The sequence below is a fragment of the Streptomyces sp. NPDC031418 genome (assembly GCF_055581605.1).
In genome coordinates, this window is sequence record NZ_JBVIJC010000006.1 from 112,678 (window position 1) to 168,710 (window position 56,033).

General features: G+C 73.2%; 50 protein-coding genes and 1 riboswitch (2 of these 51 only partly in view). Of the genes, 27 read left to right on the plus strand and 23 right to left on the minus strand.

The features are described from left to right. Positions 1–188, plus strand: partial view of an alcohol dehydrogenase gene (locus ACZ5CZ_RS09770; protein WP_468940919.1) — the final stretch only. The gene continues 838 nt to the left of window position 1, outside the view; only the last 188 of its 1,026 coding nucleotides appear in the window; its start codon lies beyond the left edge, outside the window; its stop codon occupies positions 186–188. A gap of 287 nt (positions 189–475) precedes the next feature. Here ACZ5CZ_RS09770 and ACZ5CZ_RS09775 read toward each other — a convergent pair whose 3' ends face one another. Then, a complete protein-coding gene (locus tag ACZ5CZ_RS09775) occupies positions 476–1,708 on the minus strand; it encodes a glycosyltransferase (RefSeq protein WP_468941420.1) in 1,233 nt (410 codons plus the stop codon). 205 nt (positions 1,709–1,913) lie between these two features. On the opposite strand from ACZ5CZ_RS09775, the gene ACZ5CZ_RS09780 reads away from it, so the two are divergent. Continuing rightward, positions 1,914–3,851, plus strand: a complete 1,938-nt coding sequence (locus ACZ5CZ_RS09780) for an RICIN domain-containing protein (RefSeq protein WP_468940922.1) — start codon at positions 1,914–1,916, stop codon at positions 3,849–3,851. A gap of 27 nt (positions 3,852–3,878) precedes the next feature. Here the strand turns inward: ACZ5CZ_RS09780 and ACZ5CZ_RS09785 are convergent, their stop codons facing one another. Beyond that, a complete protein-coding gene (locus tag ACZ5CZ_RS09785) occupies positions 3,879–4,727 on the minus strand; it encodes a bifunctional 5,10-methylenetetrahydrofolate dehydrogenase/5,10-methenyltetrahydrofolate cyclohydrolase (RefSeq protein WP_468940924.1) in 849 nt (282 codons plus the stop codon). 24 nt (positions 4,728–4,751) lie between these two features. Next, a riboswitch (ZMP/ZTP riboswitch) is annotated at positions 4,752–4,835 on the minus strand. A 199-nt stretch (positions 4,836–5,034) separates the two neighbouring features. Then, positions 5,035–5,406 (minus strand): nuclear transport factor 2 family protein, encoded by a 372-nt coding sequence (locus ACZ5CZ_RS09790; RefSeq protein WP_385842502.1) that lies wholly within the window; start codon positions 5,404–5,406, stop codon positions 5,035–5,037. A 172-nt stretch (positions 5,407–5,578) separates the two neighbouring features. On the opposite strand from ACZ5CZ_RS09790, the gene ACZ5CZ_RS09795 reads away from it, so the two are divergent. Continuing rightward, on the plus strand, positions 5,579–5,872 hold the full coding sequence (locus ACZ5CZ_RS09795) for a hypothetical protein (RefSeq protein ID WP_385842503.1): 294 nt from the start codon (positions 5,579–5,581) through the stop codon (positions 5,870–5,872). Positions 5,873–5,916: 44 nt separating this feature from the next. On the opposite strand, the gene ACZ5CZ_RS09800 is transcribed toward ACZ5CZ_RS09795, so the two are convergent. Further along, positions 5,917–6,693: an acyltransferase domain-containing protein gene (locus tag ACZ5CZ_RS09800; protein WP_468940928.1), complete on the minus strand. Its 777-nt coding sequence runs from the start codon at positions 6,691–6,693 to the stop codon at positions 5,917–5,919. Positions 6,694–6,929: 236 nt separating this feature from the next. Here ACZ5CZ_RS09800 and ACZ5CZ_RS09805 point away from each other — a divergent pair, with 236 nt between their 5' ends. Next, positions 6,930–8,018: an S-(hydroxymethyl)mycothiol dehydrogenase gene (locus ACZ5CZ_RS09805; RefSeq protein WP_468940930.1), complete on the plus strand. Its 1,089-nt coding sequence runs from the start codon at positions 6,930–6,932 to the stop codon at positions 8,016–8,018. Then, on the plus strand, positions 8,018–8,647 hold the full coding sequence (locus ACZ5CZ_RS09810) for an MBL fold metallo-hydrolase (RefSeq protein ID WP_468940933.1): 630 nt from the start codon (positions 8,018–8,020) through the stop codon (positions 8,645–8,647). The genes ACZ5CZ_RS09805 and ACZ5CZ_RS09810 overlap by 1 nt, the downstream gene beginning before the upstream one ends. A 122-nt stretch (positions 8,648–8,769) precedes the next feature. On the opposite strand, the gene ACZ5CZ_RS09815 is transcribed toward ACZ5CZ_RS09810, so the two are convergent. Then, on the minus strand, positions 8,770–10,158 hold the full coding sequence (locus ACZ5CZ_RS09815; protein WP_468940935.1) for a pyridoxal phosphate-dependent decarboxylase family protein: 1,389 nt from the start codon (positions 10,156–10,158) through the stop codon (positions 8,770–8,772). 85 nt (positions 10,159–10,243) lie between these two features. On the opposite strand from ACZ5CZ_RS09815, the gene ACZ5CZ_RS09820 reads away from it, so the two are divergent. The 3 genes from ACZ5CZ_RS09820 (at position 10,244) to ACZ5CZ_RS09830 (ending at position 12,787) form a co-directional block, all read left to right on the plus strand. Beyond that, positions 10,244–11,638 (plus strand): aminotransferase-like domain-containing protein, encoded by a 1,395-nt coding sequence (locus ACZ5CZ_RS09820; RefSeq protein WP_385842510.1) that lies wholly within the window; start codon positions 10,244–10,246, stop codon positions 11,636–11,638. Between the two features lie 141 nt (positions 11,639–11,779). Then, complete coding sequence (locus tag ACZ5CZ_RS09825; protein WP_385842511.1) at positions 11,780–12,475, plus strand: L,D-transpeptidase family protein; 696 nt, start codon at positions 11,780–11,782, stop codon at positions 12,473–12,475. A 126-nt stretch (positions 12,476–12,601) separates the two neighbouring features. Beyond that, complete coding sequence (locus tag ACZ5CZ_RS09830; protein ID WP_450783665.1) at positions 12,602–12,787, plus strand: hypothetical protein; 186 nt, start codon at positions 12,602–12,604, stop codon at positions 12,785–12,787. A gap of 85 nt (positions 12,788–12,872) precedes the next feature. Here ACZ5CZ_RS09830 and ACZ5CZ_RS09835 read toward each other — a convergent pair whose 3' ends face one another. After that, positions 12,873–14,246, minus strand: coding sequence for a S1 family peptidase (locus ACZ5CZ_RS09835; RefSeq protein ID WP_468940939.1), 1,374 nt, complete (start codon positions 14,244–14,246; stop codon positions 12,873–12,875). A gap of 178 nt (positions 14,247–14,424) precedes the next feature. Here ACZ5CZ_RS09835 and ACZ5CZ_RS09840 point away from each other — a divergent pair, with 178 nt between their 5' ends. Then, the gene (locus ACZ5CZ_RS09840; protein WP_385842516.1) at positions 14,425–15,603 is read left to right on the plus strand and encodes a MalY/PatB family protein; all 1,179 of its coding nucleotides are present in this window, start codon (positions 14,425–14,427) and stop codon (positions 15,601–15,603) included. A gap of 63 nt (positions 15,604–15,666) precedes the next feature. Further along, positions 15,667–16,053, plus strand: a complete 387-nt coding sequence (locus tag ACZ5CZ_RS09845) for a PPOX class F420-dependent oxidoreductase (RefSeq protein ID WP_385842517.1) — start codon at positions 15,667–15,669, stop codon at positions 16,051–16,053. A gap of 21 nt (positions 16,054–16,074) precedes the next feature. Here ACZ5CZ_RS09845 and ACZ5CZ_RS09850 read toward each other — a convergent pair whose 3' ends face one another. Then, a complete protein-coding gene (locus ACZ5CZ_RS09850) occupies positions 16,075–18,837 on the minus strand; it encodes a hypothetical protein (protein WP_468940943.1) in 2,763 nt (920 codons plus the stop codon). A gap of 483 nt (positions 18,838–19,320) precedes the next feature. Between ACZ5CZ_RS09850 and ACZ5CZ_RS09855 the strand changes: the two genes are divergently transcribed. From ACZ5CZ_RS09855 to ACZ5CZ_RS09865, 3 genes are all read left to right on the plus strand, one after another. Further along, positions 19,321–20,274 carry an STAS domain-containing protein gene (locus ACZ5CZ_RS09855; protein ID WP_468940946.1) on the plus strand — a complete coding sequence of 318 codons (954 nt, stop codon included), beginning with the start codon at positions 19,321–19,323 and terminating at the stop codon, positions 20,272–20,274. Positions 20,275–20,442: 168 nt separating this feature from the next. Continuing rightward, the gene (locus tag ACZ5CZ_RS09860; protein ID WP_385842520.1) at positions 20,443–20,877 is read left to right on the plus strand and encodes a DUF5994 family protein; all 435 of its coding nucleotides are present in this window, start codon (positions 20,443–20,445) and stop codon (positions 20,875–20,877) included. A gap of 74 nt (positions 20,878–20,951) precedes the next feature. Further along, the gene (locus ACZ5CZ_RS09865; protein ID WP_385842521.1) at positions 20,952–22,145 is read left to right on the plus strand and encodes a PP2C family protein-serine/threonine phosphatase; all 1,194 of its coding nucleotides are present in this window, start codon (positions 20,952–20,954) and stop codon (positions 22,143–22,145) included. Between the two features lie 37 nt (positions 22,146–22,182). Here ACZ5CZ_RS09865 and ACZ5CZ_RS09870 read toward each other — a convergent pair whose 3' ends face one another. After that, positions 22,183–22,665, minus strand: a complete 483-nt coding sequence (locus ACZ5CZ_RS09870; protein ID WP_468940950.1) for a DUF5994 family protein — start codon at positions 22,663–22,665, stop codon at positions 22,183–22,185. Positions 22,666–22,904: 239 nt separating this feature from the next. Here ACZ5CZ_RS09870 and ACZ5CZ_RS09875 point away from each other — a divergent pair, with 239 nt between their 5' ends. Next, positions 22,905–23,189, plus strand: a complete 285-nt coding sequence (locus ACZ5CZ_RS09875; protein ID WP_385842524.1) for a hypothetical protein — start codon at positions 22,905–22,907, stop codon at positions 23,187–23,189. A 193-nt stretch (positions 23,190–23,382) separates the two neighbouring features. Here ACZ5CZ_RS09875 and ACZ5CZ_RS09880 read toward each other — a convergent pair whose 3' ends face one another. Then, complete coding sequence (locus tag ACZ5CZ_RS09880; protein ID WP_468940953.1) at positions 23,383–24,654, minus strand: hypothetical protein; 1,272 nt, start codon at positions 24,652–24,654, stop codon at positions 23,383–23,385. Between the two features lie 149 nt (positions 24,655–24,803). Next, positions 24,804–25,256: an SgcJ/EcaC family oxidoreductase gene (locus ACZ5CZ_RS09885; RefSeq protein ID WP_468940955.1), complete on the minus strand. Its 453-nt coding sequence runs from the start codon at positions 25,254–25,256 to the stop codon at positions 24,804–24,806. Between the two features lie 90 nt (positions 25,257–25,346). Here ACZ5CZ_RS09885 and ACZ5CZ_RS09890 point away from each other — a divergent pair, with 90 nt between their 5' ends. Beyond that, the gene (locus tag ACZ5CZ_RS09890; RefSeq protein WP_468940958.1) at positions 25,347–25,850 is read left to right on the plus strand and encodes a MarR family winged helix-turn-helix transcriptional regulator; all 504 of its coding nucleotides are present in this window, start codon (positions 25,347–25,349) and stop codon (positions 25,848–25,850) included. Between the two features lie 30 nt (positions 25,851–25,880). Here the strand turns inward: ACZ5CZ_RS09890 and ACZ5CZ_RS09895 are convergent, their stop codons facing one another. Together ACZ5CZ_RS09895 and ACZ5CZ_RS09900 are read right to left on the minus strand one after the other, a co-directional pair. Beyond that, positions 25,881–26,297, minus strand: coding sequence for a Zn-ribbon domain-containing OB-fold protein (locus tag ACZ5CZ_RS09895; protein ID WP_385842529.1), 417 nt, complete (start codon positions 26,295–26,297; stop codon positions 25,881–25,883). A gap of 191 nt (positions 26,298–26,488) precedes the next feature. Beyond that, positions 26,489–27,259 carry a TetR family transcriptional regulator gene (locus tag ACZ5CZ_RS09900; protein ID WP_468940961.1) on the minus strand — a complete coding sequence of 257 codons (771 nt, stop codon included), beginning with the start codon at positions 27,257–27,259 and terminating at the stop codon, positions 26,489–26,491. Between the two features lie 206 nt (positions 27,260–27,465). Here ACZ5CZ_RS09900 and ACZ5CZ_RS09905 point away from each other — a divergent pair, with 206 nt between their 5' ends. Together ACZ5CZ_RS09905 and ACZ5CZ_RS09910 are read left to right on the plus strand one after the other, a co-directional pair. Next, positions 27,466–28,290 (plus strand): ATP-grasp domain-containing protein, encoded by an 825-nt coding sequence (locus ACZ5CZ_RS09905; RefSeq protein ID WP_468940964.1) that lies wholly within the window; start codon positions 27,466–27,468, stop codon positions 28,288–28,290. Positions 28,291–28,385: 95 nt separating this feature from the next. Continuing rightward, positions 28,386–28,859, plus strand: coding sequence for a flavin reductase family protein (locus ACZ5CZ_RS09910; protein ID WP_385842532.1), 474 nt, complete (start codon positions 28,386–28,388; stop codon positions 28,857–28,859). Between the two features lie 87 nt (positions 28,860–28,946). Here ACZ5CZ_RS09910 and ACZ5CZ_RS09915 read toward each other — a convergent pair whose 3' ends face one another. The 6 genes from ACZ5CZ_RS09915 to ACZ5CZ_RS09940 form a co-directional block, all read right to left on the minus strand. Next, on the minus strand, positions 28,947–31,367 hold the full coding sequence (locus ACZ5CZ_RS09915) for a SpoIIE family protein phosphatase (RefSeq protein WP_468940967.1): 2,421 nt from the start codon (positions 31,365–31,367) through the stop codon (positions 28,947–28,949). Between the two features lie 146 nt (positions 31,368–31,513). After that, positions 31,514–31,894 carry a hypothetical protein gene (locus ACZ5CZ_RS09920; RefSeq protein ID WP_385842535.1) on the minus strand — a complete coding sequence of 127 codons (381 nt, stop codon included), beginning with the start codon at positions 31,892–31,894 and terminating at the stop codon, positions 31,514–31,516. A 444-nt stretch (positions 31,895–32,338) separates the two neighbouring features. Beyond that, complete coding sequence (locus tag ACZ5CZ_RS09925) at positions 32,339–33,256, minus strand: MurR/RpiR family transcriptional regulator (protein WP_385842790.1); 918 nt, start codon at positions 33,254–33,256, stop codon at positions 32,339–32,341. A gap of 78 nt (positions 33,257–33,334) precedes the next feature. Then, positions 33,335–35,017 (minus strand): phospholipid carrier-dependent glycosyltransferase, encoded by a 1,683-nt coding sequence (locus tag ACZ5CZ_RS09930; protein WP_468940971.1) that lies wholly within the window; start codon positions 35,015–35,017, stop codon positions 33,335–33,337. A 95-nt stretch (positions 35,018–35,112) separates the two neighbouring features. Next, positions 35,113–37,020: a phosphatase PAP2 family protein gene (locus ACZ5CZ_RS09935; RefSeq protein WP_468940974.1), complete on the minus strand. Its 1,908-nt coding sequence runs from the start codon at positions 37,018–37,020 to the stop codon at positions 35,113–35,115. 750 nt (positions 37,021–37,770) lie between these two features. Continuing rightward, a complete protein-coding gene (locus tag ACZ5CZ_RS09940; protein WP_468940976.1) occupies positions 37,771–38,670 on the minus strand; it encodes a BadF/BadG/BcrA/BcrD ATPase family protein in 900 nt (299 codons plus the stop codon). Between the two features lie 282 nt (positions 38,671–38,952). Between ACZ5CZ_RS09940 and ACZ5CZ_RS09945 the strand changes: the two genes are divergently transcribed. The 5 genes from ACZ5CZ_RS09945 to ACZ5CZ_RS09965 all read left to right on the plus strand — a co-directional run bounded on the left by ACZ5CZ_RS09945 (position 38,953) and on the right by ACZ5CZ_RS09965 (position 45,457). Next, positions 38,953–40,098 carry an ROK family transcriptional regulator gene (locus tag ACZ5CZ_RS09945; protein WP_468940979.1) on the plus strand — a complete coding sequence of 382 codons (1,146 nt, stop codon included), beginning with the start codon at positions 38,953–38,955 and terminating at the stop codon, positions 40,096–40,098. A 272-nt stretch (positions 40,099–40,370) separates the two neighbouring features. Further along, positions 40,371–41,702 carry an ABC transporter substrate-binding protein gene (locus ACZ5CZ_RS09950; protein WP_468940982.1) on the plus strand — a complete coding sequence of 444 codons (1,332 nt, stop codon included), beginning with the start codon at positions 40,371–40,373 and terminating at the stop codon, positions 41,700–41,702. A gap of 52 nt (positions 41,703–41,754) precedes the next feature. After that, positions 41,755–42,726 (plus strand): carbohydrate ABC transporter permease, encoded by a 972-nt coding sequence (locus ACZ5CZ_RS09955; RefSeq protein ID WP_468941423.1) that lies wholly within the window; start codon positions 41,755–41,757, stop codon positions 42,724–42,726. Positions 42,727–42,745: 19 nt separating this feature from the next. Further along, the gene (locus tag ACZ5CZ_RS09960; RefSeq protein WP_468940985.1) at positions 42,746–43,621 is read left to right on the plus strand and encodes a carbohydrate ABC transporter permease; all 876 of its coding nucleotides are present in this window, start codon (positions 42,746–42,748) and stop codon (positions 43,619–43,621) included. Positions 43,622–43,627: 6 nt separating this feature from the next. After that, complete coding sequence (locus ACZ5CZ_RS09965; RefSeq protein ID WP_468940987.1) at positions 43,628–45,457, plus strand: hypothetical protein; 1,830 nt, start codon at positions 43,628–43,630, stop codon at positions 45,455–45,457. Positions 45,458–45,469: 12 nt separating this feature from the next. On the opposite strand, the gene ACZ5CZ_RS09970 is transcribed toward ACZ5CZ_RS09965, so the two are convergent. Continuing rightward, the gene (locus tag ACZ5CZ_RS09970) at positions 45,470–46,114 is read right to left on the minus strand and encodes a nucleoside/nucleotide kinase family protein (protein WP_385842546.1); all 645 of its coding nucleotides are present in this window, start codon (positions 46,112–46,114) and stop codon (positions 45,470–45,472) included. 85 nt (positions 46,115–46,199) lie between these two features. Between ACZ5CZ_RS09970 and ACZ5CZ_RS09975 the strand changes: the two genes are divergently transcribed. From ACZ5CZ_RS09975 to ACZ5CZ_RS09985, 3 genes are all read left to right on the plus strand, one after another. Further along, a complete protein-coding gene (locus ACZ5CZ_RS09975) occupies positions 46,200–46,940 on the plus strand; it encodes an HAD family hydrolase (protein WP_385842547.1) in 741 nt (246 codons plus the stop codon). Beyond that, positions 46,937–49,291, plus strand: a complete 2,355-nt coding sequence (locus ACZ5CZ_RS09980) for a glycoside hydrolase family 65 protein (RefSeq protein ID WP_468940991.1) — start codon at positions 46,937–46,939, stop codon at positions 49,289–49,291. Before ACZ5CZ_RS09975 ends, ACZ5CZ_RS09980 begins: the two co-directional genes overlap by 4 nt. Before the next feature lie 475 nt (positions 49,292–49,766). Next, positions 49,767–50,771: a lysylphosphatidylglycerol synthase domain-containing protein gene (locus tag ACZ5CZ_RS09985; RefSeq protein ID WP_468940994.1), complete on the plus strand. Its 1,005-nt coding sequence runs from the start codon at positions 49,767–49,769 to the stop codon at positions 50,769–50,771. 43 nt (positions 50,772–50,814) lie between these two features. Here the strand turns inward: ACZ5CZ_RS09985 and ACZ5CZ_RS09990 are convergent, their stop codons facing one another. Then, positions 50,815–51,750 (minus strand): LysR family transcriptional regulator, encoded by a 936-nt coding sequence (locus ACZ5CZ_RS09990; protein WP_385842552.1) that lies wholly within the window; start codon positions 51,748–51,750, stop codon positions 50,815–50,817. Positions 51,751–51,885: 135 nt separating this feature from the next. Between ACZ5CZ_RS09990 and ACZ5CZ_RS09995 the strand changes: the two genes are divergently transcribed. Continuing rightward, on the plus strand, positions 51,886–53,124 hold the full coding sequence (locus ACZ5CZ_RS09995) for an MFS transporter (protein WP_468940997.1): 1,239 nt from the start codon (positions 51,886–51,888) through the stop codon (positions 53,122–53,124). 55 nt (positions 53,125–53,179) lie between these two features. Here ACZ5CZ_RS09995 and ACZ5CZ_RS10000 read toward each other — a convergent pair whose 3' ends face one another. Genes ACZ5CZ_RS10000 through ACZ5CZ_RS10010 form a run of 3 tightly spaced genes read right to left on the minus strand, consistent with a single transcriptional unit; the run spans position 53,180 to position 55,166 of the window. Next, a complete protein-coding gene (locus ACZ5CZ_RS10000; RefSeq protein WP_468941000.1) occupies positions 53,180–53,908 on the minus strand; it encodes a phosphatase PAP2 family protein in 729 nt (242 codons plus the stop codon). Beyond that, positions 53,905–54,507, minus strand: a complete 603-nt coding sequence (locus tag ACZ5CZ_RS10005) for a phosphatase PAP2 family protein (RefSeq protein ID WP_468941003.1) — start codon at positions 54,505–54,507, stop codon at positions 53,905–53,907. The genes ACZ5CZ_RS10000 and ACZ5CZ_RS10005 overlap by 4 nt, the downstream gene beginning before the upstream one ends. Next, positions 54,504–55,166 (minus strand): DedA family protein, encoded by a 663-nt coding sequence (locus ACZ5CZ_RS10010; RefSeq protein ID WP_385842557.1) that lies wholly within the window; start codon positions 55,164–55,166, stop codon positions 54,504–54,506. Before ACZ5CZ_RS10010 ends, ACZ5CZ_RS10005 begins: the two co-directional genes overlap by 4 nt. A gap of 213 nt (positions 55,167–55,379) precedes the next feature. On the opposite strand from ACZ5CZ_RS10010, the gene efeU reads away from it, so the two are divergent. After that, a protein-coding gene (efeU, locus tag ACZ5CZ_RS10015; protein ID WP_468941007.1) for an iron uptake transporter permease EfeU crosses the window boundary here: on the plus strand, positions 55,380–56,033 show its 5' end (the start). It continues 1,365 nt past the right edge of the window; the window shows 654 of its 2,019 coding nt (coding positions 1–654); its start codon is at positions 55,380–55,382; its stop codon lies off the right edge, out of view.

A 56,033-nucleotide genomic window follows, 5' to 3' on the forward strand; every position in this document is an offset into this window, starting at 1 on the left:
TGGCGGGCCGGACGCTGCGCGGTCACGCGTCCGGCACCGCGCAGGACGTCGAGGACACCATGGCCTTCAGCGCCCTGCACGGCATCCGCCCGATGACCGAGCCCCTGCCGCTGGACGCGGTGGCCGAGGCCTACCAGAAGATGCTCTCCGGCGCCGCCCGCTTCCGCATGGTCCTCACCCCGGCCTGACCGGGCGGTAGAGCGCAGTCCCCTCTGGCTGACCTGGTCGGCGACGCCAGGGATGGGGGCCATCGGCGAGCGGGTGCGGCTGACCTGGTCGGCGGGGCCGGCAGGCGGGGACGTCGGCGGCCTTACTGGCCGATGGCGTGTGGCCTCAGTCGCCCAGTGGGTCCGCTGCCGCCCGTGCCGCCGTCCTTCCGCTGCCGCGCGGGCCAGTATCCGGCGGCATGGCGGTCGCCCCTGGCTGATCTGGTCGGCGACGACGGGGGTGCGGGCGTCGGCGGCCGTGGGCGGTTTCAGGCGGCCAGGCGGTTCACCGCCGCCAGGACCGCCGCGGCGCCGTCCTCGGCGCGGATGCGGGTGGCCAGGGTTCGGGCGCGGTCCCGGTGTCGCGGTTCGCGGGTGGCCCGGGCCAGGGCTGTGGCGAGGGTGTCCGCCGTGAGGCAGCGCAGCGGTACGGCGTCCGGTGCGACGCCGAGGGCGACCAGCCGCGCGGACCAGAAACCGGCGTCGAACTGCACCGGCACCGGCACGGCCGGCACCCCGGCGCGCAGGCTCGCGGCCGTCGTGCCCGCCCCCGCGTGATGCACCACGGCGGCCATCCGGGGGAACAGCAGGGAGTGCGGTACGTCGCCGATGCAGAGCATGTCGTCGCCGTCGGCGGCGAGCCCGGCCCAGCCGCGCTGGATCACCCCGCGCAGCCCGGCCCGCCGCAGCGCCGCGACCACCCGGGCGCTGAGCCGGCCGGCGTCCGGCACGGTGGCACTGCCCAGCCCGACGAACACCGGTGGCGGCCCGGCGTCGAGGAACTCCTCGAGCTGCTGCGGGAGTCGGCTGTCCGGGGTGTCGTACGGCCACCAGTAGCCGCTGACCTCGAGTCCGGGCCGCCAGTCGCGGGGCCGCGGGACCACCGACGGACTGAAACCGTGCTGCACCGGCCAGTGCCGCCGCTCCCGGGCGCGGCGCGCGGCACCGGGGCGCCGTGCGGGCAGGCCCAGCCGGGCCCGCACCTCGGGCACGGCGGCCGCGAAGATGCGCTCCACGGCGAGGCCCACCCCGTGCCCGGCGACCCGGTTGACCGCCGCCCCCCAGTTGCCGTGACCGAGCACCGGGGGAGCGAACTCCCGGGTGGCGGCGAGGGGTTGGAGATAGACGCCCATGCTGGGCAGTCGGAGCCCCTCGGCGATGGTGTGCCCCAGCGGGGCGAGCGACGCCGACAGCAGCAGGGCGTCGCTCTCCCGGGCCGCGGCCAGCAGATCGTCCGTCATCCGACCGACCAGCCGCCGCGCCATCTCCACGATCCGGACCAGCTTGCCGGCCCCGCTCGCGCTGCGGTGCAGGCCCCGCCCCTGAGGCGACTCCAGCTCCGCCCGCGGATCCACCGGCAGCGGGTGGAACCGTACGCCGGACCCCGCGACGAGCGGCTCGAAGCGGCCGTGGGTGACCAGGGTGACCTCGTGGCCGGCCAGGGCGAGCCGGTGTCCCAGCCCGGTGTAGGGGGCGACGTCACCCCGGGAACCCGCCGTCATGATCGCAACACGCACGGCCACCAGTATGGCGCCGGTGCTCCCGCAGCGCCCCGAACAACCCGCGAATCAGGCCGACTTCACCCCTGTCGCAGCCGTTGACTTCCCCCTCGGCCGGCTCTACCGTCGGCGCGGAGTTTGTTCGATGAGTCGATATCCGTTCGAAATCCCGGTCAGTGTTGAGTCCGTCCCGCACACGGAGGCACCGATGTACCGCCCACCCCGACGCGTCGCCGTGCGCGCACTCGTCCTCGCGCTGACGGCGGTGGCCGCCCTGCTCTTCGCCCAGCCCGGCCCGGCGCAGGCGGCGACGGACCGTCAGATCCCGGTGCCCACCGCCCCCATGGGCTGGGCCTCCTGGAACAGCTTCGCCTCCAAGATCGACTACAACGTCATCAAGCAGCAGACCGACGCCTTCGTCGCGGCCGGCCTCCCCGCCGCCGGCTACCGCTACGTCAACATCGACGAGGGCTGGTGGCAGGGCGCCCGGGCCGCCGACGGCTCCATCACGGTCAACACCGCCGAGTGGCCGGGCGGCATGAGCGCCATCGCCGACTACATCCACAGCAAGGGCCTGAAGGCCGGCATCTACACCGACGCCGGCAAGAACGGCTGCGGCTACTACTACCCGACCGGCCGCCCCGCCGCCCCGAACACCGGCAGCGAGGGCCACTACGACCAGGACATGCTCCAGTTCTCGAAGTGGGGCTTCGACTTCGTCAAGGTCGACTGGTGCGGCGGCGACGTCGAGGGGCTGGACCCGGCGACGACGTACAAGGCGATCAGCTCCGCCGTCGCCAAGGCGGCCGCCGCCACCGGCCGCCCGCTCACCCTCTCGGTCTGCAACTGGGGCAAGAAGAACCCGTGGAACTGGGCCCCCGGCCTCGCCCCCACGTGGCGCACCAGCCCCGACATCGTCTACTACGGCAACACGCCGTCGCAGACGAACATGCTGTCCAACTTCGACCAGGCCCTGCACCCGGCCGCCCAGCACACCGGGTACTACAACGACCCGGACATGCTGATGGTCGGCATGCCCGGCCTCACCGCCGCCCAGAACCGCACCCACATGGCCCTGTGGGCGATCTCCGGCGCCCCGCTGCTGGCCGGCAACGACCTCGCCACCATGTCCGGCGAGACGGCGGACATCCTGAAGAACCCGGAGGTCGTCGCCGTCGACCAGGACCCGCGCGGCCTCCAGGGTGTCAAGGTCGCCGAGGACACCACCGGCCTCCAGGTCTACGGCAAGGTCCTCGCCGGCACCGGCAACCGCGCCGTCGTCCTGCTCAACCGCACCTCCGCCGCGCACGGCATCACCGTGCGCTGGTCCGACCTCGGCCTGACCGGCGCCACGGCGACCGTGCGCGACCTGTGGGCCCGGCAGAACACCGGTTCCTACGCCACGAGTTACACCACCAGCGTCCCGGCGGGCGGCTCGGTGCTGCTCAAGGTGACCGGCACGGAGGCGGCCAGCGCCGACTACAGCGCCGCTTCCGCAGGCCGGTACACCGGCGTGGGCGCCGCGAGCACCGGCGTGCACGTGGTCGACATCGCCTACACCAACACCGCCGCCACGGCCGTGACCGGCACTCTCCAGGTGAACGGCCAGACCCCGACGACGGTGTCCTTCCCGCCCACCGGCGCCACGCCGGGCACGGTCTCGGTGCAGGTGCACCTGACCAAGGGCGGCGCCAACTCCCTCGTGTTCACCGGCGGTCCCGCCCTCGGCACCCTCACCGTCCGCCCGCTGCCCGGCACCTACGGCACCCTGCTGACCGGAAAGCAGTCCGGCCGCTGCGCCGACGTCTACGACAACACCCTCACCAACGGCACCCAGGCCGAACTGTGGGGCTGCAACGGCGGCGCCAACCAGGCCTGGACGTACACCGCCCGCAAGGAACTCGTCGTCTACGGCGACAAGTGCCTCGACGCCTACAACCGCGGCACCGCCAACGGCACCAAGGTGGTGATCTGGGACTGCAACGGCCAGGACAACCAGCAGTGGACCCGGGGCTCCGACGGCACCTTCACCAACGTCCACGCGGGACTGTGCCTGGACGCCTATGGCGCGGGCACCGCCGACGGCACCTCGCTCGTGCTGTGGAGCTGCAACGGCGGGGACAACCAGAAGTGGTCCCTGACCTGAACTGACCTGACCCGGGGGACCGCTCCCTCAGACTCCGAGCTGCCGGGCGGCGGCCGTCACGGTCTGCTCCAGCAGCGTGGCGATCGTCATCGGACCCACGCCGCCCGGCACCGGAGTGATCAGCGAGGCCCGCTCCACGGCCGAGTCGAAGTCGACGTCACCGACGTTCCCGGGGTTGTATCCGGCGTCGATCACCACCGCCCCGGGCTTGATGTCCTGGCCGCGGATCAGCCGCGGCCGTCCCACCGCGGCGACGACGATGTCCGCCTCCCGGACCGCCGCCGACAGATCCGCCGTCCGCGAGTGGCAGTACGTCACGGTCGCGTCCCGGGCCAGCAGCAGCATGCCCACCGGCTTGCCGAGGATCGCGCTGCGGCCCACCACCACTGCCCGCTTGCCGGCCGGGTCGACGCCGTACTCGTCCAGCAGCCGCAGGATGCCGCCCGGCGTGCAGGAGACGAAGCCCGGCAGACCGAAGCTCATCGTGGCGAAGGAGGCGAAGGTGACTCCGTCGACGTCCTTCTCCGGCGCGATCGCCTCGAAGGCGGCCCGCTCGTCGATGTGTTCGCCGACCGGGTGCTGGAGCAGGATGCCGTGCACGAGCGGGTCGGCGGACAACTCCCGCAGGGTCGCGACGAGTTCGGCGGTCGTGGTGGTGGCGGGCAGCTCCACGTGCCGGGACTGTATGCCGGCCTTGCGGCAGCGGTTCTGCTTCATCCGCACGTAGGTCACGGACGCCGGGTCCGCGCCGACCAGCACGGTCGCCAGACAGGGCGCCGTACCGGTGCGTGCGGTGAGGTCGGCGGCCCGCTTCGCGGTGTCCTCCACGATGCGGCGGGCGAGGGCGGTTCCGTCCATGAGACGGGCCTGGGTCATGCGGCACTCCTGAGCTGTTCGGCATCTGCTCGCCCAGGCGCACGGCATCCACGGTCACGGGCCGCTCCCCGGTGGTGCTCCACCTCAGCGCCAGTCACGGCCCGGGGGACAGCGTAACCGACGGCGCGTCCGGCCCCCGGCCTCGCGGTTCCGTGCGCAACGGTCCGCCGCCCGCAGCACCGACCGGAGCAGAGCGGTCCAGCGGGTCTGGCCCACCGCCGCCCGTGCCGAGAAGGTCCAGGTCAGCCGGGAGGTGACCTGGACCCTCGCGGTCCTCCTTCCGCAGCCCGTCCGGCCGGGGGCGCGCCTAGCCCTCCGCATCCCAGGCCTGGATCAGCAGCTGATCGGCGATCTTGCCGTCGCGCAGCGTGATCATCGACTCGGCGATGACACGGGTGCCGTCGGCGTACTCGCAGGACTCGCTGAAGGCGGCGTGGTCGCCCTGGACGACACACTGCTCCAGCTTGTGCGTCATGTCGCGGCTGTAGACGTCGTTCAGCAGCTCGGCGATCTGGTTCCGGCCTTGCAGGACGGTGGGGTTGCTGGGCTGGTGGTCGCGGTCGACGATGCGGATCTTCGCATCGTCCGCATAGAGCGCCAGCAGCGTGTTCCCGGTGTTGCCCTCGATGCCCTTGCGCAGTGTGTCGGCGTTGAAGGCGGATCCTGTTGTGGTGCCCATGGTGACCTCCGTCAGGCGTCCGCGGCCCGGCGAGGAGCCGGTCGCGCTGGCCCCACCTATGAGACTCCTCCGGCCCGGCGGCCCCGGCAAGCGCAGCCGCGGTGCTCCGCCTCACGGGTGAGCGCGGCCGGCGGACCGTGTCCGGGCGCGGCCCGCCGCCGTTGCTGAGGGCATGATGTCAACACGACGTATCGTCGCCGCCCTCGGTCTCGCCGCCGGGGTCACCGGCCTCGCCGCACCGCTCGCCCAGGCGGCTCCGGACTCCGGGCAGATCAACCCCATGGCCGTGCTCGACTCGCTGACCGTCAGCGACATCCCCGCGCAGCACAAGGCCGAGGTACCCCGGGTCTCCGAGCAGGTGCGGCCGCTGAACCAGCTCAGCGAGCTGAACCGGCTGAGCGAGCTGCACCAGGTCACCGACCTCGTCGCCCCGGTGACCGGCCTGCTGCCGGCCGTGCAGGCCTGAACCGCCGGAGCGCAGCCGAGGGCCGTCCCCGAGCGGGGCGGCCCTCAGTGCTGTCGTCCCCTTCCGTAGCCGCCGCTCAGCGCCGGCCAGTCCCGGCACAGGGCGAGGACGGACGACGTGGCACCACCCTCGGGGAGGCAGCCGCGCAACCCGCGGCCGAGGACGTCCTCCGCGCCCAGTTCCAGCCACACCCGCACCCCGTCCCGGTACAGCAGGCCGGCCGCCTCCGCGCACCGGGCCGGGGCGCCCGCCAGCCAGAACTCCGGATCCGCCGTCTCGACGCCCACCGGGCGGCCGGTGCGGTCGGAGATCAGCGGGACCCGTGGCGGGCGGGGCCGGAGGGTGGCGAGCGTACGGCCGTAGGCGCCGAGAATCCCGGCGGTACGGCCGGAGTGCGGTGCCGGACCGGGGCGGCCGTCCAGCAGCCGGGCCAGGGTGCCGACCGCGTGACAGGCGTCCGCCAGCGTGAACACCCCGGCGGCGTACGCGGCGGCCATCCGCCCGGCCGCGTGGCCGAACACCACGTCCGGCCGGACCCCCCAGCTGCGCAGCAGCCGGTACTGCGCCGTCTGGAGCGCGAAGACCGCCGGACCGCTGTACGAGACCCGGTCCAGCAGCGCCGCCGTCCGGGTGCCGCCGGCCGCGAACATCACGGATTTCAGGGGGAGTTCGAGATACGGATCCAGGCGCGCGCAGATGTCGTCCAGGGCCGTGGCGAACTCCGGGAAGGCGGCGTGCAGTTCACGTCCCGCCCCGGGCCGCGGGGAGGCGCCGGCCGAGAACAGGAAGGCGGTACGTCCAGGGCGGCCGTCAGGGAGCATGCCCCCATTGAGGCACGGCCGGACCGCGGGGACACACCAGGCAGATTCCCGCACCCTGCAAAAAGATTGTCATCATAGAATGGCCTTATTCGGTCAAATTCTTTCATCGTGGGGTCGTTGCCCGGTGTTCCTGCGGCCGGAAAGATCCACGATCACCGCCGTGGCCCGTGCCACCGCCCACCGGTCCCGCGTAGGGTCGGCAGCGCGAAGCCACACCGAAGGAAGGGACCAGGCCCATGGCGCAGCATGTACGCGGCGTGATCGCACCGGGGAAGGGCGAGCCGGTGCGCATCGAGACGATCGTGGTGCCGGACCCCGGGCCCGGCGAGGCCGTCGTACGCGTGCAGGCCTGCGGTGTCTGCCACACCGACCTGCACTACAAGCAGGGCGGCATCTCGGACGACTTCCCCTTCCTCCTCGGCCATGAGGCCGCCGGCGTCGTGGAGTCGGTCGGCGAGGGCGTCACCGACGTGGCCCCGGGCGACTTTGTCATCCTCAACTGGCGTGCCGTGTGCGGTCAGTGCCGGGCCTGTCTGCGCGGCCGCCCCTGGTACTGCTTCAACACCCACAACGCCCGGCAGAAGATGACCCTCGCCGACACCGGCCGGGAACTCTCCCCGGCCCTCGGCATCGGCGCGTTCGCCGAGAAGACCCTGGTGGCCGCCGGACAGTGCACCAAGGTCGACCCGGCGGTCTCCCCGGCCGTCGCCGGACTCCTCGGCTGCGGGGTGATGGCCGGCATCGGCGCCGCGATCAACACCGGCAACGTCGGCCGCGGCGACTCGGTCGCCGTCATCGGCTGCGGGGGCGTCGGCTCCGCGGCCGTCGCCGGGTCGCACCTCGCCGGAGCGGCGAAGATCATCGCCGTGGACATCGACGACCGCAAGCTGGACAAGGCCCGCAGCCTCGGCGCCACCCACACCGTCAACTCCAAGGAGACCGACGCGGTCGCCGCGATCCGCGAGCTGACCGGCGGCTTCGGCGCCGACGTCGTCATCGAGGCCGTCGGCCGGCCCGAGACCTACCAGCAGGCCTTCTACGCCCGCGACCTGGCCGGCACCGTCGTCCTGGTCGGCGTCCCCACCCCCGAGATGAAGCTCGAACTGCCCCTCCTCGACGTCTTCGGCCGCGGCGGTGCGCTGAAGTCCTCCTGGTACGGCGACTGCCTGCCCTCCCGCGACTTCCCCATGCTGATCGACCTGCACCTCCAGGGCCGGCTGCCGCTCGACGCGTTCGTCACCGAGACCATCCGGCTGGACGAGGTGGAGCAGGCCTTCGAGCGGATGCACCACGGCGACGTGCTGCGCTCGGTGGTGGTGCTGTGATGGCCGCCCGCGTCGAACGCCTCGTCACCAAGGGCCAGTTCACCCTCGATGGCGGCACCTGGGACGTCGAGAACAACGTCTGGCTCGTCGGCGACGACCACGAGGTCGTCGTCATCGACGCCGCCCATGACGCGGAGGCCATCGCCCGCGCGGTCGGCGACCGCCGGCTCACCGCGATCCTGTGCACCCACGCCCACAACGACCACGTCGACGCCGCCCCGGAACTCGCCGACCGCACCGGCGCGCTCATCTGGCTGCACCCCGACGATCTGCCGCTGTGGCGGATGACCCACCCCGACCGCGAGCCCGACCGGCATCTCCTCGACGGCCAGGTCTTCGAGGCCGCCGGCGCCGACCTGACGGTCCTGCACACCCCCGGACACGCCCCCGGCGCGGTCTGCCTGCACGACCCCGGCCTCGGCGTCGTCTTCACCGGCGACACCCTCTTCCAGGGCGGCCCCGGCGCCACCGGACGCTCCTACTCCCACTTCCCGACCATCATCGACTCGATCCGCGACCGGCTCCTCACCCTGCCGCCCGAGACCAAGGTCCTCACCGGCCACGGCGACTCCACCACCATCGGCGCCGAAGCCCCCCACCTGGAGGAATGGATCGCACGCGGCCACTGACACCACGCCGTCCGGCGGTCGGCCGAAGACGCCGGGCCTGCCCGGCGCGCGCCCGGACACCGCCGGACAGCGGTTCCGGGCCGTACCGTCGGCTCATCGGGTCGGCCACCACCCCTGAACCCTCACCCCGAGGCCGCCCCCAGCGCGTCCAGCACCCGCTGGGTGTCGGCCTCGGTGGTCCGCCAGTTGCTGAACGCGGCACGCAGCCCCGGCACCCCGCCGTACACCGTCGGCGTCAGAAACGCCTCCCCGGTCGCGGCGACCGCCCGCGCCAGCTCCGCCACCCGCTTCTCCGTGGGGTCCTCGGCCAGGGTGAAGCAGACGACGTTGAGCCGCACCGGCGCCAGCAGCCGCAGCCCCGGCAGCGCGTCGACGCCCGCGCCCAGCCGGCGGGCGAGGGACACGTTCCGCTCCACGATCTCCCGGTGTCCGGCGCGCCCGTAGGCCACCAGCGAGAACCAGGCGGGCAGGGCCCGCAGCCGGCGGGAGTTCTCCGGGGTGAGATGCAGGAAGTCCGGCTCGCCGACGGGCAGCCCGAGGTACGGCGAGGCGTTGTGGAACACCGCCACCTGGAGATCCCGGCGCCGGGTGAACTGCACGGCCGCGTCATAGGGGACGTTGAGCCACTTGTGCAGGTCCACACAGACCGAGTCGGCCGCGTCGAGCCCGTCGACCAGCGCGGCGTACGCGGGGGACAGGGCGGCGAAGGCACCGAACGCCGCGTCCACGTGCAGCCAGAAGCGGTGCCGTTCCTTCAGCGCCGCGATCGCCCGCAGATCGTCGAAGTCGACGCTGTTCACCGTGCCCGCGTTCGCGACCACGATCGCCGGCCGGCCGTCCAGCTCGGCGAGCGCCGCCTCCAGCGCGGCCACGTCGACCGCCTCCCGGTTGCCCGGCAGCAGCGGCACCGGGCGCAGCCGGTCCCGGCCGATGCCCAGCACCGACATCGCCTTGGTGACGCTGGAGTGGGGGCTGCCGGAGAGGACGTCGACCGGGCCCAGCGCGGCCGCACCGGCCCGGGAGACGTCCACGCCCAGCTGCTCGCCGAGCCACTCCCGGCCGATCGCCAGCCCGACCGTGTTGGACGCGGTCGCGCCCGTGACGAACGCCCCGCTGTGCGCCTCGCTCAGCCCGAACAGCTCCCGCAGCCACGCCACGGTCTCCCGCTCCAGCTCACCCGCCCAGGAACCCCCGGCCCCCGACAGGTTCTGGTCGAACGCGGAGGTCAGCCAGTCGCCCGCGACCGAGGCGGGGGTCGCGCCCCCGGTGACGAAGCCCAGATAGCGGGGCCCTGCCGAACCGGAGAAGCCGGGCGCCCACCGCTCGGCGAACCGGGCCAGTGCGGCCTGTCCTCCCGCCCCCTCGTCCGGGAGGGATGCGCGCGCGGGCGGCGGGCCGGCCGCCACGACCGGCCGGGCGGCCAGCCCCGCCGCCTCCTGGGCGGCGAAGTCACGGGCGGACTGGAGGAGTTCGGGAAGCCGGGAGAGATCGTCGGCGAGGTTGCGGTGCATGCGGCGCAGCGTAGACCGCGGAACAGGCCCGAGGACCGGTCCACTTCGCGGAAACTGGACCAGTGCGCTGGGACACAATGACGCGGTGGACACTGGATTCGTCGCCGCGCTCGGCGACTGGCGCGCCCGCCCCGCCCCGCTCGCCCGCGCCCTGGCCGCAGCCGTACACGAGGCCGTGATCGACGGCCGGCTCCCGGCCGGCACCCGGCTGCCCTCCGAGCGGGAGCTGGCCCGCACCCTGGGCGTCAGCCGCGGCACCGTGGTCACCGCGCTCACCCTGCTGCGCGACGACGGCTGGCTGCACACCCGGCACGGCAGCGGCAGCGCCGTACGGCTGCCCGCCCGCCTCACCGAACGCACCACGCCCTGGTCCCTGGACCGGGGCGGCGCCCCGGACGCCGGACTCGACCTCACCCTCGCCGTCACCGCCGCACCCCACGAGGCCTACCTCGCCGCGCTCGCCCGCGCCGCGGCCCGCAGCGCGCCCCTGCTGGTCGACTCCGGCGTCGCCACCGCGGGCCTGCCCCGGCTGCGCGAACTGCTCGCCGACCGCTACACCCGCGCCGGCCTCGCCACCCGCCCCGAGCAGATCCTCGTCACCTCCGGCGCCCAGGCGGCCCTCACCCTCCTCCTGGACCAGCTGCACACCGACCGCAGGGCCCCCGTCGTGGTGGAGAACCCCGCCTACCCCGGCGCCCTCGCCCTGCTGCGCGCCCGCCGCGCCCGCCTGCTGCCCGTGCCGGTCTCCGCGGCGGGCTGGGACACCGGACACCTCACCGCCGCCGTACGCCGGCACCGCCCCCGGCTCGCCTATCTGGTCCCCGACTTCCACAATCCGACCGGCGCCCACATGTCCGGGCCGGACCGCCGGGCGATCGCCGCGCTCGCCGAGCGGGAGGGGCTGACCGTCCTCGCCGACGAGACCCTGCGCGACCTGGATTTGAGGACCCCGCCCGGCACCGAACCGCATCTCGCCGGGGCGCGAGTGATCCAGCTCGGCTCGGCCAGCAAGACCCTGTGGAGCGGCCTGCGCGTCGGCTGGATCCGGGCCACCGCCGACCTCGTACGGCACCTGCGGCAGCACCCGCTCCAGGCCCAGCTCGCGCCACCGCCCCTGGAACAGCTCATCGCCGCGGAACTCCTCGGCGACCCCCTCGCCGGCCTGCTCGCCGACCGGCGGGCCCGGCTGCGCGCCCAGCGCGACCATCTCGCCGGGCTGCTCGCCGGCACCGGATGGACCTACACCGTGCCGGACGGCGGTCTCACCCTCTGGCTGCACCTGGGCGAGGGGCCGCGCGCCACCGAGCTGGTGGCCCGGGCCGCCGCCCGGGGCGTCGCACTGCCCCCGGGCCCGCACTTCGCCGCCGACCGCACCACCCTGGCCCGCCATGTCCGCCTTCCGTTCACGGCGACAGCGGAGGCCATGGAACGGGCGGTGCGGGTGTTGCGGGAGTGCTGGGAGGGACCGGCCGGGCAGTGACGAAGTTCACCGTTTCGTCACAGGCGGGCCGGAACCACAACCCTGGCGGGGCGAAGCAGGTCTAGTAGGGCGAGACCGTGGGAAGTGCGCAAAGGAGCACCCGGGGGAGACTCCGGGCAAAGGGGAGACGAGGGGACCGTGATGGGGGACATACGCAGACGAGGCGTCGTCGCGCTGGGCGTCACCGGGCTGGTGGCGCCGCTCACTCTCGCGCTGACGGCCGCGCCGGCCCAGGCGGCGAGCTGTACGACGCGGAGCGGGCCGTACCAGAAGCAGGTGGAGAAGTTCCTCGGGAGGCCGGTCGACGGCAAGCAGTCCGCCGCCGACTGCACGGCGATCCGGGCCTTCCAGAACCGGCACGGCATCAGCCCCGCCATCGGCTACGCCGGACCGGTGACCTGGGGCGTGATGGACCTCATGACCAAGCAGAAGGCCGTGGGGAAGAACCCGAACAAGGACGGCGCGTGCCCGGTGAACAAGGGCCGGATCGCCTGTGTGAACCTCACCCTCCAGCTGAGCTGGATCCAGGACGGGAAGAAGCTCGTCTACGGCCCGGTGCCCGTGCGCACCGGCCGCAAGGGATTCACCACCCGCACCGGGCTGAAGAAGATCTACTGGCGTGACATCGACCACGTCTCGACCGTCTACAACGTGCCCATGCCCTACAGCCAGTTCTTCGACGGCGGCCAGGCCTTCCACTCGGTCGGTCTCAGCATGTGGAACCCGCCGGGCTCGCACGGCTGCGTCAACATGACCAGGACGGACGCCAAGAAGTACTGGTCGCTGCTGAGGAAGGGGGACGACGTCTTCGTGTACGGCCGCAAGCCGGGCACCTGAGGAGGACGGGTGAGGGTCCGGTGTGAACTCCCCTTCGTGGCTTGACACATCGACGTGATGAGCAACACGGTCTGAAATGTCCGTATCGAGTGCAGTTACTCACAGCGCCTTCACGTTGATCGGCATATGCTTCACAGCATGTCCACCACTGTTGAAGCCGTCTCCGAGCGATCGGCCGCGGAGGTCAACGAGGAGATCCGGGCCCTGTGGCGCCGGGCGGGCGGGACACTGACGAGCGAGCAGCGCGCGGAATACCAGCGCCTCGTGATGGAGTGGGCCGCCGCGGCCCCCCGACCGCAGCGTGCCGCCTGATCGATTCGGCGAGCATCCGCGCTCACCCTCCCGGGCACCCGTGACCACACGGGTGCCCTTCTCGTGCATCCTCTGTAGGCCGTACTCAGCCCCACATTGCCGAATACTGCTGCTGATAGGCCCTGCGGTCCTGCTCGGCCCGGATGTACCGGGTCGCGACCAGCGCGACCAGACTGCCCGCGATCACCAGCAGACCGGGGCCGATGGTGCGGGTGTCGGCCAGCCGGGCCAGCAGCGTCCGCCCCTCCGCCGCACCGGTGACCGGCGCCGGGGAGCCCGGTGCGGCCGCGCTCGGCGCCACCGCACCCTGCCCCTTCGAGGCCGACGGCGAGGGGGAGGGCGTCGTCCCCGGTGGCGACACGAACAGCTCGACCTTGAGTGCCGTCAGCGCCGGAACCACCGGCTGGAAGAAGGTCGTCCCGCCCGTCGTGCAGTCGCCGCTGCCGCCCGAGGTGACCCCGAGCGCGACGCCGTCCGAGAACAGCGGGCCGCCGCTGTCACCCGGTTCGGCGCACACCGTCGTCTGGACGAGCCCGGTGACCGTCCCCTCCGGGTAGTTGACGGTCGCGTTCAGCGCGGTCACCTGGCCGTCGTGCAGGCCGCTGGTGCTGCCGCTGCGGAACACCCGCTGCCCGACCGTCGCATCGGCCGCCCCGGTGATCCGCACCCCGTTGCCCCCGCCGATCGCGACCACGTCCGCGCCCGCGCCGGCCGTCCCCGAGGCGTACCGCACCAGGGAGAAGTCGTTGCCGGGGAAGGTGCTGTTCACCGTCCTGCCCAGCTGCTGGTCCCCCTGGCCGCCCGCGAACCAGGTGGTGCCCGCGGGGCCGCAGTGCCCGGCGGTCAGGATGAAGTCGCTCTGCCCGTCGGTGACATTGAACCCGGCCGAGCAGCGCCCGCCGGTCGACAGGATCGGCTGGGCGCCGTTCAGCCGCGTGGTGAACCTGCCCTGCGTCCGCTCCATGTGCACGAAACCACCGATCCCCGCGGCGACATGGGACATCCGGGCCCAGTTCGCCGCCGACACCGTGCTGTCCGCCTGCACCACCACCCGGTTGGTGCGGTAGTCCACCGCCCACGCCGTACCCGCCACCCTGGGCGCCGAACGCAGCGCCGCCGTGGCCGACTTCAGCTCGTCCATGCTGTGCGGCACCAGCTTCGCCTCGGCCCCGGCCTGCCGTACCGTCCGCGCGGCCGCCGCGTCGGTGACCGCCACCACCGGCCGCCCGTCGGCGCCGATCCAGTTGCCCGCCGTACGGGCCGTACCGAGCCGCGCCACCAGCGCCGTACCGGTGGTCCCGGAACCCGCGCCACCCGTGGCGGAACTGAGGGGTCTGGCGGCGGAAGGTGTCTCACCGGCCAAGGCCGACTGGGCGACCATCGCGCTGCCCAGAAGAAGTCCGCCGACCGCCGCCAGCCGTGTCACTCGCCGGACGAGGCGTCGTCGTGCGTGCCGCATGCAAGGCTCCCCAAACCGAACCCGAACGCGCTCCGCCGAATCCCGGGGCGCCAGGCCCCCGGCTCCCCGCGGGCCCGCCCCTCCATACGCGGCCGCACGCCCGGGCGTTCAGCGGCCGGCCCGCACATCCCGCGACGCCGTGTTCCCGCACCCCGCGCGGCGCCCTATCGTGAGCCGCATGACCGGCATCCCGCGGCACACCACCGGCGCGTCCGATCCGCTGCGTGTCCTCGGCCTGGAGCGGCTACGGCGTCGTACCAGCGTGAAATGGCGCACCTACCCCGAGGACGTACTGCCGCTGTGGGTCGCCGAGATGGACGTGCCGCTCGCCGAACCCGTCGTCCGCGCCGTCACCGACGCCCTCGCGCTGGGCGACACCGGGTACGCGGCCGGGACCGGCTACGCCGAGGCGCTGGCCGCCTTCGCCGCCGCACGGTGGGGCTGGCACGGGATCGCCGTCGAGCGCACCGCGGTCGTGCCGGACGTGATGCTCGGCGTGATCGAGATGCTCAAACTGGTCACCCGGCCCGGCGATCGGGTGATCGTCAACCCGCCCGTGTACCCGCCCTTCTTCGAGTTCGTCGCCCACCTGGACCGCACGGTGGTCGAGGCGCCGCTCGGCACCGGGCTGCGGCTCGACCTCGAACGCCTGGAAGCAGCGTTCCGAAAGACCACGGCCGGCGGTGGCCGCGCCGCGTTCCTGCTGTGCAGTCCGCACAACCCCACCGGAACCGTGCACACCGGGGAGGAACTGGCGGCGGTCGCCGCGCTGGCCGAGCGGTACGGCGTCCGGGTCGTCGCCGACGAGATCCACGCCCCGCTCGTCGCCCCCGGCGTCACCTTCGTGCCGTATCTGAGCGTGCCCGGCGCCGACCGCGGCCTGTCCGTGATGTCGGCCTCCAAGGGCTGGAACCTGGCCGGGCTCAAGGCCGCCGTCGCCCTTGCCGGACCCGGGGCCGCCGCCGACCTCGCCCGGCTGCCCAAGGAGGTCGGCCACGCCCCCAGCCATCTCGGTGTCATCGCGCACACCGCGGCCCTGCGCGAGGCCACCGGGTGGCTCGACGACCTGCTCACCGGGGTCCAGGCCAACCGCCGCCTGCTGGCCGAGCTGCTCGCCGACCGGCTGCCCGCCCTCCGCACCCACCCGGCCGAGGCCACCTATCTCGCCTGGCTCGACTGCCGTGCCCTCGGCCTGGGCGACGACCCCGCGCAGGTCTTCCTCGACCGCGGCCGGGTCGCGCTCACCTCGGGTGTGCCCTTCGGCACCGGCGGCGCGGGCCACGCCCGGCTGAACCTGGCGACCTCGCCGGAGATCCTCACCGAAGGGATACGGCGGATGGCGGCGGCCCTGTCCTGACCGGGCGCAGCGCGCGGCGGGTGCGGGACGGGCGGCAGCGGGGGCTTTCCGTAGACTGCCGGGATGGACGACACGCGGCTCGACCGGCTCGGTTCCGGCAAGTACCTGCTGGTCACCAGCTATCGCAAGAACGGCACCCCGGTCGCCACCCCGGTCTGGGTGGTGCGCGACGGGGACACACTCGGAGTGTGGACGGCCGCCGACAGCTGGAAGGTCAAGCGGATCCGGCGCCGCCCCGACGTCCTGGTCGGCCCCTGCGACGTACGCGGCAACCCCACCGGTGACCAGACGCCGGCCACCGCCGTGCTCGCCGACCGGGCCACCACCGCCCGCTACCGGACCCTGATCGCCCGCAAGTACGGCGTCCTCGGCCGCCTCACCCTGCTGGGCAGCCGGCTGCGGCGGGGCCTGGACGGCACCGTCGGGATCCGGGTGACCCTCACCGGCTGAGGGCCACCCGGACCGCGCGTCCTACGACGCGTCCAGCACCGAACCGGTCAGCTCCAGGCCGCCCGTCTGCGGCTTGCCGGTCCGCGGATCGACCTGCCGGAACCGCACCGACTCGGCCGGCTCCTTCACCCGGTCGGTGACGGTGGGCACGGTGATGTCGGCGCTGCGCTTCCCCGCCGGGATGTCCACCCACAGATAGAGGCCGGTCACCTCGGACAGCGGGCGCTCGGGATCGGGCGACTCCCCGGAGTTGTCCCGCAGCCAGCGCGCCGGAACGTCCTTGGTGGACAGCTCCGGAGCGGATGCGGGGGCCACGACGAAGAACGCGCTCATGTCCACGTCGACCGCCTCGGACAGGGAGAGCCGCCACGTCAGCGGCTTGCCCTCGGCCACCCGGCCGGCCACCGGGGTCACGGTCATCCGCGGCGCGGGATCGTCGTCGTGCACCGTGATGCCGCCCCGGTGGGAACCGACCACCGCGCGGTGCACCGCCTTCACCAGGACGTCGTACGACACATCGGTGCCGTAGCGCGTGTTGCCCTGCACCGTGATCGGCACATCGATGTCATGACCGCCCGGACGCACCGTCACCAGCCGGTCCTTGGCCTGTCCGGTGACCGGGTCCAGGACGTACACCCGTACCTGGCCGCTGCCCCGGCCCGTCACCTCGACCGGCACGTGATAGGTGCGGGTCCCGGAGTCGCCCTCGGCCACGGTCGTGCGGCCGATGTCCACGCGCGGCAGTTCGGCGGCGCGCACCGCCGGGGTCCCGGCCCGCCAGCCCCACGCGTCCATGAGCCAGGCCCGCCCGGACGCCGAACGCGGCGTCAGTTTCAGGGAGGTGACGGAGCGCAGATCGAGCCCGGCGCGCCGGGCCGCGGTCAGCGGCAGCCGGATCTCGCGCGCCCAGTAGGAGGCCGTCCGCTCACTGCCGGGCAGCCCGTCGGCCCGGACCTCGCCGAGTGCCGCCTTGCGGCCCCGGGCGTCGGTGACGGACACGTCCAGCCGGGTGCCGTGCGAGTTCGGCGGCACGAACAGCCGCAGCGCCAGCGCCGTGGAACCGGACAGCGACAGCGGCCGCGGCGCGGTCACCCGGGCGGCGGCGCCGGCGCGCGTCCAGTGCAGCGCGATCGCGTGCCGCCCCGTCTCCCGGCCGGTCTCCCACATCGCGAAGTGCGGCGAGGCACCCTTCGTGCCCTGGCCCAGACAGGCCTTGGACGGGCTCGGATCGACCGCGTCGCACAGCCTGGCACCGCGCACCGAGACCCCGCCGTCCGGCAGGAACCCGGCACCCCGGCCCGCGCCCACGGCATGGCTGAGGACCCGCGCCGGATCCGCCGACGGCGCCCGCTTCCCGGAGCCGTCCAGCAGCGGCCGCACCCGGTCGTCCCCGGCGACGAACAGCCGCGCGGCGGCCGCGATGTAGGTGGAACCGGCCCGGTGCTGCTGGTCGGCCGTCAGCCGGGTCGCCGCCTTCTTCCCGCACACCGGGTCGGGGTGCTGCGGGTCGTCGTAGAAGTCGTCCTCGGCGGGCGCCGCGGCCCGGCCCGGCGTCCACTCCGAGTTGAAGAAGTTGTGGTCGGCGCCGATGACGTACACGGCGCTGTGCAGCGCGCCGCCGGTGCTGACCCCGCGCGTCCCGTCGACGTACACCTCGCCCTGGAGGTCGGAGACATCACCGTCGCAGCCCGGCAGGATCGTCATCGACGGCACGTCGGCCACCGGGTTCTGGCCGAAGGCGGTCGGGCCGATGAGGACGGTGCCGCGGATGGTCCAGCGGACCGGGCCGCGGTAGCCGTCCTGGTCGGCGGGCGGCGGGTAGAGGCTGTCCAGCGCGGCGCGGTTGACGCCCTCGCCGCCCCGCGAGTGCCCGACGAGCAGCACCCGGGACAGGTCGGCGCGCGGCGCCTTTTGTACGACCGCCGGAGCCGACGCCGGGTGGTCGGACCAGTCGGCCCAGCGGGCCAGGTGCATCCGCACCAGCGCGGACCGCGCTTCCGCGCCGCCGTCCTCGGCAGTGTCGTCCTGGCCGTTGATGCCGTTGGCGGAGATCGACACGGTCACATAGCCCTGCGAGGCGAGGAGCCGCTGGTCACGCAGATAGCCGCGGTGGCTCGGCACCGGCTTGGTGCCGGCCGCGCAGGGCCAGTCGCCGGTGATGTGCCCGCCCTTGTAGCAGGTGTAGTGCCGGCCGTGCAGGAACAGCGCCAGCGGCCGCTTGCCGGACGCGCCGACCGGTGCCACCACCACCGCGCGCATCTCCACCGGAGCGGCGAAGCCGGGTATGTGCACCGACTTCAGGCTGTACTCACCAGTCGTGGTGCGGTAGGCGCCGGGCTTGCCCGGGTCCACGCCGCCCGCGGGCAGCGGCGCGGGCGGCCGCACCGCCGGCCCTGCCCCGGCAGCCGCCACGGGCGCGTCCAACCGCCGCCCCCCGGCCCACACATGCAGGTCCCGCAGCCCGCCCGGCACCCGCGCGCCGAGCGGCAGCCGGAAGGTGCGCCCGTCCTCGCCCGGCTGCGGCACGCCCAACAGGCGGTCGCCCGCGCGGAATTCGACCCGGGCGTCCCCCATGGGCACCGGCCGGTCCGACCGCCACACCAGCTGCGGCGCGGTACGCCCGCCGGTGATCCCCCAGCCCGGCGGCAGCGCCCCGCCGTCCGACGACGTCAACTCCCCGCCGCCTCTTGGTGCCTGACTGTCTGCTGCCGCCAGCCCTGGGGATGCGCCCGCCACCGCGAGCAACGCGGCGGCGGTCACCCATATACGCCGGGCACGGATCACAGTTCCTCCTGGATGACCCCGGTCTCGGGCGTCCCGGCCGACCCGGGAGCCCCTCGCCCCCGGAGGACGGAGTGCGGAGACTGTGGGTTGCCTGTGAACAGGAGGTGATCGATCACATCGGGGGGAGGCGAGCGCGGTGACGCCGGCCGGTGCCGACGACGTCCGTCGTGGCCTAGGTTGCACGGGGTTGGGACCGGAGGCGGTGGACATCCCGTAGGTAGGGGTCAGGCAGAGAGCACGGCAGGCGGATGCGCTCGGCTCGGATGAGTCTGGCCGACGCCACATTCCCGGTTGCCGACGACGTAGGGTGAGGGTACCGAGGGCATCACGCATTCCGACTCTCCTGTCGGGTCGTCCTCGGCGAGAGACGAATCCCGGGCCGCCCGAGCGGGCGGTGCGGAGACGGGTCGGCATCATGGCCACCGCGAGCACAGCGACTCCGCGACCTTCCCCGGTCATCGCCCTTCTCTGCCGAGGGGCGGCGTGACGGTCGTGCAGCGTCTGGACATCCACCGGCGTGACCGGGGAGAGCAGGCCCTCGTCACGCTCGTCGGCGCGATCGGACCGGCCACGGCTCCGCTGCTGCGGGCTGCGCTGGAACAGTGCCTGCGCGACGGCGTGACCGGCATCGACATCGATCTCACCACCGTCGGCTCCTGTGACTCCAAGGGCCTGGACGTCTTCCTGACGGCGTCGCAACGCGCGGACCGGGTCCATGCTTTCGTGCGGCTGCACCATCCGTGCGCGCAGATCACCCGACTTCTCGCCGTCAGCGGCTCCGCCTCCCTGCTCAGTGAGGTGCCGGGCGCGTCTCCGTCGGCCGACGAGGCGCAGGGCGGCGGCCTCGTCAGTGCACCAGTCGCCAAGGACGGGATCCGACTCCGCCGCCTGACCCGCTGGCAGGCGGAGGACATGAGCGAGGACATCGCCGACCTGGCCGGGGAACCCGTCGTGGGCTTGTCAGCGAACGCGAGCCGGGAGCGGGGCGACTTCTTGGGGCGGCTTGCCGTCAGCGCCCGACAGCCCGGCTTTGCATTGCTGGTTGCCGAAACGACGGTGCTGGTGGGGTGCGCCTTCGGATTCCCGGTGATCCCCCATGCCCGCTGGGAGCGGGGGTTGCAGGAGGGCGTCCAGCGGCTCACCGGCTGTGCCCGGTTCCTGCTCCTCACCCAGGTCGTGGCGCATCATCACGCCCAGCGCCGAGACATCGGTCGCCGTCTGCAACAGCGTCTGCTGGCCGACCGGCACAGCATGCTCGGCGTCGCCCTGATCCATCCGGCAGACCAGGCCGGCCAGGCTGCCTTCGAGTCCTGGGGCTGGCGAAACTACGGAGAGATGGTGGGGCTGCCCGGTACGGGCGCACCCTGCGTGCTGGTCCTCTTCCCCGAGAACGCGCCGGTAGCGGCGCCTCCGGCCCTGGGCCCGGGCCGGGCGTAGCCTGGGAGACACCGAGAGCATGTCGGGCGCACGACCAGGGCGGCGCCGCTCCCGGCGAGTGACGAAAAAGGGACGGCCCCAGGCTGCCTGGAACGGGATCTCACGATGGACTCCGTCACACCATCCGCCGCAGGTACACCACCACGGGACAACGGGCACACATATACGATGCCGCTGTCGCGGCTGAGCCTCACCCCGGAGGCCAGCCATGGTCCACTGGACGGAGCGTGGTGGCCGCGTTGTGACGCCCTGGCCCTGGAGCTGCCCGCGCTCGTGGGCTCGCTGGACCCCGGCCACGGTACGGTGACCCGCGTCACGGTGGGTGCTGCCGCGTGGCCTGACGCCCCGGGAACGGTGTCGGCGCCCGACCACCTGATCGAGGTCGTCCTGAGCGACGCCGCCGACGAAGCGCAGGCCATCACCCTGGAGTGCGGCACCGTGGGGCGCTGGGAGCTGCTGGTCATCCCGCCCGACGAGCCGGCGGGAACGGCCGGCCGGCTGCTGACGGCCGCCGCCGATCCCTGGAACACGCAGTCGGCTCAGCGCATTCTCGCCCGTGTCGAGGACGGCCAGGAGTGCGGCAGGCAGCGGAACGGCCCATGATGGACTGACGGGACCGGCAGCTCGATCGTCGGCCACCGCCGCCCGTGTCCGCGTGGATCACGTCGGGTGAGCGTATGACGGCTGAATCGCGCGTGGACCGCTCCGAGAGCTTCGGGGAAGCGCTTCTCGGGATGGTTCTCGATCGCGCGCATGAGCTCCCGCCCCACCTCATCGGCCCATTGGTCGCCGACATGATGGAGCGGCTGGGGGGCCGCCGTCCGCAGGTCCTGCTGCAGGACTACGGCCAGCTGCTGCTCGTACCCCTGCCCGGCGAGGGGCTCGCGGGCGGGGACCCCCAGGTGATCGACGATTCCGCCGCGGGCCGCTGCTTTCTCGGTGCGCTGCCCGTCGAGCTGCCCGAGGGCGACGGCGTACGCATACACCTGCCGCTGCTCGACGGCGGCGACCAGGTGGGCGTCATGGCCGTGACGCTGGACCGGGTCGACGACGACGACCGCCGCATGCTGCGCCGGCTCTCCGCTCTGGTGGCCGACCTGCTGGTGACCAAGCACGGATATTCGGACCTGTTCTTCCGTACCCGACGCCGTGAACGGATGAGCGTGGCCGCCGAGATCCAGTGGGCGCTGCTGCCGCCCCTGGCCATGATCATGCCGCACGTCGCCCTGGCCGGAGTCCTGGAGCCCGCCTACGACGTGGCGGGGGACAGCTTCGACTACGCGCTCAACGGCGACGTCCTCCACCTGGCCATGATCGACGCGATGGGGCACGGCCTCGGCGCGGCCACGATGGCCACCGTGGCCATCGGCGCGTACCGCTACGCCCGCCGCCTGAGTACCGGCCTGACGGAGATCTACGCCTTCATGGACGACGCCGTGGCGAAGCAGTTCGGCGCCGAGCACTTCGTCACCGCGCAGATGATGCGGCTGGACACGACAACGGGCCAGCTCGAGTGGGTCAACGCCGGCCACCCCGCGCCGATACTCGTCCGCGACCACCGTGTCACGCACCGACTGGTCGGCCCGACGACTCTCCCCGTGGGCCTGGGCGGCGCGCAGCCGGAGGTGAGTGCGCTGGGGTTGGAACGGGGAGACCGTGTCCTGTGCTTCACCGACGGGCTGATCGAGGAGCACGCGGCGGGCGAGGAGCAGTTCGGGGAGGAGCAGTTGATCGATTGGGTCAACGGGCTGGAGAGAACCGGCCGCGGGGTCCGGGCGGTGGCGCGCGCCCTGTCGCACACACTCAAGCGGGCGCGGGGCGGCCGGACCACGGACGACGCGACGCTGCTCCTGGTGGAGTGGCGCGGTTGACCGGGCGGCCGAGTCTGTCCCGGTGCGAGGCGTCTCATCAACCCGACGCCGCCTGCTTGCCTCCTGTGCCGATGAGGATCTGCTCCGCAGAGCTGATGTTGCCGGCCAGGACGGCCTGGGCCATCGCCGCGTGAGCGGCCTCGGGGGTCGCCTCCGGTGGGATGACCAGCAGTGAGAAGTGGTCCCTGGCGCCCCGGGTGATCAAGATGGTCTCATCACCCACCGGGAAGGAGTCCACGTGCACCACGCGGTCATCGATGGCGATCCGCGTCGGTAGCCCTTCCCAGGCCGTGGCGTCCAGCCCGACCCGGCTCAGGGGGCCGAGGTGCTCCGTGAGCGCGTCCAGCAGTGCCGGCAACTCCGCACCGATGTCATGGGACCTCGGCCACCCCGCCCCGTCGAGAACACCTTCGCGCGATGCCGTCGTCTCCAGCCGGAGCAGCGCACACCCCGGCCGTACCGTCTGGCGGATGCCGCTCGGCAGATGCCGGGGACCATGGGATGTGTCGGAGTCGGTCATGAGGATCACCCGTTCGGGATCCGGCAGCGAACACGGGACGCGCCTCGCCTCTGCTGCCTCTGACCACGCTACTCCCCATCTCCCGAGCACCCGCGTCGCCGGGCGCCCTATACAAAGGGTGGAAGCCGCATGAGGGGCTGCGCAGCGGGCACCCGGACGGAAGAGGCTGTGAGCGAGGCCGCAGAGTCGGCTGCCCACTGGCATCAGCAGCCTCGGAGACCACCGTGAGAGCGCCAGCCATGACGACACTGCGTGAACGCAAGACCTACCGCAAGGCCATCCTTCGGCAACTCTACGGAGCCATGGAGCACAACCGGCCTGAGGTCGGCGGGGCGGCACTCCGCGAGGAGCTCCAGCTACCCGACGACGACCTGTCCGCAGCCTGCGCCTACCTGGCCGACGAGGGCCTGATCACCGTCGACTGGACGTCACACAAGACGCCCGCCACCGCCTCACTGTCCCATGACGGCATCAGGTTCATGGAGGCGGAAGAGGAATGGGGTGGCCCCAGGCAGAGCGAGTGACACGGCGTCTACGGCAGAGCGGTGGGTGGGGCCGTGTCATGTCGCACCGGATGTGCGGACTCCAGCGCCAGGGCCAACCCCACATCACCGCCCAGGAGTTGGTGCGGGTCACACCGCTCTCGTCCAGCCACCGGTGTGGCTGGAACGAGAGTCCGCAGGGGGACACCGTGGCCGGTCGTGTGCGCTCAGCCGGTCAGAGCTGTGGCTGCGGCATCCGTTGCCAGCTGAAGGGGCCGTAGGTGGTGTCGGTGACGGGGTGGTTGGCGTTGGGGTCCGCGGTCAGTTTCAGCCATTCCAGGGGGGTGGTGCTGCCGTGCACGACGATCCGGTGGAAGTTCGGGACGTTGTAGTACGGGTGCTCGTTCCACGCGTTGTTCCCCGGGTCGTGGGCGCACACGCCGGCGCCGGTGGCCGGGTCCGTCTCGCCGGTGCACGTCGCCGTCGGCGACAGCGGGTTGTCCGAGCGGTAGAGGTGCGAGTCACCGTTGAGCATCAGCACCGGCCGGCCGAACGCGGTCGTCTTCGCCGCGACCTCGCTGATGATCGGCTCGTAGTTCGTCAGGTGGTCCTTGGTCTTGCCGTCGAGGTCCCACATGTCGGCCTGTGCCGAGATCACCACCGCCTTGGCGTGCTCGGCCTGCGCGTCGGCGAAGGCGGCGTCGAGCCAGCGGACGTCGGCCGCGGTCCGGTCGGTCCGCTCGTCGGTCTGCGCCTGCGGTGCGGTCGGGACCTTGTACCAGGGGTCGGTGTCGTTGTTCGAGCCGCCCGGCACGTTGATGGTCACGAAGACGATGTCGTTCTGCGCCCACCTCACGTTCTCGACGTACTGCGCGTCGCCCGGGTGGCCCGGGTCGTAGGCGGTGGCCTGGGACACCACGTTCAGTGTCCCGCTGCCCAGGGTGCGGCCGGGCTGCGCGAAGAAGTCCTGCCGGACTCTGGCGAGGTTGTCGAGCGGGCTGCCGCAGTGGTAGCTGACGCAGTCCGCCGGGTCGGTCGACAGGCCGCTCGCGCCGATGTACGTGATGCCACCGGACGCCGAGTCGTAGAAGCCGCCGCCCTGGCCGGGCGAGGTGAGGCTCGACGCCTTGTGGCAGTCGGCCCACTCGTTGTCGCCCGGCGTGTAGACGAGCGGCTTGGTGAAGGTCTGCCATGCGGACGCGATCGAGGCGTCGTAGTCCTCGGTGCAGAACTCCTTGCCCGAATGGATGTCGCCGACGTGGAGGACATCGCTGACGCTCGGGTCACTGTTGATGGTGCCGATGAACGCCGGGGTCTTCTGGAACTGCGAGGTGTCGGCCGTCTGGCCCGCAGGGGCGTACGCCGACCTGCCGTACGGCGAGTCGCCGAAGACGGCGAGCGTCAGGGGGGCGGAGGCCGCCGACGCCGGGGCCACCGGCCCCACGGAGGAGGCAAGACCGACGGCGACGAGCGTGACGAGCCCGCGCTTCAGCGTGCGTCTCAACATGCGTCCCTCTTTCAGATCCGGTTGAGGGGGGCGGCGCCCCAGTGAACTGGATCCTCAGGAAGCGCGGCATGGCATCAAGGGCGGCCCGGAGGTGACGAGTAGGCGAACTTCCGGGAGGCCCGCAGTGCGCGATGCCGCAACGCCCGGTTTCATCGTCCGGCGGCCGGGACCAGGCCGGGGGCGAACCGGTAGGAGACCGCCTCCATCAGCGGCTTGCGCTTGGTGTTGTGGAAGGCCGCGATGCGCCACCTGCCGTCCTGCTGCCGGACCAAGGTGTAGGTCTGGATCTTGCTGAGCTTCCGTGGCCGGTCGCCCTTGTAGGTGTCGCCGCGCCCGTTCACCACGGCCACGTCCGGCCCGGGGAACCGCACGGAGAGGACCTCGTCCGCGAGCTCGGTGCCCTTGAGGAAGGTCGTGAACAGGGTGCGGTGACTCTCCACGATGTCCTGGCGGCCCTGGTAGAAGGTGCCGACGTAGGTGACGTAGGTGGCGTCTTCGGTGAACAGCTCGCCGTATGCGTCGGCGTCGTGCCGCGCCCATGCGGCGACGAGTTCGTCCAGCACGGAGGTGACCGCGGCGGTGTCATGGGTGAGGGCGGGCATGGTGGAAGACCCCCTTTGGCTACACTGAGAGCAGATTCTGAATCTGTGCAGTATCTGCATGCGTGCAGATAAATTTACGAGAGGACTCCCGTGACGGCAACCCCCTTGGGCGGCGGGGACGAGCAACTGATCTTCCGTCAGTACCTGGACGCAGTAGGCCTCCAGGGCCTGGCCAGCGCGGAAGCCGCTGGAATGCACACCTCGGAGTGGTACGCGCTCAGTCTGATCGCTCTGGAAGGCGGTCTCACCTCAGGTGAACTCGCCACGCGGACCGGGCTCACCACCGGTGCCACCACCCGCCTGATCGACCGCCTTGAACGGGCCGGGTACGCGCGCCGCGCCGCGGACCCCGAGGACCGCAGGCGCGTCATCGTGGAGCCGGTCCCGGACGCGCTCACCCGTATCGAGGAGGTCGTCGGCCCCGCCCGCCGCCATATCGCCGAGGTCCTGGCCCGCTACACCCCGGAACAGCGCAGGCTGCTCTTCGACTACTTCGAGCACGCCGCTCCCGCCTTCCGGGCGGCCACCGAGGAGATCCGCAAGGCCATGGCTCCGAAGCGCAGAAGGGCCGCCCCGGACAGGGGCGGCCACTGACGGCGAGGATGTGTGTGTGGTGGGGGGCTGTCAGGTCCAGGCCCGGTACGGCTCGTCCAGCAGCTGGAAGACCGGCTCCCCGCGGACCGGGTCCTTCGCGGTGGACAGCCGCACCCGGTCGCCGCTGTGGATCCCGACCGGCGGGCCCATCACCCGGCCCCGGACGACGAACCCCTCGGCCATCTCGATCAGCGACACATTGCGCGCCGCCGGGGTGTTGCGGTGCACCACGGTCGAGTGCCGCACCGTGCCGATGCCCTCGCTGCGTTCGGTGCGCAGGTCGCTGCCCTGGCACACCGGACACAGCAGCCGGTGGTACATCGCGGTGCCGCACCAGGTGCAGCGCTGGAAGAGGATGGCGTCCCTGGAGTCCACGGAAGCGGGTTCGAGCACCCCCGCCGCGGAGCCGGCCGCCGACTGTGAGATGTCTGCTGAGTGGTGGTACACGCTGGTCAACTCCCTGCGCTCGGCCGGAATCCCGCGTGCCCGGCGCGCCCCGCGCACGCGTGTGCGCGGTTGCTGTGCCACCGTGCACGCCGACAGCGTATGGCACTCAGTGTCACTCGTAAAGGCACTGCGTACCCCGAATTGGCGGGAAAGCATCGCACCCCGCCGCCCGACGGCCGGGCGGGGGCCGCTCAGCCGCGGCCGAGCACCGCCTCCAGCTCCTGCACCGCCCGCCACAGCGGCGCGTCCCGGCGGGCGACCAGCACCACGACGTCGTCGGAGCGCCCCGCCGGTCCCTCCTCCGGCACCGGGAGGATCCGCAGCGGCGCCGGACCGCTCGGCGCCTCCGGCGACTTCGCTGCCCGCGGGGCGCGGCCGAACGTCCGCTGCACATAGCCGAGCGCATGGTCCACCGCCGCGGCCGCGTCGCCCTTGCCGTCCGAGCGCAGCCAGGACCGCAGCGCGTTGTTGTGCGCGGCGACGACGGCGGCCGCGACGACGTCCGCGCGCAGCGTCCCGTCGGGCGCGCCGGCGAACCGCCCGCGCAGATACTCGGCCAGGGCGCGCTCGTACCGCCACACCACCGACAGCTCGTACGCGCGCAGGCCCGGCACCTTCTTGGTGAGGCGGTAGCGCTGCACCGAGAACGTGGGGTTCTCGGCGTACATCCGCAGCACCACCCGGGCCGCGTCGCACACCCGCCGCACCGGCTCCTGGTCCGCCGTGCTCCCGGCGAGAAACGCGGTCATGTCGGCCAGACAGCGCTCGTGGTCGGGGAAGACCACGTCCTCCTTGGAGGGGAAGTAGCGGAAGAACGACCGCCGGCCGACCCCGGCCAGCGCCACGATGTCGTCCACCGTGGTCTGCTCGTATCCGCGTTCCATGAAGAGCTGGAACGCCGCCGAGACCAGGGCGTCCCGCATCGGCGGCTTCGCGGCCGGCGCCGCGCTGCTGGTGCTCATGGCGGGAACGTAGCACCCGGGCCGGAAATGTGACACTCAGTGCAGCTCAGACCGTTGGTGTCAGGGAACTGAGTGCACTCTGCGTGCCGGTCCGGGCCCCGCCCGATCCCCTCGCCGTGCTGCGACGTAACCTTTCCGCACCGCGCCGGCACCGGCCCCGCGGCATCCGACCCCGCCGACTCCGGCCGTGCCCGAGGAGATCCCGCATGCCCGCCGCCCGCCCCCGACTGCTCTACGTCACCGACCTGGCGTACCAGGCCCGCGGGCGCCGCTACTGCGACGAGGACATCCTCCTCACCTCCCGGCTCCGCGCCCACGCCGACCTGGCCCTGTGTCACCCGCTGGACGCCGCCGCGCTGATGGACGGCTACGACGCCGTCGTGGTCCGCAACAGCGGTCCCGTGCTCGGCTACCAGAAGGAGTGCGACGCCTTCCGCGCCCGGGCGCTGGACAGCGGCACCCGCGTCTACAACCCGCTCACCGGCAAGGCGGACATGGCCGGAAAGCAGTACCTGCTCGACCTCTGCGCCGCGGGCTTCCCCGTCATCCCGACCGTCGACCGGACCGAGGACCTGCACCGGCTGCCGTCCGTCGAGCGCTATGTGGTCAAGCCCCGGCTCGGCGCGGACTCCCTCGGCCTGCGCATCGTCCCCGCCGACGGGATCGCCGCGGCCGTCACCGGTGAGGTGCTGATCCAGCCCTGGATCGACTTCACGTACGAGGTGTCGTTCTACTTCGTGGACGACGACTTCCAGTACGCCCTGTACGCCCCCGACCCGCAGCGCCGCTGGGAGCTGAGGCCGTACCCGGCGACCGCCGCCGACCTGGAGTTCGCCCGGCGCTTCATCGACTGGAACGACCTCGGCCACGGCATCCAGCGTGTCGACGCCTGCCGCACCGCCGACGGCGGCCTGCTCCTGGTCGAGCTGGAGGACCTCAACCCCTATCTGTCCCTGGACGCCCTGCCGGAGGAGGACCGCGAGGCGTTCGTCGCGGCGTTCACGGCGTCCGTGAGCCGGTTCGTGCGGTGACCTCGGCCGGCCCGCGTTGCGGCGAGTGCCGGGCGCACCGGCGTCCGATGTGATGAGCTGGGACGGACACCAAGGGACGCGGAGCGGAGGCGGGCATGGACGGCTTCTTCGGCCGGCTGGACCCGGACATGTGCGTGGTGACGGCCGTGGCCGGCGGCGAGCGCGCGGGCTGTCTGGTCGGCTTCGCCTCCCAGTGCTCCATCCAACCGCCCCGGTTCACCGTGTGGCTGTCCAAGGCCAACCGCACCTACCGGGTCGCGCGCGCCGCCCACTTCCTCACTGTGCATCTGCTCACCCGTGACCAGCGCGACCTCGCGGAGCTGTTCGGCGGCGAGACGGGGGACGAGGTCGACAAGTTCGCCGGGCTGGACCTGCGGGAAGGACCCGGCGGGGCGCTCGTCCTCGCCGATGTGGCGGCCTGGTTCGTCGGCACCGTCCTGCACCGCACCGACGGCGGCGACCATGTGGGCCATGTCCTCGACCCCGTGGAGTGGGGCGGCGGGCGGAGCGGGCCGCTGCTGCGGCTGTCCGACGCGATCACCATCGACGCGGGCCACCCGGCGGACTGACCGGACACCGACACCTCCGACCGGGCCACGGCACATACCCGAGGACCGGCCCACGGCACATACCCACGACACCCCGGCAGGCAGACGCTAGGCGTCCGCCTCCATGTCCGTCGCGCCGGGCAGCGGCACCCTGATGTCCACCACGCACACATCGTCCCGGCGCTCGTCCGCGAGCATCGAGGTGAGCACGGCGTCGAGGGAGCCGCCGGCGCCGTGGTCATGGGTGCGGACCGCCTCGGCCAGCCGGGCGAAGCCCGCGTCCAGATCCTCGCCAGGGCGCTCCACCAGACCGTCGGTGTAGAGCAGCAGCCGGTCCCCGGGCTCCAGGCGCAGCTCCGCCGACTCGTAGACGGGCGCCCCGGTCGCGCCGAGCAGCACGCCGGCGGGGCGGGCGAGATAGCGCACCTCGCCGCCGCGCACGAGCAGCGGTGGCGGATGCCCGGCCTGCGCCCAGGCCAGGACCTGCCGCTCGGGGTCGTAGCGGGCCAGCACCAGGGTGGCGGTGGTCTGGCTGTCCCGGGAGTGCAGCAGCAGCTGGTTGAGCCGGGCCAGCGCGCCGGTCAGCGAGGAGCCGGTGCTGATCATTCCCTTGGCGGTGAACCTGAGCTGGGCCATGGTGGCCACGGCGTCGATGCCGTGCCCCGCCACGTCGCCGACCACGAACAGCGCGCAGTCGTCGGGCAGTTCGACGGCGCTGAACCAGTCGCCGCCGACATGGATCCCGGACTGCGCGGGCAGATAGGACACCTCGACCCGGAGCCCGGCCCGCCGTACCGGCTTGCTGGGCAGCGGAAGCAGCGCGTGCTGCAACCGGGCCGCCAGGGCGCGCTCGGCCTGGAGCACACCGCGCTGGAGCAGCATCGCCCGTTCGCTCTCCACCAGCGCGAGTTCGGCGCTGCGCTGCGCGGTGAGGTCCTGGACGAAGCCATGCACCTCGACCGGGGTGCCGTCCGGCTCGGTGACGGCCTCGGCGACCAGCCGCAGATGCCGGACGCCCGCCGCGCCCTGGATGCGGAACGGCACATCGAACGGGTGGCCGTGGCCGGCCAGTTCGGCGATCGCGTGGGCCAGCGGGCCGGAGTCCTCCGGCAGCGCGAGATCCGGCAGCCGTTCCAGGGGGAGCGGCCCCTCGGCGGTGCTCCGGCCGAGCACCGTGTACGCCTGCGCGGACCACGAGATCTCCTGGGTGACCAGGTTCCAGTTCGCCCAGCCCAGATTGCCGAGCCGCTGCACGTCGGCGAGGCGCTGCGCCTGCCGGACCGCCGGGTCGTGCCGTACCCAGGACACCAGCAGACCGTCGCCGAGCCGGGCGGCGCGCACCGAGTAGGTGGCGGTCACCGGCACACCCTCGAACACATCGTGGTAGGCGAACGGCTCGCTCTCGAACGGCACTCCGGTGTCGAGCACCCCGAGATACCCGCGCCACAGCGGCTCGCCCGCCACCGACGGGTAGCTCTCCAGGATGTGCTTGCCGACCAGGTCCCGCCCGGTCCGGCCGAACACGTCGACCGCCTCCGGGGTGGCGGCCTCGATGCGGTAGTCCTCCACCTCGCCGGAGGCGCTGCGCACCGGGGTGAGCAGCACGGCCGCGCCGGGAGTCGCGTCGAGCACCGCCTGCACGGCCGGGAAGGCGTCCGTGACGGCCCGCTCCCGCGGCGCGTCGAAGGCCTGGAGCCGGCCCGCGCACAGCCGGGCCACGGCCCGCAGCAGCTCCCGCTCGCGCGGCTGGAACGGCCCGCCGTGCCGGCGCAGCACCCCGAGGGCGACCTGCGCGGTGTTCCCGGCGGGCACCGGCAGCCAGGCCCGGCTGGGCCAGCGCTCGGGCGGGTCCCCGATGAGCCGGTACCGCTCGCGGTACTCGGCGAGGTCCTCCAGCCAGCGCGGCTCACGGGCCCGCAGGGCGTCGAAGGGGGCCATCTCGCTCCCCGCGGGCGCGTGCTGCCACTGGATGGCCAGGGTCGTTTCGATGCCGGCATGGCCGATCAGCTCGAGCCCGCCTCCGGCCACCTGTTCGTAGAGGAGTACGGCGTCGGCGCCCGCCCGCGGTGCCAGGTGGTCCAGCAGGCACGCGGCGAGTTCGCCCGGCGAGCCGACCTTGACCAGGTCCCGGCCGAGGCGGCCCAGGACGTCGGCCAGATCGGCGCTGGCGGCGGGCGACGGATCCCAGGGGCCGGAGGGCGGCACCGGCTGTGCGCCGACCGCGGACGTGGGCGCGGGTGGCGATGCGGGTGCCGTGGGCGGCAGCAGGGCGCCGAGGGTGAGCCAGCACTGCTCGAGGAGTGTGCGGTGGCCGCTCCTGGCGCGCCGGAGGAGTTCCTCGTGCGCCGCGTCCGGTGTGCACCCGTTGAGGGCCATCAGGACACCCTTGGCCCGCTCCAGGATCGCGGAGGCGGCAGCGCGGTCCCGCAGCCGTTCCAGCTCCGCGCGCTGCCGGGCCACGACCTGGGCCAACGCCACCGGATCGGCGCCGGTGCCCGGGTCGATCGGGGGGACGGACTCGCTCGTCACGCGACGAGCATTGCACACCTCGGGCCCTCCGATCACCGGTCCGCTGGTTCCGTACGGTGCCCACCCGCCGAAGATCGAATCACAGGGCGTCGAAACCGGCCGCACAGCGCCCGACGGATTCCCGGTCCTTCTCGTAAAAGACCAGTTCAGCGGCTATGCCCCCGGCCGACCAGGGCGTCGGTGACCGCGCGCACACTGCGCGCGATGTGCTGGAGCTGAAGAACCTCGGCGGCGTACAGCTTGATCGTGTGCTCGATGACCGACTCGGGCAGCCCGAGCATGGGCAGTTCGGCGCGTGCCGTCTGGAGCGCGGTCCGCGCCACCCGGATCTCCTGCTGGACCTGGAGCTGGGCGTGCCGGGCGAGCAGGACCGGGTGCCGGATCAGGGCCGGGTAGCTGGCGTAGCGCGCGGGGATCAGCTCCCGCAGCCACTTGGCCGCCGAGCGCTCCCAGTCGTAGCTGCCCGGTGTCTTGACCTGGCAGGGCCAGTCGGGGCTGATGCGCGTGCGCGTGCTGGTCAGGGTCATGGTGAATCGCTTCCGGTGTGCGGCGTCGTGAGGGTGGTCCGACGGGTGGGGCGGCCCCGGCCTAGGGGAGGGCCGGGGCCGCCACGGGCGCATCGCGATGCGCCCCGGCACACCCCGGGCGCCGACGTGGGTAGGGGACGGCGGCTGGGGGTGTCCGTGCGGGGTCCCCGGACGCGGCGGACCGGCGCTGCGGGAGGGCTTGCATGCGCATGAGCGGTCCGTCGGCTTTCTCGGGGCGGTGTGCGAGCGGTGGGTCCGCGGGGTGCGGAACGGCCGGGGGTGAGCCGGGCCCGATCCGCTGAGCAGTATTTATATATACCGTCTGGTTTGCAAGACGTATGAAAACATTCATGCTCGATCTGTGGTGAAAGATCCCGGTCCAGGAGGGGGAGGACCGCAAGATCTTCACGCTTGCCGGGCGGCCGGCGGAAGCATCGGGGCGGATCAGTCGCGCAGGAAGAACTGGTGCTGCTCGTTGAGCTGTTCGTACTTCTCCAGGCGGGCCTGGGTGCGCTCCGGGTCGGCGTCGGTCATCGCCTGGAGCAGCGCGGCGGCCAGCACGTTGGGCGCGGCGTAGGAGTCGAAGACCAGACGCGCCCCGGTGCCGGTGGCGAAGGTGATGTCGGCCTCGTCGGCCAGCGGGCCGAGCGCCAGATCGGTCACCAGGGCCACCTTCAGGCCGGCGTCGCGCGCCACCCGGACCGCTTGCAGGGTCTCCTGCGAGTGCCGGGGCATGGCGAAGGCCAGCACCCAGCTGCCGCCGGCCTCACGGGCCTGGAGCAGGGCGTCGTAGGCGACGCTCCCGCCACGGGTCACCAGCCGTACGTCGGGGTGGATACGGCGGGCCGCGTACCCGAAGTACTCGGCCAGCGACTCCGAGATCCGCAGTCCCAGGACGGTCAGCGGGGTCGACCGGGACAGCTCCCGGCCGACCCGGATGACCCGGTCGGGGTCGGCGAAGTCGCGGCGCAGGTTCTCCAGGTTCTGGATCTCGTGGTCGACGGCCGCCTGGAGCTCGTTGGCGCGGTCCACCTCGCCGGGCCCGCCGGCCAGACTGCTCAGCGCGATCGACTGGAGCTTCTCGCGCAGCGCCGGATAGCCGCTGAAGCCGACGGCGGCGGCGAACCGGGTGACGGACGGCTGGCTGACCCCGACCCGGTCCGCCAGCTCGGTGATGGACAGGAACGCGGCCTCGGTGATGTGCTCGATCAGGTACTGGGCGATGCGCCGCTGCCCCGGCGACAGACGCGGGCCGTCGAAGAGTTCCCGCAGCCGGGAGGTCGGGGCGGGCTCGGCCTCGGGCGCCGTCTTGCCCGAAGTGATCGCTGATGCCTGTGCGCGGGCCTGCTGCGGCGAGGGCACCGGTCCGTCTCCTTTGTCTGCCACGAACACTCAACATAGCTCACCGAGCGCCGTGACCAGGGGGGTGAGCGACCCGGCTCACCTGCGGTAGAGGCTGATCGAATGACCCACGTCACCCACCGGCCGGCTGCTCGCGAGCAGCCGGGCGAGGGTGCCCCGCGCCTTGGCGACCGCCGAGTCCGACACCACCAGCAGCCCGTGCACCCGCTCCGGCGGCACCCCGCGCGGGTCCTCGGCGCGGATGCCGTAGTACGACGGCACCCCGCTGCCCTTGTAGACCAGCCACACCCGCTCACCCGGGTACCGGGTGCGCAGCCGGTCGGCGAGCCGGCCCAGGTCCTGGCCCCAGTCCACGTTGGAGTCGTGCAGCACCCGGTGGGTGCCCGCCGGGCCGCCGAACGCCTCGTTGGAGTACGGCAGGTAGTACGGGAACGTCCCCAGCGAACTCACCGCCGTGCACAGCACCAGGACGGCCGTCGCCCCGGTGGCCCAGCGCCGGCGCGGCACCCGCAGACAGGCCGCCGCCACCGCGAGGGACATCGGCACGAACAGCGCGTACCGGGTCCCGAAGTCCCGGGTGCTCGTCATCGCCGCCGCGAGCAGCACCAGCGGCGGCAGCAGCAGATAGGGCGCCGAGGGCCGCAGCCGCCGTACCGCGACGAGCGCCACCGCGCCGGCCAGGCCCACCGCCAGCAGCCCGAGCGGGGTCTTCACCAGCAGCGCGGCCGGCAGGTAGTACCAGAGCGGGCCGGTGTACAGATGCCCGAACAGATAGCCCTGCCACGGCTGGTTCTCCAGCCCGAACTGCACCCGCATCCCGGCCCGGTAGGCGGGCGGCACCGGCATCAGGTCCACCAGCAGCGCGTGCAGCCCGTGCAGGACGGGCACCGGTTCGGCGGGGGAGAACCGCAAGCGGGGATCGACCGCGAGATACGACACCCAGACGACGGCCAGGGCGACCACCAGTGCGACCCCCGCACCGGCGGCCGCGGCCCGCAGCCGGCGCCGTCGGCCGCCCGCCGGAGAGACCTCCCGGTCCGCCGCCACGGCCGACACCGCCGCCAGCAGCATCAGGACCGGCACCGCCGGCAGGGCGTTCATCTTGGTGGCCACCGCCGCCCCGAGAGCCGCCCCGCTGAGCGGCAGCCAGCGGCCCGGACGGCGCCGGGCCCGCAGGGCCAGCCAGGCGGAGGTCAGCACGAAGCCGGCCGCCGGGACGTCCAGGGTGGCCAGGGAGCCGTGGGCGACCAGGTCCGGTGAGAAGGTGTACAGCGCGAGCGCGGTCAGCCCGCCCACCGGGCCCGCCAGGTCGCGTGCGAACGCGAACGCGACCAGCCCGAACAGCAGCGTCAGCACGATCACCGGCAGCCGCGCCCACAGCATCAGCCGCCAGGGGTCGTTGCCGGACTCGTACAGCAGGTGCCGGCCCACGTCCCCCTGGGTGCCGGGGTACGACGGGTCGTAGTGCGGGTCGGCCACCGCCACACCGGCCGCGATCAGCAGCTTGCCGAGCGGCGGATGCTCGGGGTTGTAGCGCAGCCGGTGTTCGTGGAGGTAGTCGGTGGCCGTCGCGACGTACACCGGCTCGTCGATGGTGGGCGTCTGCCGGACCGCGGCCGTCACCATCACGGCCGCCATCTGGGCCAGCAGCAGGGCCACGAGCACCGGCACCGCCCAGCGTCTGGGTGCCCGGGGGAGCGGCCGTACCGGATCCTGCGCCGGAGCCCGGTCGGCCAGGAGCGTGTGCTGTGCGTGCGTCATCGTCCGCCCCGCGGTGGCACCGGCCGTACGGCGGCGGGAGCGAGCGGGTACCGGGCCATCGCCCTACTGTCGCACCGCTCCCGCCGTCCGGGGCGTCACCGCTTCACGAGTCGTACCGACAGACCCTCTGCCGTGTACACCGGTACGGCCCGCAGGCTGCCGGAGTTCACCTCGATGCGGTCGAACCGCCCGCGCAGCCGGGGCGCGTCGAGCACCGGCAGCGTGCAGCCCTCGGCCGGCGGCCGTGCGGTGCCCAGCCGCAGCGACAGTACGGCCGCACCGCCCAGCACGGCCAGGTGCCGGACCGTCAGCGGGGCCTTGCCGCCGGCGCTCAGGGTGACCGCGAGCGTGCCCGCCGCCTGCGCGTAGGCGCCGCGCACCCGCAGCCGTCCGGCCACCTCCAGCGTGCCGTCCGCGACCCGCACGTCCCCGTGGCCGAGGGCGCCCGCGGAGCCGGCGACCAGGGTGCCCGCCGCCAGCACGGTGCCGCCCGTGTAGTGGTTGCGGCCGGTCAGCGTGAGCGTGCCGGTGCCCTGCTTGGTCAGGCCGCCGCGGCCGCCGATGTCGTTGCGCCAGCTGTCGGCCGCCGAGAAGCCGCCGGCCGCCGCGTCCAGCGTCACGGTGACGTCCGTGTCGAAGGCGCCGTAGCCGTCCGCCGCGGCGAACAGGTCCAGCCGGCCCCACTGTTCGAACCCGTCCAGCAGCACATACCCGGACGGCAGCCCCGTGGTCCGCAGCACCTCGCGACGCTGGTCCGCGGTGAGATACGGCAGCCGGGTCTCCAGCAGCACCTCCGCGCCCTTCGGCACGGTCAGCGGCACATCGCGGCCCTCCCGCTCCAGGACGTACGTCAGCCTCGGCCGCACCGCACACCGGTTGGCGTCCCGGTCGGCGTACGGGTCGTCGGCGGGGTGCGCGTAGGCGTACAGGGTGTCGGCGGTGGTGCCGGTCCGCGCGGTGAAGTAGCCGAGCGCCTGGGCGCGGGCCGCCGTCTTCAGCTCCGCGTTGGCCGGGTCGGCGAGCGTGGCCGCGGCGAGGGCGGTCGCCATGATCCGGCCGCCGATCACGTCGACGGGGCTGTGCATGCCCGCCACGATCCGGGTGTGGCTCAGCTCCGACGCGCGGGTCACCAGTTCCTGGAACCGCTCCGGTACGGCGTAGGCGTACGCCAGCGCGGCCAGGTGGAAGGCGTTGGTGTGCCCGCTCGGGAAGCCGCCGTCGTCGGCGGGGGAGGTGCCGCGCTGACGCAGCAGCTGCGGGGCCACGACCACCTCGGAGTCGTACACCGGGAAGCCGAACGCGTCCGTCGCACCGGTGTCGACGACCCCGCTGTCCTCCGTCATCCGCCACGGCCGCGGGTACGCGTAGGCGTACTTGGAGGGGTTGCCGGAGGCGTACGGGCCGCGGACCGTGTCGACCAGCTCGGCGACCTTGCCGAGGTCCGAGTCGTGCGCGCCCGCGCCGAGCGCCGAGCCCGCCGGGGCGTCCGCGGGGACGGCGTCGTTGACGGTGCTCGCCGGGGTGCCGTCGGGCGCGCTCGTGATCGACGTGACCGCCCGGGCGCCCGCCCGGTACAGGCCGGCGAGCGGGCCGAGTCCCGCGATCAGCGCGTAGCTCTGATGCTGGCGGTCGTAGAGGAACGCCTCCTTGGCCTCTTCGCCGGTGCGTTCGCGGGTGATCCGGGCGCAGTAGCGCATGTTGGCGCGCAGCACCTCCGGGCGCAGCGGGGCGCCGGAGTCCCAGGTGGAGCCGGTCTTCCACACCTCGGCGAAGCCGTCGAGGACACGGACCACCGCGTTGGTCTCGGCGGTCCGGTTCGCGGGGACGTTGGTCCGGTAGTCGTCCACGAAGGCCGCCGGGGCGGTCGCGGCCTTCGCGTCGGCCGCCGGCAGCCACACGGCGACGGCCGGTGCGGCGAGCACGCCCGCCGACGCGGCCAGCGAGGTCGCGAGGAACCGGCGCCGGTTCGGTACGGAGGATCGGTGACCGGCGGAAGACGGCATGCCTGTGCCTCTCGGAAGCGGTCCACGGCAACGCCCGGCCGGATGTGCCGGGTTGTGCGATCCCGTGGAGAAGGGGGCGGAAGAGCGGGAACGGATACATGAGTAGGACCGGGGTGTGTCACCGCGGGGAGGCCGCGGTGACGGGTGGTGGTGCGGCAGGTGAACGCGCGGCGCGGAACACACACGAACGCGCTGACCCGCACACCGCAACGCCGACGAGGGCGGCGGTCGGCTGCACGGGGGCGTATGTGCCGGTGTCCTCGCGCGGAGGTGTGCTGGGCGTGCCGGTGCGGCACAGGGCAGCGGGCTGCCCGGTGTGCGGCGCCTCCCTGCGGCGTATGTGCCGGTGCGGCGCATGGAAGCGCGGTGGTTCGCTGTGCGGCGCGCCTCCGCGGGCGCGGCTCGCCCGTGGCGGCGTATGTGCGGGTGCCCTCGCGCGGAGGTGTGTCGGACTCGACCGCGAGGCATGGCGGCGGGCTGGCCAGTGTGCGGCGCCTGCGTGCGGTGGCCGTGCCGGTGCCCTCGCGCGGAGATGCGCCGGACGCGCCGGTGCGGTGCGTGGAAGCGCGGTGGTTCGCTGCGCGGCGCCTCCGCGGGCAGCGGCCCGCCGTACGGCGGCGCATGTGCCGGTGCCCTCGCGCAAAAGATGTGCTGGACGCGCCGGTGCGACACATGGCAGCGGCCACTGCTCGGAGGTGTGCTGAACGCTCCGGCGCCACCGCGTCGAAACCCTCCGCGAACACAGCCCGTTCACAGCAGCGAACGCGCCAGCGCCACCGCGCCGTCGACCGGCGGCACCCGCAGCCGCTGCGGCCGTGTGCCCGGCAACTCCTGGGCGAGCGCGGCGGTGAGCGCGTCGTACAGTCGCGGCTGGGACAGGATCGTGCCGCCGGCGACCACCACGTCGTCGGCCGCCGCGCCGCGCTCCGCGAGCCGGACGACGAGTCCGGCGAGGGCGCGGGCCGCTGCGGCGATCACCTCGGCGGCGAGGAGCGAGCCGGCCTCCGCGGCGGCGAAGACGGCCGGGGCGTGCCGTCCCCACTCGGCGGACTGGTCGGTGGCGCGCTCCAACGCGGCCCCCAGTGCGGGCACTTCGGGCACGTGGAAGGCGTCGGTCAGGGCCGCCGCCAGCGCGTCGGGCGGTTCACCGCGGTCATGGGCCGCCCAGCAGGCGCGGGCGGCCTCCCGGACGAGCCCGGCCGCGCCGCCCTCGTCGCCCAGGACCGCGCCCCAGCCGCCGACCTGGACGGTCGTGCCGTCGGGGCGCCGGCCCACCGCCACCGAGCCGGTGCCGGCGACCAGACCGACACCCTTGTCCAACCCGGCGGCGGGGACGAGGAGTTCGGCGTCGCCCACGACCCGTGCGGGGGCGTCGAAGTGGAGGTGCAGCGCGTCGCGGATCCGCGCGCACTGGCCCGCCGTCTCACAGGCGTGGCCGCCCACGGCCAGGGCCGCCGGCCGGGTGCCCGGGGGCAGCGCCTCGGCGACCAGCCGGGCCAGCCAGCCGGCGGCGGCCACGGGGTCGTGCGGCCGCCAGCCGCTGCTCGGGCGGACGTGGTCGGCGACCAGGGCGTCCCCCGCGACGGCGCGGAGCTGTGTCTTGGTGCCGCCCACGTCGATACCGACCCGGAGCGGCGTCACATCCTGCACGGGACCTCTTTCGTCGGTGCGGGAAGGCGTGTGACGGCGGGCGAACCGTGCCTGGCGGAACAGGGATACGAGCGGTCGGGAAGCCCCGGGACGGGCCTCGGGCGGAGCACGGCAGGCGAGTACCGTGAAGTTCGTTAGGAAGTTAACTAACGAAGTACAGTGCGTCAAGAGGCGTTCGCGTCCGCACGCCCAGGGCCGGCGGGCGCCACGCCGGGCATCCCCGTGCCGCGTCCCCGAGGCGCCCCACTCCTCGGCGGCGGGCCGTGATCTGTGGGAGAACCGTTGGAACACGACGTGGTGGCGGCCCCCCGCCTGACCGAGAGTGCGGGCGCGGTCTTCGCCGTACTGGCCCGGGCGGGCACCGCGACCCGGCCGCAACTCGCCGCGCTGGCCGGCCTGTCCAAGCCGACGGTGTCGCAGGCCGTCGCGGAACTGGAGAGCGCCCGGCTCGCCGGACGCTCCGGCACCGCCTCCAGCGGCACCGGCCGCACCGCGGCCGTCTACCGCCTCGGACCGGACGCCGGCGCCGTCCTCGCCGTCGACCTCGGTCCCGCCCGCACCCGGGTGCGCGGCTGCGCCTTGGACGGCACGCTGCTCGCCGAGGCCGCCGGCACCCGAGAGGACGCCGCCGACGCCGTACGCGAGGGTCTCGCCGCGCTGCCCGCGGGCACCCCGCTGCGCAGCGTCGTCGTCGCCGTCGGCGATGTCATCACGCCGGGGAAGGACGGCACCGGGATGCGCCCGGCCACGGCCAAGGCGGGCCCCGTCTTCGACGCCATGGCCGTGGCCCTGCCCCCGGGCGTGCCGGTCCACCTGGAGAACAACGTCAACTGCGCCGCCCTCGCCGAACTGCATGAGGGCGCCGCCCGGGACCGGGACACCTTCGGCTATCTGCGGGTCGGCGTGGGCGTCGGCCTCGGCATCGTCATCGGCGGCCAGGTGCTGCGCGGGGCCAACGGCGCCGCCGGCGAGCTGGCCCGGCTGCCCTACCCCTGGGACACGGACCGCGCACCGCGCCTGGAGGCGCTGGAGGAGTACATCGGGGCGGATGCGCTGCTGCGCCGGGCCGCCGAGGCATGGCCGGACGCGGACGGCCCGTGTCCGGCCACCACCGAGCACCTCTTCGCCCTGGCCGGCCGGGGGAGCGCACCGGCCGGCGCCGTCGTCGCCCGGCACGCCGCCGACGTGGGCCGGATCGCCGCCGCCGTGGCCGCCGTACTCGACCCGGGACTGATCGTGCTCGGCGGCAGCACCGGCGCGGACCCCCTGCTGCTGCCCGGGGTGCGGGCCGAACTGGCGCGGCTGAGCTGGCCCACCGAGGTGGTCAGCAGCACGGTCGGGGAACTGGGCACCGTCGTGGGCGCCGCCCGGCTCGCGGTCGCCCGTGGAGTCCAAACCGTGACCCAGGCGGCGCGAAGGAAGGATTGACGGCCTCCGGCTCGTTCTGCCAATGTCCGGACAAGCGCTTTCCAGGGCCGGTCGGGATACCGGCTCCGGGTGCGCGTCCCGGCCGCACGCGAGCGTACGGCCACTGCGCGAGGGCGTGCTCGCGCGGTACCGGCCGAGGGCCGGGGACGCCACCCCGCACAGGCGGCGCGGCCGGGCGAGGCCGTGTCCCGCGAGGCGCTCCTTCCCCCGTACCTGCACCCGGGCCGCGCCGATCGGCCGGGGATCCGTCACGCACCATCAGGGAGGACCCGGTGGGTCACCAGATCTCGCGCAGAACCCTCTTCCGCACCGCGAGCGGCCTCGCCGCCGCAGGCGCCCTCGGCCCGGCGCTCACCGCCTGCGCCGGCGGCACCGGAGCGGGCAGCGACAGCGGCAGGCTGACCATGACCTGGTGGGGCAGCGACGAGCGGCACGCCGCCTACAAGAAGGCCCTCGCCGCCTTCGAGAAGAGCCACCCGAAGATCCCGATCGAGACCCGCTACTCGGGCTACGACGGCTACTTCGACAAGTTCAACACCCAGGTCGCCGGCGGCAGCGCCCCCGACCTGCTCCAGATGGACACCGCGCTGGTCGCCCAGTACGCCCGCAAGGGCATCCTCGCCCCGCTCGACTCCTACGTCGGCAAGACCCTGGACCTGACCGGCTTCTCCAAGACGCTGCTCGCCGCCGGCACCGTCGACGGCAAGCTGTACGGCGTGCCGTCCGGCATCGGCGTCAACCAGCTCACCGTCAACCGCAGCGGCCTGGAGAAGCTCGGCCTGAAGCTGCCCGAGCCCGAGTGGACCTGGAACGACCTCAAGCAGATCGCCGTCCAGGTCTACAAGAAGAGCGGCGGCCGGACCTACGGCGTCGACGACGGCGGCGGCTCCACCCTCCAGTGCTTCGAGATCTTCGCCCGGGAGAAGGGCCAGCCCTTCTTCTCCGACGACGGCAAGAAGCTCGGCTTCACCCCCGACACCCTCCAGGAGTGGTGGGAGTTCTGGGCCGGGATGCGCAAGGACCACGCCTCGCCGCCGCCCGCGGTCACCTCCGCCGCGCACAACGACCTCACCAAGAACGCGGTCGTCATCGGCAAGGCCCTGTTCACCTTCGACTCCGGTGTCTACGGCGCCGGCGGCGCCATCACCGACGCCCAGCTGGACTTCCTGCCCACCCCGCAGGGCGACTGGAGCGGCGCCCGCGAGGGCAACTTCGTCAACGGCGGCGTGCTGCTGAGCGCCACCAAGGCGAGCAAGAAGGTCGCCGACTCGGTGAAGATCATGAGCTTCTTCGCCCAGGACCCCACCGCCATCAAGGACATGCAGCTGTACCGCGGCATCCCGCCGACCGAGAAGGCCCGTTCGCTGATCTCCGCCGGGCTGGACGAGACCGACAAGCGGAACATGGCGATGGCCGACTACCTCTCCCGGCGGGTGGCCAAGGCCACCGACGCGCTGCCCGCGCCCGTCCCGCCGCCCAAGGGCGCCGACCAGATCTGGGACCTGCTGTTCCAGTCCAACCTGGCCGTCGCCTTCGGCAAGAAGACCATCAAGGCGCAGCTGAGCGAGTTCTTCGACCAGGCGCAGTCGATCCTCGCGGGCTGACCGCCCGCCCCGCACACATCAGGCACCGGGAGAGGCCAGGGAGAAGATGAGCATGACCACCGCCCGCACCGACGAGGCCGTGAAGGAGGCGCCGACGGCCGCCGCCGACCGGCGCGAGCGCGAACGGATGCGCCGCCGGGCCGCCGGCCGGCGCGGCGGAGGATGGTGGCCGTACCTGTTCCTGGCCCCCTGGTTCGCCGGCCTGTTCGGGCTGACGGTCTACCCGATGCTGGACTCCCTCTATCTGTCCTTCACCGACTTCGACCTGCTCACACCCGCGCGCTGGATCGGCGCCCGGAACTACACCCACATGTTCACCGACGACCCGGTCTTCTGGGACTCGGTGCACGCCACCCTGCTGTACGTCCTGGTCTCCGTGCCGCTGAAACTCGCCCTCGCGCTCGGCGTGGCGATCCTGCTCAACCGCCCGCTGAAGGGCATCGGCGTCTACCGGGCCGCCTTCTACCTGCCCTCGCTGCTCGGCGGCGCGGTGGCCATGGCGATCGTATGGCGGCAGGTGTTCGGCGGGGACGGCCTGTTCAACGACGTCCTCGGCTGGTTCGGCATCAAGGGCCAGGACTGGATCTCCAGCCCCGACACCTCGGTCTACACCCTCGTCCTGCTCGCCGTCTGGCAGTTCGGCACCCCGATGGTCATCTTCCTCGCCGGACTCAAGCAACTGCCCAAGGACGTCTACGAGGCCGCGGCGATCGACGGCGCCGGAACGTTCACCCGCTTCTTCCGGATCACCCTGCCGCTGCTCACCCCGATCGTGTTCTTCAACGTGGTCCTCCAGATCATCGACGGGTTCAAGACCTTCACCCCCGCCTACGTGGTGAGCAACGGCACCGGCGGACCGCTCAACTCGACCATGCTCTACTCCCTGTACCTGTACAAGAAGGGCTTCACCGACCTCCAGATGGGCTACGCCTCGGCGCTGGCCTGGGTGCTGTTCCTGGTCATCGCGGGCTTCACGGCGGTCAACTTCGTCGCCGGCCGTTACTGGGTCCACTACGACGACTGAGCGAGGAGTCCGTCCGATCATGTCCGCCCTCACCCCGAGCGCGCCGCCGCACAAGCTCCGCCTGCTCACCGGCCCCCGCCGCATCCTGCTGCACACCCTGCTCATCGGCGTGGCCCTGGTCATGCTCTACCCGCTGCTGTGGATGCTGAGCAGCTCCCTCAAGCCCGACACCGAGATCTTCACCCACCCCGGGCTGGTCCCGCACCACCTGCACCCCGGGAACTACGCCGAGGGCTGGAGCGGCTCCGGCAACTCCTTCTCCCTCTACATCACCAACTCGCTGATCGTCACGATCGGCGCGGTGATCGGCAACGTCCTCTCCTGCTCGCTGGCCGCCTACGCCTTCGCCCGCTTCGAGTTCCGGGGCAAGAGGATCTGGTTCGGGCTGATGCTCGGCACGCTCATGCTGCCCATGCAGGCCACGCTGATCCCGCAGTACACGATCTTCTACAACCTGACCTGGATCAACACCTTCCTGCCGCTGATCGTCCCCAAGTTCCTCGCCACGGACGCCTTCTTCATCTTCCTGATGGTGCAGTTCATCCGCTCCATCCCGCGCGAGCTGGACCAGGCGGCGATGATGGACGGCGCCAACCCGCTCCAGATCTACGTCAGGATCATCCTGCCGCTGATGAGGCCGGCGCTCGTCACCACGACCATCTTCACCTTCATCTGGACCTACGACGACTTCCTCAGCCAGCTCGTCTACCTCCAGCAGAACGCCCGCTTCACCGTCCCGCTCGGCCTCACCCTCTTCCTGGACAAGACCAGCGGCTCCTCCTACGGCGCGATGTTCGCCATGTCGGCACTCGCCCTCGCCCCCACGCTCATCTGCTTTCTCGTCTTCCAGAAGAGGCTGGTGGAAGGCCTGGCCACCACCGGAATGAAGGGCTGATCCCGCGTGCACCTGCCCCACCAGCGCGGCCCGCTGCACGACCTGCCGGACACCCCGCAGGCGTACGACGCCGTCCTCGCCGACGTCACCGAGCAGGCCCTCGCCCGGATCACCCCCGAAGGCGGCCTGGAACACCCCGACGCCACCGACGACATCGGCGACACCTCCCTCGGCATCACCTCCCTGCTCGCCCTCGCCTGGCAGCGCGGCAGGGACCCCCGGCTGCCCGCCGCGGTCCGCCGCAGCCTCGCCTTCCACCTGCGCGCCCGCGTCTACACCGAGGACAACCCCGGCTACCCCAATCTGCGCCGGCGCGGCACAGGGCTGCCGTACGCGCGCTATGTGCTCGACGCGGGCGCGCACCCCATCGGCGACTGGCCCAGCACGGTGTGGGCGCTCCTCCAGGCCGTGAACGTCCTGGACGCCGCGGACGGCCTGCTCGACGACGGACAGCGCACCGAACTGCTGGAGCTGGCGCACGGGTACTGGCGCTGGCTCACCGAGGCCACCTTCTTCAACCCGCAGGCGGCGGGCAACCAGGCCATCGGCTGTGTGGTCGGCGGCCTGATGCTGGCCCGCCATCTCCCGCCCGGCGACGCCGAACCGGTCCGCGCCCGGGCCCTCGGCCTGTACACCGACGAGATCCGCGCCCACCGGGTCCGCGACCGCGGGGCCCTGCTGCCGCCCGAGCACGGCGGCGCCTACGACAACAACTACGGCCCCATCTCCCTGTCGTTCCTCGCCCAGGCCCACCGGGTCAGCGGCGCGGAGATGTTCGCCGAGGACGGCGACACCCTCGCCCGCTACCTGGACGCCCGGCTGACCTCCGGCGGCTACGACGTCGGCGGCCCCCGCTACAGCGAACAGCACTCCGGCTTCGAAGCCGTCCTCGGACTGCGCTACTTCGGCGCCCGCATCGGCGCCGACCTCGGCCGCTACCGCGGCGACAGCCGGTGGGGCCGGCACGCGGTCGGGCCCGACGGCGCCGTCGACGGGCACTTCGCCTTCATGCTGGTCTGGCAGATCCAGGACACCGCCCGCTGGCACCGCACCCCCTCCGCCGCACCCGTCCGCCACCAGCTGCGCTCGGGCAGGGTCTCGGTCGCCTTCGACAGCCGGATGACCCCCGCGCTGCTCGAAGCGGGCGGCACCTACTACCTGCCCGCCGCCGTCCACCGCCAGCACGGCTTCGGCCCGGTCACGGACGGCTTCCTGCTGTGCCGCCCGATGGGCGAGGTCCGGGTCCGGGACGTCCGCACCGCCGAACTCGCCGCGAAACTGGTCACCAAGCCCGTCGTCGGCCGGGACCATGTGCTGCGCCACATCCGCTCGCTGTACGTCACCGACGGCGTCCGGCTGTGGCTGACGGTCGCCGTGGAACGGCTCGACGGGACGCCGTACCTGCTGTCCGGCATGCCGTACGCCGCCGACGACGGCGACCGTGTGCGCCGTACCGCCGAGGGCGAGGTCGCCGCCGCGGCCGGGCTGCGCCTCACCCACCCGGAGCGCCCCGGCCCCGACCACTTCGACGCCCGCGCCGGACTCACCCAGGAACAGGCGGCGTTCGCGCTCGCCGCCGACCCGCGCGGCTACGGCGACCCGGACCAGGGCTGGACCCATCTGGTCTCCTCCACCGCCCTGGAGGCCGACCCGGCACCGGGCGCCCCACAGGGGCTGCACGTCTTCGCCGTCCGGTACGGCGAGCGCGGACCGTACACGCCCGTCCTCACGGCCGGACCCCGGGGACTGACCGTACGCACCGAGGCGTTCACGGCGCTGATCGGACACCCGGCCGGCGACGAGCGGGGGGAACCGGAACTGACCCTCGACCGCTGACCGCCGGGCCGCTCAGTACGCGAGGTCCCCGGTCGGCACCACCAGATCCGCCCGCTCCCGGGTCGTGGCGATCAGCTCGGCGTTGTGCTGGTCGGTGCCCAGCACCCAGGCCACCGCCGCCGCACGGTCCTTGCCGAACTCCTCGTGCCGGGCGATCAGCCGCCGGATCCGCTCCTCCTCGGGCATCTCGCAGAACCACACCTCGTCCAGACACGGCCGCACCCGCGCCCACGAACCCTCCGCCAGCAGCAGGTAGTTCCCCTCGGTCACCACCAGCCGGGCGGCGGCCGGCACCGGGATCGCACCCGCGAGCGGCTGCTCCAGCACCCGCTCGAAGCCCGGCGCGTACACCACCTCGCCGGTCTCCTCGCGCAGCCGCCGCAGCAGCGCCGCGTACCCGGCCGCGTCGAAGGTGTCCGGGGCGCCCTTGCGGTCCCGGCGGCCGAGCCGGTCCAGTTCGGCGTCCGCCAGATGGAAGCCGTCCATCGGGACATGCGCCGCAGGGCACCGCCCGTCGGCGTTCAGGGCGCGCACCAGGTGCTCCGCGAGCGTCGTCTTGCCCGCGCCCGGACTGCCCGCGATCCCGAGCAGGGCACGGCCACCGCCCCCGGCGAGGGAGCGGGCGCGGTCGAGGAGGTCGTCGAAGGTCAGCGGCACACAGCAGAGTGTGCCAGCAGCCGCCCACGGAACATGTGGCGTGCGCCACTCACTGGACGGCGCCCTGCGGGGAACAGTGCCCGGTATGAGTCAGCTCGGTCTGCCCGACACCATTCAAGCCTGCCTCTTCGACCTGGACGGGGTCGTCACCAAAACGGCGGTCGTGCACGCGGCCGCCTGGAAGGAGACGTTCGACGCGTTCCTGCGGGACCACGAGGGCCCGCGGGCCCGGCCGTTCGACCCGGTCGCCGACTACGACGAGTACGTCGACGGACGCCCCCGCGCCGACGGAGTGCGCGCCTTCCTCGCCTCCCGCGGCATCCACCTGCCCGAGGGCACCCCCGCCGACCCGCCGGACGCCCTCACCGTGCACGGGCTCGGCAACCGCAAGAACGAGCTGCTGCTGGAGAAGATCCGCACCGGCGGTGTCCAGGCCTATCCGGGCACCATCCGCTATCTCACCGCCGTGCGCGCCGCCGGGCTGGGCACCGCGATCGTCTCCTCCAGCGCCAACTGCCGGGACGTACTGCGGGCGGTCGACGCCGAGCACTACTTCGACGTACGGATCGACGGGGTGGTCGCCGCGGAACGGAACCTGCCGGGCAAGCCGCACCCCGACACCTTCCTCGCCGCCGCGCAGGAGCTGGGCGTCGCCCCGGAACACGCGGCCGTCTTCGAGGACGCGCTGGCCGGGATGGACGCCGGGCGCGCAGGCGGCTTCGGGTACGTCGTCGGCGTCGACCGGGTCGGCCAGAGCGACGCGCTGGCCGCGCACGGCGCGTCGGTCGTCGTCAAGGACCTCGCCGAGCTGGGAGGCGAACGGTGATCACCGACCGGTCGTACGCCGTCGAGCCCTGGGCCGTCCGCGAGACCGCCCTGAACCTCGACGTCCTCGCCCAGAGCGAGTCCGTGTTCGCGCTGTCCAACGGCCATGTCGGCTGGCGCGGCAACCTCGACGAGGGCGAGCCGCACGGCCTCCCCGGCAGCTACCTCAACGGCGTGCACGAGCTGCACCCGCTGCCGTACGCGGAGGCCGGCTACGGCTACCCCGAGTCCGGCCAGACGGTCATCAACGTCACCAACGGAAAGATCCTGCGGCTGCTGGTGGACGACGAGCCGTTCGACCTGCGCTACGGCCGGCTCGTCGGCCACGAGCGGGTGCTGGACCTGCGCCGCGGGGTGCTGGAACGCACCTGCGAGTGGACCTCCCCGGCCGGCTCCACGGTCCAGGTGCGCTCCACCCGGCTGGTGTCGCTCACCCAGCGGGCCGTCGCCGCCATCGCCTACGAGGTGCGGGCCGTCGACCGCCGCACCCGGGTGGTGATCCAGTCGGAGCTGGTCGCCAACGAGAGCCTGCCCGAGACCGCCGACGACCCGCGCGCCGCGATGGCCCTCCAGTCACCGCTGGAACCGGAGGACCACTTCGCCGCCGGCCACCGGCTGCGCCTCGTGCACCGCACCCGGCGCAGCGGCCTCCGGGTCGCCGTCGCCGCCGACCACGTCGTCAGCGGCCCGGAGCGCACCACCACCCGCAGCGAGAGCGGCACCGACGTGGCCCGGCTGACCGTGACCTCCGTGCTGGAGCCCGGACAGACGCTCCGGCTGGAGAAGCTGGTCGCCCACGGCTGGTCCGGCACCCGCTCACTGCCCGCGATGGCCGACCAGGTCGACGCCGCGCTCGCCGCCGCCGCGCACGACGGCTGGCCGGGCCTGCTCGCCGAACAGCGGGCCTGCCTGGACGACTTCTGGGACCGCGCCGACGTCGAGGTGGCGGGCGACGAGGAGATCCAGCAGGCCGTCCGGTTCGCGCTCTTCCATGTGTTCCAGGCCGGGGCCCGCGCCGAACAACGCGCGATACCCGCGAAGGGGCTGACCGGCTCCGGCTACGACGGGCACGCCTTCTGGGACACCGAGATGTTCGTCCTGCCGGTGCTCACCCACACCGCGCCGGCCGCCGTCGCCGAGGCGCTGCGCTGGCGGCACGCCACCCTCGACGAGGCCCGCGAGCGCGCGGCCCAACTCGGGCTCGCCGGGGCCGCGTTCCCCTGGCGGACCATCGCCGGCGCGGAGGGCTCGGCCTACTGGCCGGCCGGCACCGCCGCCTTCCACGTCAACGCCGGCATCGCCGACGCCGTCGTCCGGTACGTCGAGGCCACCGGCGACACCGACTTCGAGCGGGAGGCGGGCGTGGAACTGCTGGTGGAGACCGCCCGGCTGTGGCGCTCGCTGGGCCACCACGACGCGCACGGCGTCTTCCACATCGACGGCGTCACCGGCCCCGACGAGTACAGCGCGGTCGCCGACGACAACACCTACACCAACCTGATGGCCCGGCAGAACCTGCTCGCCGCCGCCGACGCCGTCGAACGCCACCCGCGCGAGGCACGGCGGCTCGGCGTGGACGAGGAGGAGAGCGCCGCCTGGCGGGACGCGGCCGGCGCCATGCACGTGCCGTACAACACCGAACTCGGCGTCCACGAGCAGCACGCAGGGTTCACCCGCTACCAGCGCTGGGACTTCGCCGGCACCCGCCCCGAGCAGTACCCGCTGCTGCTCCACTTCCCCTACTTCGACCTGTACCGCAAGCAGGTCGTGAAACAGGCCGACCTGGTGCTGGCCATGTACACGTGCGACGCCTGGTTCGCCGAGCGGTACGACGAGGAGCAGATCGCCCGGAACTTCGCCTACTACGAGCCGCTGACCGTCCGCGACTCCTCGCTGTCCGCCTGCTGCCAGGCTGTCGTCGCCGCGCGGACGGGCCATCTCGACCTCGCCTACGACTACACCGCCGAGGCCGCGCTGATGGACCTCCAGGACCTGGAGCACAACACCCGGGACGGGCTGCACATCGCGTCCCTGGCCGGTACCTGGATGGCGCTGGTGGCCGGGTTCGGCGGGCTGCGCAGGGCCGGCGAGCGGCTCCGGTTCGCGCCCCGGCTGCCCGAACGGCTGCACCGGCTCGCCTTCACCGTGCAGTTCCGGGGCCGCCGGCTGCGGGTCGACATCGGCGCCGACAAGACGGTGTACACGCTGCTGGACGGCCCGCCGCTCACCCTTCGCCACCATGACGAGCCGGTGACGGTGAGCTGCGGGGGACCGGCGGTGCGGGCGGTACCCCCCGCGGTCCGCCGTCCGGCCCCGGAGCAGCCCCCGCACCGGGCGCCGAACGGCGGCTGAGCACCGCCGGCGTCGCGCGCGGCCGTGCGCGCAGGGCGGCGACCGGACCGGGGCCGCCAGGGCCCGCGACGCCGGCAAGATCCGGAAGAAAGGCCTGGATCCCTCGGCCGGTCGGCCGACCGCTTCCCGGCAAACGGCCCGGAGCCGGGGTAGTTTGGCGGTGTTTCGCCGACTACGCGGGCGGGGGGTGAAGGATGGCCGGCAGCGGGCACGCCGCACGCGTCGGTCCGCGCCGCGCGCACCCGGCGGGGGCCTCACGGGGGCGGGAGTGGTTGCACGGTGCCGTCGTACGCCCCGGCCGGGGCCTCGGCCGGGACGAGACGGTCACGCTCACCCGGGCCGGGGCCGTTCCCACCGCGTTCCGCGCCGCGACGTACGGCCACGCCGCCGACACCGCCACGGCCGTGGTCCGTGCCCCGGCATCCGTACGGTCCGCAGGCCGGTGGCTCTCCCACGTCGTGCCGGAGGATGGCTCATGACGTCACCGGCGGGCGCGACACAGGCGTCCCCAGAGGCGCAGACGCCTCTGCTTCCGCACGGCAGCACGCCCCCCGGCGCCCGTACCGGCCGGCGCCGGGCCCGCTGGCACGCCGGAGTCTGCCTCGCCGTGCTGCTCGGCGCCCTGTATCTGGCCCGCCGGCACTGGTCCGTGCTGGCGAGCGGTGCCGGGCGGCTGGCCGGGGCCGACACCGGCTGGCTGCTGGTGGGGGCGACCGCGGCCCTGGGCACCTGGGCGGCCGCGGCGCTCGCCCAGCAGGGAGCGGTCCTCCGCCGCCTGCCCGGCCCCAGGCTGCTCGCCGCCCAGTTCGCCGCCTCCGCCGCCAACCACCTGCTGCCCGCGGGGCTCGGCGCCGGGGCCGTCAACCTCCGCTTCCTGATGCGCTGCGGGCTGCCGGCGGGGCGCTCGGCCGGTGCGCTCGCCGTGAAGGCCACCGCCGGCGCCGTCGTCCGCCTCGCGCTCATCGCACTGCTCGCCCCGGCCTGCCCCGGCCTGCTGCGCCTGCCGCCCGTACCCCCGGCCGTGCTCGCGGGCGCGCTGGGTGCCGTCCCGGTCCTGGCGGTGCTGGCGGTGACGCCGGTGGGGTCGCGCTGCCGGAGGGCGCTCGCCGCCGTCCTCGGCGACCTGCGCGCACTGCATCTCCACCCGGCCCGTGCGGCGGCCCTCTGGGGCGGTTCCCTCGCCTTCGCCTTGCTGCACGCGCTGGTCCTCATCGCCGTCACCCGGGCCGTCGCCCTGCCCCTGCCGCCGCTCGCGGTGGCCCTGCTGTACCTCGCCGCCAGCAGTGCCGCCGCCCTGCTGCCCACCCCGGGCGGCCTCGGCTCCCTGGACGCCGTCCTCGCCTTCGCCCTGACCGCCTCGGGAACCCCCGCCGCGGCCGCCGCCTCCGCGGTGCTGGGCTACCGGCTGCTGACCGTGTGGCTGCCCCTGCTGCCCGGCCTGCTGGTGCTGGGTGTGCTGGTGCGTCGGGGGGCGCTGTGAGCGACGGCGCTTTCCAGCCGGGGTCTGCTGGGCGAGGCGCAGGTCAGTGCGGAAGCACCCAGTCCGGCCGCCAGGTTCCGGCGGCGTCGTGGCTCCCCGCTGCGGTGGCGAGGTGGGCGCGGAGGGTGGCCAGTGCCGGGTGGGGATTGTCACGGTGCCAGAGGAGCGAGTGCGGGTAGACGGGCATCGGGTCGGTCACCGGGATGCGGCGCAGACCATGGCCGGCGGGCCAGACGAGGCGGGTGTGCCCGCCCATGAAGGTGGCCAGGGCCGGAGTGTCGGCGACGGTGTCGAGGAGCGCGTCGGAGCCGAAGTTGGGCCCGGTCGCCTCGATGGTGAGCGAGAACTCGGCGACGAGGTCGTCGTAGTAGGCGGCCCACTCGCTGCCGGGAACGATGCCCGGCATCCAGATCCGGTGCCCGGCGAGCCGGGCGAGGGGCACCGACCGGGCGCCGGCCAGTGCGTGGGCGGGGCCGGTGAGGAGTTCGAGCGGCTCGTCGAGCACCCGCACGGAGTCGATGTCCTCCGGGAAGGGGCGGCCGGGCGCGGCGACGGCGCGGAAGGAGGCGTCGATCGCGCCGGTCCGGATGGCGGCGACGGCCGTCTCGATGTCGAGCAGCATCACCACGTCGAGGTCGATCTCGGGGTGGGCGCGGTGGAACGCCCGCATCAGGCCCGAGGCCGCGCCGCGTGAGGCGATGATGTCGACGCGCAGGGGACGGTGGCCCGTGCGCACGGACGCGACCGCGCGTTCGGCGACCCGCAGCAGCTCGTGCGCGTGAGCGAGGAAGGCCTGCCCGTCGATGGTGAGCTCGGCGCCGCGCGCGGTGCGGGTGAACAGCCGCACACCCAGGCTGCGTTCCAGCGCGGCGATGCGCTTGGAGACGGCCTGCTGGGTGATCGACAGATCGGTGGCGGCTCGCTGGAACTGGCCCGATTCCGCGACGGCGACGAACGTACGCACTGCTTCGAGGTCCACGCCGGCCACCTTAGGCAACAACCGATGGTTGTGAACACTCCGCAGGACGGTTGTTTGACCTGCGGTTGCGCCGCTCGCTTAGCTCTCATGGTCAACGCCGGTTTGTTCGGTGGGATGTGAAGGGGAGCGTCGAGGATGGTGGGCAGGCGACCGCTGGGCCGGCAGTTCGGCTGGCTGTGGACGGCGTACGCGGTGAGTGCCTACGGGTCCGGGCTGGGGTTCGGGGCACTGCCACTGATCGCCGTACTGGTGTTGCACGCCCACCCCGCCGAGGTGTCCGCGCTGTCCGCGGTGGGACCGGCGGTGGGCGCGCTGATCGCGGTGCCGCTCGCACCCTGGGTGGAGATCCGGCGCAAGCGCCCGGTCATGATCGCGATGGACCTGACCCGGTTCGCGGCCATGGCGACCATCCCGGTCGCCTACGCCTTCGGCCGGCTCGGCTTCGTCCAGCTGCTCGTGATCTCGGCCGTGGTCGCCGCGGCCAAGATCGCGTTCAACGCGGCGAGCGGCGCCTGCCTCAAGGCCCTCGTCCGGCAGGAGGACCTGCTCGTGGCGAATGCGCGGTTCGAGTCCACGAACTGGAGCTCCATCGCGGTCGGACCCCCGCTGGGCGGGGCGGCGATCGCCCGGTTCGGGCCGGTCGCCACCGTGGTGGCCGACGCGCTCAGCTACCTGCTGTCCGCGCTGGCCCTCACCGCGATCCGCGACCGGGAGGAAGCGCCGCGACGGACGGTCGGGAGCCCGGCCCGGGCGGGCGCGTTGCTCCACGGCTGGCGGCACATCATGGGCGACCCCGCTCTGCGGGCGCTGTACCTGAACAACATGCTCGTCTCCGGTCTGATCATGGCCACCGAGCCGCTGCTCGCCGTGCTCCTCCTGAGCCGGCTCCACTTCCCGCCCTGGCAGTACGGCCTCGCCTTCGCCGCCCCGTGTCTCGGCGGACTCGTCGGCTCCCGGCTGGCCCGCCGTGTCGTGGCCCGCCACGGCCGCGAACGGGTCTTCCGGACCGTCGGCACGCTGCGCGCGGTCTGGCTGATCGGCCTGGCCTTCGTCCGTCCCGGCGTCGTCGGGCTCGTCACGGTGATCGCGGTCGAGCTGGCGATCATCATCAACATGAGCCTGTACACCCCGGTGCTCGCCACCTACCGGCTCGAACGCACACCCCAGCAGCTCGTCGCCCGCACCCTGTCGGCCTGGTCGATCGGCCAGCAGGCGTCCATCGCCGTCTGCACCGCGCTCGGCGGGCTGCTCGCCGACGCCACCGGCCCGCGCACCGCTCTCACCGTCGCGGGACTGCTCATCCTGGCCACCCCGCTGCTGCTGCCTCGGCGCGACCGCATCGCGCAGCAGCCGGAGCCCGAGCCGGTTCCGTAGCGCGCGTCCGCTCCGATCCGGCGCCCCATGACCGGCACCACGAGGACCGACGGGGTCACCGACCCCGACCCGGCCCACCTGTACCGGCGACGCCGTCGGCTTCGGATGGGGTCGGCGGCGCTGTTCCACCGGGTGCGGGGAGGAGACGGCCGGGGGGCCGTCGCGTCGCCGCGGCGAGCAGGAGCGCCAGCCAGCCGGTGGCGAACAGCCAGCCGCCGAGGACGTCGGTGAACCAGTGCACACCGAGGAAGACGCGGGTCAGCCCGACCGCCGCCGCCCAGCAGACAGCCGCCCCGCACAGCACGGTCCGGCCCCGCGGGGCGCGCAGGCAGAGGGCGAGCACCAGCAGCCCCGCGGCCAGCGCGGCCGTGGTGGTGTGGCCCGACGGGAAGGACCACCCCGAGGCAGAGGTGCGCCAGCCGGCGTGCGGCGGGCGGGCCCGGGCGACGAGGTCCATCACGCCGTACCGCACGGCCTGGCCCGCGGCGAGGCAGACCACGCCGAGCAGGGCCGCCGGCAGCCGCTGCCGCGGGGTGCGGGCGGCGACCAGCCCGGCCAGGGCCGCCAGGGCGTAGGGGACGGCGCCCGTGCCGGTCGCGGTCAGGCCGCGGGCCACGGCCACCGCCACCGGCGGGCGGTGGCCGACGGACCAGGACAGCAGCGCCCGGTCCAGGGCCGACGGGGCGCCGTGCCCGGCGGCCACCAGCCCCGCGAGCAGCGCGAACGCCGCCCAGGCTCCCAGGCCCACCAGGAGCGCGAGGCGCGGGGCAGCCCGGCGGTTCACGACACCAGCAGGGGCCTGAGCCGGCCCGCCGCCAGACGTCCTGCCAGGTCCGCCGGCCATCGCCGCAGCACCCGCATCACCAGCGTGCCGAGCACCGCGCCGACCACCGCCCCGACGGCGACGTCGTGCGGGTAGTGCACCCCCACCCACACCCGGGAGGCGACCATCGCGAGCGCGCACACCGAGGCCAGGATCCCCAGACGGCGGGAGACGAAGAAGAGCGCGGCCGCGGCGGCGACGGCGATCGTCGCGTGGTTGCTCGGGAAGGACCAGTCCCCCCGCGCCGGGCACGCCTCCAGGGTGCGGAAGGCCAGGTGGCGGCAGGGCCGGTCCTCGCGCACCAGCAGCTTCAGGCCGCTGTTCACGGCGTACGCCACCACGACCGCCACCGGCACGGTCAGGGCCGTGAGGCCCGCGGCCGCGCCCTCGCGGCGGGCCCGCCACCAGCCCACCACCATGAGCACCGCGAACGCCGCGAGACCGTACGCCGACCACACGGATATGGCGTGGTCCAGCCAGCCGGGGGAGCGGTGGGCGAGATCCACCACGTCCCGGTAGAGGGCTCCGTCGACGGAGCCGCCCGAGAGAGCCAGATTCATCCCCGGGCCTCCTTGGCGGCCCGGCGGGAGCGCAGCACCTCGGCGGCCACCGGGATCAGCGACACCGCGACGATCAGGGCGATCACCGGCAGCAGATACGTGTCGATGCTCGGCACGGAGGAGCCCAGCGCGTACCCGGCGAGGGTGAGGCCGACGCTCCACAGCAGACCGCCGGCGATCTGCCAGAGGGTGAACGTGCGCACCGGCACGCCCAGCGCGCCCGCCATCGGGTTCAGCACCGTCCGCACCACCGGCACGAAGCGGGCCAGCACGATCGCCTTGGCGTGGCCGTACCGCCCCAGCAGCTCCTCGGCGCGCCGGGCGCCTTCCTGGAGCTTGGCCGAACGGCTGCGCGCCAGCAGGGTGCCGCCCGCCTTCCGGCCGAGTACGAACCCGCACTGCGAGCCGGCCAGGGCGCCGACGGCCGCCGCGCCGAGCAGCGGCCCGAGCGAGAGATGCACCCCGCGGTCCGCGGAGCCCGTGCACAGCAGCCCCGCCGTGAACAGCAGCGAGTCCCCGGGCAGGAAGAACCCGATCAGCAGTCCCGTCTCGGCGAACAGCACCACGCCGACGCCGAGCACGCCGAAGGCGGACAGCAGCGAATGGGCGTCGAGCACGTTGACCGCGAGCTGCGACACCGAATGAGGGGGAGGGGCCATCGCCGCACGCCCTTTCCTTCGACTTGCTTCAACCGAATGTGACTACACATTTGTAGACGGTCTGTCGAACCCCAAACGAACGAGGAGGGTCGATGGTTCCCGGACTTTGCCTTTCGATTGCTTCTTCATGACCGGTTGACTACATGGTCATCGTCATGATGGTCGGCGAAGGTAAGGCATGCCTTCACTAAGTAAGCGGGAGGGCTCCAGGGCATGTGGGACGACGCGTTTCCGAGTTTCCTGATCGGACTGAGGGAAGGACTCGAAGCGGGACTCATCGTCTCCATCCTGGTCGCAACCCTGGTGCGGGCCGAGGCGCGGTCCCGGCTGCCCCAGGTGTGGACCGGAGTGCTGGCCGCGATCGCCGTCGCGATGAGCTTCGGCGCCGTCCTCACCTTCACCGCCGCGTCCATGCCGCAGACCGCGCAGGAGGCCTTCGGCGGCACCCTGAGCGTCATCGCCGTCGCCTTCGTCACCGCGATGGTGTTCTGGATGCGCCGCTCGGCCCGCAGCCTCTCCGGCGAGCTGAAGGAGAAGGTCACCGGCGCCCTCGCCATGGGCTCCGGGATGCTGATCCTCACCTCCTTCCTCGCCGTCGGGCGTGAGGGCCTGGAGACGGCCCTGTTCCTGTGGACCACCGCCCAGGCGGCCGGCGAGTCGGGCGGTCCGCTGACCGGCGCCGCCATCGGCCTGGTCCTCGCGGCCGGCCTGTGCTGGGGCCTGTACCGGCGCGTACTCAAGATCAACCTGACGAGGTTCTTCACCGCCACCGGCGCCGTCCTGATCGTCATCGCCGCCGGCGTCCTCGGCTACGGCCTGCGCGACCTCCAGGAGGGCGGGGTGCTGCCCGGCAAGACCGCCTACGCG

Excerpts from the sequence above, each read along its gene's own strand:
- ACZ5CZ_RS09905 (WP_468940964.1), top strand. The coding sequence starts at position 27,466 with ATGCCCGCCGCCCGCCCCCGACTGCTCTACGTCACCGACCTGGCGTAC.
- ACZ5CZ_RS09780 (WP_468940922.1), top strand. The coding sequence starts at position 1,914 with ATGTACCGCCCACCCCGACGCGTCGCCGTGCGCGCACTCGTCCTCGCG.
- ACZ5CZ_RS09875 (WP_385842524.1), top strand. The coding sequence starts at position 22,905 with ATGACGACACTGCGTGAACGCAAGACCTACCGCAAGGCCATCCTTCGG.
- ACZ5CZ_RS09800 (WP_468940928.1), bottom strand. The coding sequence starts at position 6,693 with ATGCTCCCTGACGGCCGCCCTGGACGTACCGCCTTCCTGTTCTCGGCC.
- ACZ5CZ_RS09880 (WP_468940953.1), bottom strand. The coding sequence starts at position 24,654 with ATGTTGAGACGCACGCTGAAGCGCGGGCTCGTCACGCTCGTCGCCGTC.
- ACZ5CZ_RS09810 (WP_468940933.1), top strand. The coding sequence starts at position 8,018 with ATGGCCGCCCGCGTCGAACGCCTCGTCACCAAGGGCCAGTTCACCCTC.
- ACZ5CZ_RS09870 (WP_468940950.1), bottom strand. The coding sequence starts at position 22,665 with ATGACCGACTCCGACACATCCCATGGTCCCCGGCATCTGCCGAGCGGC.
- ACZ5CZ_RS09795 (WP_385842503.1), top strand. The coding sequence starts at position 5,579 with ATGATGTCAACACGACGTATCGTCGCCGCCCTCGGTCTCGCCGCCGGG.
- ACZ5CZ_RS09830 (WP_450783665.1), top strand. The coding sequence starts at position 12,602 with ATGCTTCACAGCATGTCCACCACTGTTGAAGCCGTCTCCGAGCGATCG.
- ACZ5CZ_RS09785 (WP_468940924.1), bottom strand. The coding sequence starts at position 4,727 with ATGACCCAGGCCCGTCTCATGGACGGAACCGCCCTCGCCCGCCGCATC.
- ACZ5CZ_RS09790 (WP_385842502.1), bottom strand. The coding sequence starts at position 5,406 with ATGGGCACCACAACAGGATCCGCCTTCAACGCCGACACACTGCGCAAG.
- ACZ5CZ_RS09825 (WP_385842511.1), top strand. The coding sequence starts at position 11,780 with ATGGGGGACATACGCAGACGAGGCGTCGTCGCGCTGGGCGTCACCGGG.
- ACZ5CZ_RS09835 (WP_468940939.1), bottom strand. The coding sequence starts at position 14,246 with ATGCGGCACGCACGACGACGCCTCGTCCGGCGAGTGACACGGCTGGCG.
- ACZ5CZ_RS09910 (WP_385842532.1), top strand. The coding sequence starts at position 28,386 with ATGGACGGCTTCTTCGGCCGGCTGGACCCGGACATGTGCGTGGTGACG.
- ACZ5CZ_RS09960 (WP_468940985.1), top strand. The coding sequence starts at position 42,746 with ATGTCCGCCCTCACCCCGAGCGCGCCGCCGCACAAGCTCCGCCTGCTC.
- ACZ5CZ_RS09930 (WP_468940971.1), bottom strand. The coding sequence starts at position 35,017 with ATGACGCACGCACAGCACACGCTCCTGGCCGACCGGGCTCCGGCGCAG.
- ACZ5CZ_RS10005 (WP_468941003.1), bottom strand. The coding sequence starts at position 54,507 with ATGAATCTGGCTCTCTCGGGCGGCTCCGTCGACGGAGCCCTCTACCGG.
- ACZ5CZ_RS09920 (WP_385842535.1), bottom strand. The coding sequence starts at position 31,894 with ATGACCCTGACCAGCACGCGCACGCGCATCAGCCCCGACTGGCCCTGC.
- ACZ5CZ_RS09805 (WP_468940930.1), top strand. The coding sequence starts at position 6,930 with ATGGCGCAGCATGTACGCGGCGTGATCGCACCGGGGAAGGGCGAGCCG.
- ACZ5CZ_RS09845 (WP_385842517.1), top strand. The coding sequence starts at position 15,667 with ATGGACGACACGCGGCTCGACCGGCTCGGTTCCGGCAAGTACCTGCTG.
- ACZ5CZ_RS09815 (WP_468940935.1), bottom strand. The coding sequence starts at position 10,158 with ATGCACCGCAACCTCGCCGACGATCTCTCCCGGCTTCCCGAACTCCTC.
- ACZ5CZ_RS09935 (WP_468940974.1), bottom strand. The coding sequence starts at position 37,020 with ATGCCGTCTTCCGCCGGTCACCGATCCTCCGTACCGAACCGGCGCCGG.
- ACZ5CZ_RS09975 (WP_385842547.1), top strand. The coding sequence starts at position 46,200 with ATGAGTCAGCTCGGTCTGCCCGACACCATTCAAGCCTGCCTCTTCGAC.
- ACZ5CZ_RS09995 (WP_468940997.1), top strand. The coding sequence starts at position 51,886 with ATGGTGGGCAGGCGACCGCTGGGCCGGCAGTTCGGCTGGCTGTGGACG.
- ACZ5CZ_RS10010 (WP_385842557.1), bottom strand. The coding sequence starts at position 55,166 with ATGGCCCCTCCCCCTCATTCGGTGTCGCAGCTCGCGGTCAACGTGCTC.
- ACZ5CZ_RS09985 (WP_468940994.1), top strand. The coding sequence starts at position 49,767 with ATGACGTCACCGGCGGGCGCGACACAGGCGTCCCCAGAGGCGCAGACG.
- ACZ5CZ_RS09840 (WP_385842516.1), top strand. The coding sequence starts at position 14,425 with ATGACCGGCATCCCGCGGCACACCACCGGCGCGTCCGATCCGCTGCGT.
- ACZ5CZ_RS09775 (WP_468941420.1), bottom strand. The coding sequence starts at position 1,708 with ATGACGGCGGGTTCCCGGGGTGACGTCGCCCCCTACACCGGGCTGGGA.
- ACZ5CZ_RS09885 (WP_468940955.1), bottom strand. The coding sequence starts at position 25,256 with ATGCCCGCCCTCACCCATGACACCGCCGCGGTCACCTCCGTGCTGGAC.
- ACZ5CZ_RS09860 (WP_385842520.1), top strand. The coding sequence starts at position 20,443 with ATGCCGCTGTCGCGGCTGAGCCTCACCCCGGAGGCCAGCCATGGTCCA.
- ACZ5CZ_RS09900 (WP_468940961.1), bottom strand. The coding sequence starts at position 27,259 with ATGAGCACCAGCAGCGCGGCGCCGGCCGCGAAGCCGCCGATGCGGGAC.
- ACZ5CZ_RS09955 (WP_468941423.1), top strand. The coding sequence starts at position 41,755 with ATGACCACCGCCCGCACCGACGAGGCCGTGAAGGAGGCGCCGACGGCC.
- ACZ5CZ_RS09865 (WP_385842521.1), top strand. The coding sequence starts at position 20,952 with ATGACGGCTGAATCGCGCGTGGACCGCTCCGAGAGCTTCGGGGAAGCG.